The 57671-nt window shown below is 69.4% G+C and carries 50 protein-coding genes, 1 tRNA gene, 1 pseudogene and 1 riboswitch; of the genes and pseudogenes, 24 read left to right on the top strand and 28 right to left on the bottom strand.

Annotated elements, in window-relative coordinates; genetic code table 11:
• Positions 1–197: 197 nt before the first annotated feature.
• Both dnaB and ACFZDJ_RS07880 read left to right on the top strand, forming a co-directional pair.
• On the top strand, positions 198–1673 hold the full coding sequence (dnaB, locus tag ACFZDJ_RS07885; protein ID WP_054236456.1) for a replicative DNA helicase: 1476 nt from the start codon (positions 198–200) through the stop codon (positions 1671–1673).
• Positions 1674–1766: 93 nt separating this feature from the next.
• The gene (locus ACFZDJ_RS07880; protein ID WP_384913724.1) at positions 1767–3152 is read left to right on the top strand and encodes a serine hydrolase domain-containing protein; all 1386 of its coding nucleotides are present in this window, start codon (positions 1767–1769) and stop codon (positions 3150–3152) included.
• A gap of 62 nt (positions 3153–3214) precedes the next feature.
• On the opposite strand, the gene ACFZDJ_RS07875 is transcribed toward ACFZDJ_RS07880, so the two are convergent.
• Positions 3215–3667 carry a GNAT family N-acetyltransferase gene (locus tag ACFZDJ_RS07875; protein ID WP_390932638.1) on the bottom strand — a complete coding sequence of 151 codons (453 nt, stop codon included), beginning with the start codon at positions 3665–3667 and terminating at the stop codon, positions 3215–3217.
• A 70-nt stretch (positions 3668–3737) separates the two neighbouring features.
• Complete coding sequence (locus tag ACFZDJ_RS07870) at positions 3738–4196, bottom strand: MarR family transcriptional regulator (RefSeq protein WP_390932636.1); 459 nt, start codon at positions 4194–4196, stop codon at positions 3738–3740.
• A 141-nt stretch (positions 4197–4337) separates the two neighbouring features.
• Here ACFZDJ_RS07870 and ACFZDJ_RS07865 point away from each other — a divergent pair, with 141 nt between their 5' ends.
• Together ACFZDJ_RS07865 and ACFZDJ_RS07860 are read left to right on the top strand one after the other, a co-directional pair.
• A complete protein-coding gene (locus ACFZDJ_RS07865) occupies positions 4338–5546 on the top strand; it encodes an MFS transporter (RefSeq protein ID WP_391056993.1) in 1209 nt (402 codons plus the stop codon).
• Positions 5547–5641: 95 nt separating this feature from the next.
• On the top strand, positions 5642–6064 hold the full coding sequence (locus ACFZDJ_RS07860; protein ID WP_391056990.1) for a heme-binding protein: 423 nt from the start codon (positions 5642–5644) through the stop codon (positions 6062–6064).
• 109 nt (positions 6065–6173) lie between these two features.
• Here ACFZDJ_RS07860 and ACFZDJ_RS07855 read toward each other — a convergent pair whose 3' ends face one another.
• Positions 6174–7040, bottom strand: a complete 867-nt coding sequence (locus ACFZDJ_RS07855) for a GNAT family N-acetyltransferase (protein ID WP_390932630.1) — start codon at positions 7038–7040, stop codon at positions 6174–6176.
• A 178-nt stretch (positions 7041–7218) separates the two neighbouring features.
• On the opposite strand from ACFZDJ_RS07855, the gene ACFZDJ_RS07850 reads away from it, so the two are divergent.
• Entirely contained in the window at positions 7219–7851 is a 633-nt protein-coding gene (locus tag ACFZDJ_RS07850) for an HAD-IB family phosphatase (protein WP_391056988.1), read from the top strand.
• Positions 7852–8248: 397 nt separating this feature from the next.
• Complete coding sequence (locus ACFZDJ_RS07845; RefSeq protein ID WP_391056985.1) at positions 8249–10036, top strand: globin domain-containing protein; 1788 nt, start codon at positions 8249–8251, stop codon at positions 10034–10036.
• A gap of 47 nt (positions 10037–10083) precedes the next feature.
• On the opposite strand, the gene ACFZDJ_RS07840 is transcribed toward ACFZDJ_RS07845, so the two are convergent.
• The 5 genes from ACFZDJ_RS07840 to ACFZDJ_RS07820 form a co-directional block, all read right to left on the bottom strand.
• Positions 10084–10566 (bottom strand): NUDIX domain-containing protein, encoded by a 483-nt coding sequence (locus ACFZDJ_RS07840; RefSeq protein ID WP_054236463.1) that lies wholly within the window; start codon positions 10564–10566, stop codon positions 10084–10086.
• Between the two features lie 116 nt (positions 10567–10682).
• Entirely contained in the window at positions 10683–11588 is a 906-nt protein-coding gene (locus ACFZDJ_RS07835; protein ID WP_168509625.1) for a LysR family transcriptional regulator, read from the bottom strand.
• A 249-nt stretch (positions 11589–11837) separates the two neighbouring features.
• Positions 11838–12983, bottom strand: a complete 1146-nt coding sequence (locus tag ACFZDJ_RS07830; RefSeq protein ID WP_391056982.1) for a cystathionine gamma-lyase — start codon at positions 12981–12983, stop codon at positions 11838–11840.
• Positions 12980–13471 (bottom strand): low molecular weight protein-tyrosine-phosphatase, encoded by a 492-nt coding sequence (locus ACFZDJ_RS07825; protein ID WP_390932622.1) that lies wholly within the window; start codon positions 13469–13471, stop codon positions 12980–12982. Before ACFZDJ_RS07825 ends, ACFZDJ_RS07830 begins: the two co-directional genes overlap by 4 nt.
• A 9-nt stretch (positions 13472–13480) precedes the next feature.
• Positions 13481–13861 (bottom strand): phage holin family protein, encoded by a 381-nt coding sequence (locus ACFZDJ_RS07820; protein WP_054236467.1) that lies wholly within the window; start codon positions 13859–13861, stop codon positions 13481–13483.
• 99 nt (positions 13862–13960) lie between these two features.
• Here ACFZDJ_RS07820 and ACFZDJ_RS07815 point away from each other — a divergent pair, with 99 nt between their 5' ends.
• The 4 genes from ACFZDJ_RS07815 to ACFZDJ_RS07800 all read left to right on the top strand — a co-directional run bounded on the left by ACFZDJ_RS07815 (position 13961) and on the right by ACFZDJ_RS07800 (position 16335).
• Complete coding sequence (locus ACFZDJ_RS07815) at positions 13961–14278, top strand: cupin domain-containing protein (RefSeq protein ID WP_391056980.1); 318 nt, start codon at positions 13961–13963, stop codon at positions 14276–14278.
• A 165-nt stretch (positions 14279–14443) separates the two neighbouring features.
• Entirely contained in the window at positions 14444–14656 is a 213-nt protein-coding gene (locus tag ACFZDJ_RS07810) for a DUF5326 family protein (RefSeq protein WP_101399033.1), read from the top strand.
• 343 nt (positions 14657–14999) lie between these two features.
• On the top strand, positions 15000–15797 hold the full coding sequence (locus ACFZDJ_RS07805) for a helix-turn-helix domain-containing protein (RefSeq protein ID WP_390933093.1): 798 nt from the start codon (positions 15000–15002) through the stop codon (positions 15795–15797).
• A gap of 100 nt (positions 15798–15897) precedes the next feature.
• Positions 15898–16335, top strand: a complete 438-nt coding sequence (locus ACFZDJ_RS07800; RefSeq protein ID WP_067376783.1) for an SsgA family sporulation/cell division regulator — start codon at positions 15898–15900, stop codon at positions 16333–16335.
• Positions 16336–16396: 61 nt separating this feature from the next.
• On the opposite strand, the gene ACFZDJ_RS07795 is transcribed toward ACFZDJ_RS07800, so the two are convergent.
• The gene (locus ACFZDJ_RS07795; protein WP_390932619.1) at positions 16397–18043 is read right to left on the bottom strand and encodes a YibE/F family protein; all 1647 of its coding nucleotides are present in this window, start codon (positions 18041–18043) and stop codon (positions 16397–16399) included.
• Between the two features lie 71 nt (positions 18044–18114).
• Positions 18115–18292, top strand: a riboswitch (TPP riboswitch).
• Here ACFZDJ_RS07795 and thiC point away from each other — a divergent pair.
• Together thiC and ACFZDJ_RS07785 are read left to right on the top strand one after the other, a co-directional pair.
• Positions 18285–20096, top strand: coding sequence for a phosphomethylpyrimidine synthase ThiC (gene thiC / locus ACFZDJ_RS07790; protein WP_391056977.1), 1812 nt, complete (start codon positions 18285–18287; stop codon positions 20094–20096). Its footprint overlaps the riboswitch before it by 8 nt.
• Before the next feature lie 93 nt (positions 20097–20189).
• Entirely contained in the window at positions 20190–21650 is a 1461-nt protein-coding gene (locus ACFZDJ_RS07785) for a VWA domain-containing protein (RefSeq protein WP_391056974.1), read from the top strand.
• A gap of 133 nt (positions 21651–21783) precedes the next feature.
• On the opposite strand, the gene ACFZDJ_RS07780 is transcribed toward ACFZDJ_RS07785, so the two are convergent.
• The 3 genes from ACFZDJ_RS07780 to ACFZDJ_RS07770 all read right to left on the bottom strand — a co-directional run bounded on the left by ACFZDJ_RS07780 (position 21784) and on the right by ACFZDJ_RS07770 (position 25277).
• Positions 21784–22653 (bottom strand): hypothetical protein, encoded by an 870-nt coding sequence (locus ACFZDJ_RS07780; RefSeq protein ID WP_390932615.1) that lies wholly within the window; start codon positions 22651–22653, stop codon positions 21784–21786.
• Between the two features lie 181 nt (positions 22654–22834).
• Complete coding sequence (locus ACFZDJ_RS07775) at positions 22835–23905, bottom strand: metallophosphoesterase (protein WP_390932613.1); 1071 nt, start codon at positions 23903–23905, stop codon at positions 22835–22837.
• A 259-nt stretch (positions 23906–24164) separates the two neighbouring features.
• Positions 24165–25277 (bottom strand): LacI family DNA-binding transcriptional regulator, encoded by a 1113-nt coding sequence (locus ACFZDJ_RS07770; RefSeq protein ID WP_168509617.1) that lies wholly within the window; start codon positions 25275–25277, stop codon positions 24165–24167.
• A gap of 489 nt (positions 25278–25766) precedes the next feature.
• Between ACFZDJ_RS07770 and hisC the strand changes: the two genes are divergently transcribed.
• From hisC to ACFZDJ_RS07745, 5 genes are all read left to right on the top strand, one after another.
• Complete coding sequence (gene hisC / locus ACFZDJ_RS07765) at positions 25767–26843, top strand: histidinol-phosphate transaminase (RefSeq protein WP_391056971.1); 1077 nt, start codon at positions 25767–25769, stop codon at positions 26841–26843.
• Between the two features lie 308 nt (positions 26844–27151).
• A complete protein-coding gene (locus tag ACFZDJ_RS07760) occupies positions 27152–28669 on the top strand; it encodes a cytochrome ubiquinol oxidase subunit I (protein WP_095853723.1) in 1518 nt (505 codons plus the stop codon).
• A 20-nt stretch (positions 28670–28689) separates the two neighbouring features.
• Positions 28690–29697, top strand: a complete 1008-nt coding sequence (gene cydB / locus ACFZDJ_RS07755) for a cytochrome d ubiquinol oxidase subunit II (protein WP_391056968.1) — start codon at positions 28690–28692, stop codon at positions 29695–29697.
• Between the two features lie 98 nt (positions 29698–29795).
• A complete protein-coding gene (gene cydD / locus ACFZDJ_RS07750) occupies positions 29796–33299 on the top strand; it encodes a thiol reductant ABC exporter subunit CydD (protein ID WP_391056965.1) in 3504 nt (1167 codons plus the stop codon).
• Between the two features lie 56 nt (positions 33300–33355).
• Positions 33356–35038, top strand: a complete 1683-nt coding sequence (locus ACFZDJ_RS07745) for a GAF domain-containing protein (RefSeq protein ID WP_390932604.1) — start codon at positions 33356–33358, stop codon at positions 35036–35038.
• Between the two features lie 93 nt (positions 35039–35131).
• Here the strand turns inward: ACFZDJ_RS07745 and ACFZDJ_RS07740 are convergent, their stop codons facing one another.
• The 6 genes and pseudogenes from ACFZDJ_RS07740 to ACFZDJ_RS07715 form a co-directional block, all read right to left on the bottom strand.
• Entirely contained in the window at positions 35132–36019 is an 888-nt protein-coding gene (locus tag ACFZDJ_RS07740; RefSeq protein WP_179436510.1) for a Cof-type HAD-IIB family hydrolase, read from the bottom strand.
• A 114-nt stretch (positions 36020–36133) separates the two neighbouring features.
• Positions 36134–37045, bottom strand: coding sequence for an LLM class flavin-dependent oxidoreductase (locus tag ACFZDJ_RS07735; protein ID WP_385370466.1), 912 nt, complete (start codon positions 37043–37045; stop codon positions 36134–36136).
• Between the two features lie 87 nt (positions 37046–37132).
• Positions 37133–37681, bottom strand: coding sequence for an RNA 2'-phosphotransferase (locus ACFZDJ_RS07730; RefSeq protein ID WP_390933092.1), 549 nt, complete (start codon positions 37679–37681; stop codon positions 37133–37135).
• A gap of 134 nt (positions 37682–37815) precedes the next feature.
• Complete coding sequence (locus tag ACFZDJ_RS07725; RefSeq protein WP_391056963.1) at positions 37816–38760, bottom strand: MerR family transcriptional regulator; 945 nt, start codon at positions 38758–38760, stop codon at positions 37816–37818.
• A 27-nt stretch (positions 38761–38787) separates the two neighbouring features.
• Positions 38788–38913, bottom strand: a pseudogene (locus ACFZDJ_RS07720) (metal-dependent hydrolase); the annotation flags it as partial.
• A gap of 14 nt (positions 38914–38927) precedes the next feature.
• Positions 38928–40688 carry an SDR family oxidoreductase gene (locus tag ACFZDJ_RS07715; protein ID WP_391057836.1) on the bottom strand — a complete coding sequence of 587 codons (1761 nt, stop codon included), beginning with the start codon at positions 40686–40688 and terminating at the stop codon, positions 38928–38930.
• A gap of 258 nt (positions 40689–40946) precedes the next feature.
• On the opposite strand from ACFZDJ_RS07715, the gene ACFZDJ_RS07710 reads away from it, so the two are divergent.
• From ACFZDJ_RS07710 to ACFZDJ_RS07685, 6 genes are all read left to right on the top strand, one after another.
• The gene (locus ACFZDJ_RS07710; protein ID WP_391057833.1) at positions 40947–41930 is read left to right on the top strand and encodes an ATP-binding cassette domain-containing protein; all 984 of its coding nucleotides are present in this window, start codon (positions 40947–40949) and stop codon (positions 41928–41930) included.
• On the top strand, positions 41920–42825 hold the full coding sequence (locus tag ACFZDJ_RS07705) for an ABC transporter permease (protein ID WP_391056961.1): 906 nt from the start codon (positions 41920–41922) through the stop codon (positions 42823–42825). Before ACFZDJ_RS07710 ends, ACFZDJ_RS07705 begins: the two co-directional genes overlap by 11 nt.
• A complete protein-coding gene (locus ACFZDJ_RS07700; RefSeq protein ID WP_168493479.1) occupies positions 42822–43733 on the top strand; it encodes an ABC transporter ATP-binding protein in 912 nt (303 codons plus the stop codon). The genes ACFZDJ_RS07705 and ACFZDJ_RS07700 overlap by 4 nt, the downstream gene beginning before the upstream one ends.
• Positions 43734–43742: 9 nt before the next feature.
• Positions 43743–44462 carry an ABC transporter permease gene (locus tag ACFZDJ_RS07695; protein WP_054236936.1) on the top strand — a complete coding sequence of 240 codons (720 nt, stop codon included), beginning with the start codon at positions 43743–43745 and terminating at the stop codon, positions 44460–44462.
• 131 nt (positions 44463–44593) lie between these two features.
• Positions 44594–44827, top strand: a complete 234-nt coding sequence (locus ACFZDJ_RS07690; RefSeq protein WP_168509608.1) for a hypothetical protein — start codon at positions 44594–44596, stop codon at positions 44825–44827.
• A 263-nt stretch (positions 44828–45090) separates the two neighbouring features.
• A tRNA-Ser gene (locus tag ACFZDJ_RS07685) sits at positions 45091–45175 on the top strand.
• A gap of 93 nt (positions 45176–45268) precedes the next feature.
• On the opposite strand, the gene ACFZDJ_RS07680 is transcribed toward ACFZDJ_RS07685, so the two are convergent.
• The 9 genes from ACFZDJ_RS07680 to ACFZDJ_RS07640 form a co-directional block, all read right to left on the bottom strand.
• Positions 45269–46138, bottom strand: coding sequence for an HAD-IIB family hydrolase (locus ACFZDJ_RS07680; RefSeq protein ID WP_390932594.1), 870 nt, complete (start codon positions 46136–46138; stop codon positions 45269–45271).
• Complete coding sequence (gene serS / locus ACFZDJ_RS07675; RefSeq protein ID WP_101398992.1) at positions 46135–47412, bottom strand: serine--tRNA ligase; 1278 nt, start codon at positions 47410–47412, stop codon at positions 46135–46137. The genes ACFZDJ_RS07680 and serS overlap by 4 nt, the downstream gene beginning before the upstream one ends.
• Positions 47413–48182: 770 nt before the next feature.
• Entirely contained in the window at positions 48183–49118 is a 936-nt protein-coding gene (gene pheA, locus ACFZDJ_RS07670) for a prephenate dehydratase (protein WP_101398990.1), read from the bottom strand.
• A gap of 34 nt (positions 49119–49152) precedes the next feature.
• On the bottom strand, positions 49153–50451 hold the full coding sequence (gene efeB, locus ACFZDJ_RS07665) for an iron uptake transporter deferrochelatase/peroxidase subunit (RefSeq protein WP_391056959.1): 1299 nt from the start codon (positions 50449–50451) through the stop codon (positions 49153–49155).
• Between the two features lie 8 nt (positions 50452–50459).
• Positions 50460–52571, bottom strand: coding sequence for a copper resistance protein CopC (locus ACFZDJ_RS07660; protein WP_391056958.1), 2112 nt, complete (start codon positions 52569–52571; stop codon positions 50460–50462).
• Between the two features lie 13 nt (positions 52572–52584).
• Positions 52585–53070: a copper chaperone PCu(A)C gene (locus ACFZDJ_RS07655; RefSeq protein WP_390932587.1), complete on the bottom strand. Its 486-nt coding sequence runs from the start codon at positions 53068–53070 to the stop codon at positions 52585–52587.
• A complete protein-coding gene (locus ACFZDJ_RS07650) occupies positions 53067–53720 on the bottom strand; it encodes an SCO family protein (RefSeq protein ID WP_384913645.1) in 654 nt (217 codons plus the stop codon). The genes ACFZDJ_RS07655 and ACFZDJ_RS07650 overlap by 4 nt, the downstream gene beginning before the upstream one ends.
• Positions 53721–53826: 106 nt before the next feature.
• A complete protein-coding gene (locus tag ACFZDJ_RS07645; protein ID WP_390932584.1) occupies positions 53827–54573 on the bottom strand; it encodes a DUF1775 domain-containing protein in 747 nt (248 codons plus the stop codon).
• 153 nt (positions 54574–54726) lie between these two features.
• A complete protein-coding gene (locus ACFZDJ_RS07640; protein ID WP_390932582.1) occupies positions 54727–55548 on the bottom strand; it encodes a hypothetical protein in 822 nt (273 codons plus the stop codon).
• A 254-nt stretch (positions 55549–55802) separates the two neighbouring features.
• On the opposite strand from ACFZDJ_RS07640, the gene ACFZDJ_RS07635 reads away from it, so the two are divergent.
• Positions 55803–56258, top strand: a complete 456-nt coding sequence (locus ACFZDJ_RS07635; RefSeq protein ID WP_168493464.1) for an ATP-binding protein — start codon at positions 55803–55805, stop codon at positions 56256–56258.
• A 153-nt stretch (positions 56259–56411) separates the two neighbouring features.
• On the opposite strand, the gene ACFZDJ_RS07630 is transcribed toward ACFZDJ_RS07635, so the two are convergent.
• A partial coding sequence (locus tag ACFZDJ_RS07630) for an MMPL family transporter (RefSeq protein ID WP_391056955.1) occupies positions 56412–57671 on the bottom strand: 1260 nt, incomplete at its 5' end.

Here is a 57671-nt window from a genome sequence, read left to right as displayed (position 1 = left end):
ATGGCCTGTGGATAACCAGATTGGCTGACGGTGCCCGCGGGCCTAACGTGGTGCGGCGCCCGCTCTCTTTTCTGCCCTCGGAAACCTCGCAAAACCGACGTGTCAGAACCGGAGTTGGGCCTCTTATTTGTCAGTGCCGTGCCGTAGAAATGAAAGGCACGGTTAGGTCCGCTCGGCGGACGGGAGGAGGTGGCTCGGTGAGTATTTCCGAGCCCTTGGACGACCCGTGGGCCGACAGCGGTCCCAGTGATCGTCTGCCCGCTTCCCGCCGAGGCCGCGAGGGTGGCCGGGGCCGCGACGAACAGCACGACCGTGACCGGGACAACGGGCCGTGGGAAGGCGGAGGTTCGTCCTTCGAACGCGTACCTCCCCAGGACCTCGACGCCGAGCAGTCCGTTCTCGGTGGCATGCTCCTGTCCAAGGACGCCATCGCCGACGTCGTCGAGGTCATCAAGGGCCACGACTTCTACCGTCCCGCGCACGAGACCATCTACACCGCGATCCTCGATCTGTACGCGAAGGGCGAGCCGGCCGACCCGATCACGGTCGCAGCCGAGCTCACCAAGCGAGGTGAGATCACCAAGGTCGGTGGTGCCTCGTATCTGCACACCCTCGTCCAGACGGTCCCCACGGCGGCGAACGCCGAGTACTACGCGGAGATCGTCCATGAGCGCGCGGTCCTGCGCCGCCTGGTCGAGGCCGGCACGCGCATCACACAGATGGGATACGCGGCCGACGGCGACGTGGACGAGATCGTCAACACCGCCCAGGCCGAGATCTACGCGGTCACCGAGCAGCGCACCACCGAGGACTACCTGCCGCTCGGCGACATCATGGAGGGCGCGCTCGACGAGATCGAGGCGATCGGTTCACGGTCGGGCGAGATGACCGGTGTACCGACCGGCTTCACCGACCTCGACTCCCTCACGAACGGTCTGCACCCGGGCCAGATGATCATCATCGCGGCTCGTCCCGCCATGGGTAAGTCGACGCTGGCGCTGGACTTCGCACGGGCCTGTTCGATCAAGCACAACATGCCCAGCGTGATCTTCTCGCTCGAAATGGGGCGCAACGAGATCGCGATGCGTCTGCTGTCGGCCGAGGCCCGCGTGGCCCTGCACCACATGCGCTCCGGCACGATGACCGACGAGGACTGGACGCGGCTCGCGCGCCGGATGCCCGACGTCTCGGCCGCGCCGCTCTACATCGACGACTCCCCGAACCTGTCCATGATGGAGATCCGCGCCAAGTGCCGGCGCCTCAAGCAGCGCGCCGATCTGAAGCTCGTCGTCATCGACTATCTGCAACTGATGCAGTCGGGCGGCAAGCGGTCCGAGAGTCGGCAGCAGGAGGTCTCCGACATGTCGCGAAACCTGAAGCTGCTGGCCAAGGAGCTGGAGCTGCCGGTGATCGCGCTCTCGCAGCTCAACCGTGGTCCCGAACAGCGCACGGACAAGAAGCCCATGGTCTCCGACCTGCGTGAATCCGGATCGATCGAGCAGGACGCGGACATGGTGATCCTGCTGCACCGTGAGGATGCCTACGAGAAGGAGTCACCGCGCGCGGGCGAGGCGGACATCATCGTCGGCAAGCACCGTAATGGCCCGACGGCCACGATCACCGTGGCCTTCCAGGGCCACTACTCGCGCTTCGTGGACATGGCACAGACCTGATCCGCCCTCCCCTGGGCGCGGTGTGGAAGACATGCGCCCGGTCTTCGGGGAAATGCACTCGACGTGCGGTGCCCGGCCGGGTGGACTGAGGGCATGACGACACCTCAGGAAAAGCTCCTTCCCGGCACACGCCGGGCTCTGTTGCACCGCATCGCCGCCGCTCAGGCCGAGGGGCGGGCGCCGTCGCTGGTCGCGGCGGTCGTCCGGGGCGGGGAGCCGGTGTGGCACGGGTCGCGCACCTCGGTGGACGGGCACGGACCGGACGAGAACGTGCAGTACCGGATCGGTTCGATCACCAAGACCTTCACGGCCGTGCTGGTGCTGCGGCTGCGCGACGAGGGACTGCTCGACCTGGGCGACCCGCTGGAGAAGCATCTGCCGGGCACCGGTGCGGGGGAGGCCACCATCGCCCAACTCCTCACGCACACCGGCGGGCTGGCGGCCGAGACGCCTGGGCCCTGGTGGGAACGCACACCCGGTTCGCTGCGTCCCGAGCTCTCCGACGTGCTCGGTGAGCAGCCCTTCCTGCATCCGGCCGGGCGGCTGCACCACTATTCGAACCCCGGCTACACCCTGCTGGGCGCACTGATCGAGGAACTGCGGGGAGTCCCCTGGGAAGAGGCCCTGCGGCGCGAGGTGCTCGACCCGCTCGGACTGCACCGCACGAGTGGGCAGCCCCAGGCACCCCACGCGGGTGGCTGGGCCGTGCATCCATGGGCGGACGTCATGATGCCGGAGCCCGCCGAGGACCTCGGCCGAATGGCTCCGGCCGGGCAACTGTGGTCCACCACGGGGGACTTGGCCCGCTTCGCCGTCTTCCTGGCCACGGGGCACGCGGCGGTGCTCAGCGTGGAGTCCCTGCGGGAGATGCGCACGCCCGCGGCCCCCTTGGAAGCCGACCAGCTCGCCTCGGGAGACTCCTACGGGCTGGGACTGCAGGTGCTGCATCGGTCGGGCCGGATCCTGGTGGGTCACTCAGGGTCTCTGCCCGGCTTCCTCGCGGCGCTCGCGATCGGCGTGGAGGACGACGTGGCGGCGGTGGTGCTGGCCAACTGCACCTCCGGTCCGCGGGCGCTGACCGTGGCCACCGATCTTGTACGGATCGTCGCCGAGGCCGAGCCGCGGATTCCCGAGCCATGGCGTCCGGCCGCAGAAGTCGATCAGTCCGTCCTGGAGTTGGCCGGCCCCTGGTACTGGGGTACCCAGGCGTGCGCGCTGCGTCTGAGGGCCGATGGCATGGTCGAGCTGGGCCCGCTGGCCGGGGGTGGCCGCGGGTCGCGCTTCCGGCCGAACGGTGATGGGACCTGGACGGGGCTCGACGGCTACTACACGGGGGAGCCGCTACGGGCCGTACGGCGCCCGGACGGGTCCCTGAGTCACCTCGACCTCGGGTCGTTCGTCTTCACGCGTCAGCCGTACGACGAGGGCGCTCCTGTGCCGGGAGGAGTGGACCCCGAGGGATGGCGAGGGATTCAGTAGCCGCTGTCCTGCTGCGGGGGGTCTGTTTCACGTGAAACAGACCCCCCGCGTACACAGGTGGCTCAGAGCGCCAGCTTGAAGCCCACGTGTGAGGCCGTGAAGCCGAGCCGCTCGTAGAAGCGGTGGGCGTCAGTGCGGGTGGCGTCGGAGGTCAGCTCGACCAACTGGCATCCCTGGCTCCGGGATTCTTCGATCGCCCACTCGATGAACTGGGAGCCGAGGCCGCTGCCGCGCTCGTCGGAGTGGATGCGCACGCCTTCGATGAGGGAGCGGGTCGAGCCCTTGCGGGACAGCCCGGGTATGACCGTGAGCTGCAGGGTGCCGACGACGCGTCCCTCACGCACCGCGACCACCAGGTGCTGATTCGGGTCGGCGCTCAGCCGCTCGAGCGCGGCCAGGTAGGGGGTCAGGTCGTCGGGTGACTCCCGCTGGGCGCCGAGCGGATCATCGGCGAGCATCGCGACGATGGCGGGGACATCGTCCGAAGCTGCCGGTCGAATCTCAAGATCTCCCATGGCCACAGCGTATCCAGGCCCTGTGCGGGCTGTGCGGGCGCCCGGCGGGGGACGGGAGGTCGTCCCCTGCCTAGGCGGACACGCTCGCCGACTCCACTGCACGGACCAGTGGGGCCAGTTCGGGGGACTTGGCCGCTTCGTCGAGCGCCTCGCGCAGGGCGCTGTCATTGGTGGGCCGCGCCTCTTCGAGGAGCTTGAGGCCGGCCTCGCTGACATTCGTGTAGATGCCGCGGCGATCGGTCGGGCACAGATAGCGGGCGAGCAGACCACGGTCCTCGAGTCGGGTGACGAGCCGTGTGGTGGCGCTCTGACTGAGCACGACCGCGTCCGCGACCTGCTTCATCTGCAAGTGACCGCCCTCGCCGTCGTGCTGTCGGCTGAGCACGTCGAGCAGGGAGTACTCCCGCACGCTGAGGTCGTGCTTGGTCTGCAGGGCGCGCTCGATGTGGGCCTCGATCCTCCCGTGCAGCAGGGAGAGGGCGCACCACCCCTGAGCAAGGGCGGTGAGCGCGGGGTCCGTGGCTGTCATGGCGTGTTCCTCCGTCCCGGAGCGGCTGACACCAGGGTAGAGCACGAGCGCAATAGTCCGCTCTTGCGTATAGCCCGCGTATGCAACTATTGTGAACGCACGCAAAGTGCTCCTGCAATCGTTTGGGAAGGTGTCCCCACCATGCCTCTCGCGCTTCTGGCCCTCGCGATCGGGGCCTTCGGAATCGGAACCACCGAGTTCGTGATCATGGGTGTGCTGCCCGAGGTCGCCGGTGACTTCGGTGTCTCCATCCCCATGGCCGGACTGCTGGTGACCGGCTACGCCCTCGGCGTGGTGATCGGCGCCCCGATCATGACCGCGCTCGGCACGAAGGTGTCCCGCAAGCGGATGCTGATGCTGCTGATGGGGCTGTTCGTCGTCGGTAACCTGCTCTCCGCCGTCGCCCCGGCCTTCGGGCTGATGCTGGCGGGCCGAGTCGTCGCCTCTCTCGCCCACGGCGCCTTCTTCGGTATCGGATCGGTCGTCGCCGCCGAGCTTGTCGCGCCGGAGAAGAAGGCCGGGGCGATCGCCATGATGTTCAGCGGCCTCACCATCGCCAATGTGGTCGGTGTCCCCCTGGGCACGTTGATCGGGCAGTCCGCGGGCTGGCGGGTCACCTTCGCCGGAGTCGCCGCGCTCGGAGTGATCGGGCTGCTCGGTATCGCCAAGCTGGTCCCCGAGATGCCGAAGCCCGAGGGCGTACATCTCCGCCACGAGCTCGCCGCCTTCAAGAACGTCCAGGTCCTGCTCGCCATGGCGATGACCGTGCTCGGCTTCGGAGGCGTCTTCGCGGCCATCACCTACATCGCGCCGATGATGACCCACGTCGCCGGCTTCGCCGACACCTCCGTCACCTGGCTGCTGGTCCTCTTCGGCCTCGGCATGGTCGGCGGAAACCTCATCGGCGGCAGGTTCGCCGACCGCGCCCTGATGCCGATGCTGTACGTGTCCCTGGGCGGCCTCGCCATCGTGCTCGCCCTGTTCACCGTGACCGCGCACAACAAGATCCTGGCGGCCCTCACGATCGCGCTGATCGGCGCCCTCGGGTTCGCGACCGTGCCGCCGCTGCAGAAGCGCGTCCTCGACCAGGCGCACGGCGCCCCCACCCTGGCCTCGGCCGTGAACATCGGTGCCTTCAACCTCGGCAACGCCCTCTCGGCCTGGCTCGGTGGCCTCGTCATCGCAGCCGGCCTCGGTTACACCGCCCCCAACTGGGTCGGCGCGGTGCTCGCCGCGGGAGCCCTGGTCCTCGCCGTCGTCTCGGCAGCCCTGGAGCGCCGAGCCGATGCCGCCGGCACCGTCGCGGACGCGAGCGCGCCCATCGAGCAGCGGACCGCCGTCCACCACTGAGCCACTGAGCCACCGAGTAGCAGCCGGCCCCTCACGGCTGAGCCCAGCCCCCTGATCGGCCACGGCCGAACAGCACCTCAAGGAGAAAGTCCCTCATGACCACCACCGTCGCCGTTGCTCCGCTGACCATCCAGGACGCCGAGGTCCTCGTCTCTGCGGCCCATCGCGCCGCCGAGGCCGCCGGGGTCACGGTCAGCGTCACCGTCCTCGACGCGGGCGGCCATCTGCTCGCCTTCCGGCGTGACGACCGCGCCGTACTGATTTCCGGCGAGACCAGCACGCGCAAGGCCTACACGGCCCTCCAGCTGGACTCCGCCACCAGGGAACTGGTCGACGCGGTCCAGCCCGGCGGCCTTTTCCACACCCTGCCCACCGCGCTCGACCGTCCGCTCCTGTTCATCGCGGGCGGTGTTCCGGTCCGTCGCGACGGTCGTCTGATCGGGGCGATCGGGGTCGGTGGCGGAGCGCCCGACCAGGACCACGACTTCGCCACGGCGGCGGTGGAGACGCTCGTCTGACCGCACCCGCGTAGAGAAGTGCCGGTCCCCCACAGACATCGGGGACCGGCGCTTCTCTACGCGGTGAGCGACTCTCTGCGCGATGGACGCGACTGCGCCCCGGCGGCTCTCAGCCCGCTGCCACGGTGAGCGGAGCGAAGCGTCGCGTCCAGTCCCCGGGCAACTCCGAGATCCCGTACGTCATCACCGCGTTGAAGCTCGTGGGCTCCAGGCCGTGTTCCTTCGCCCAGGACAGCAGCTCTTCGTGCCGTACGTCGATGTCGGTGCGCAGCGTGCGGTCGGTGTGGGCGGCGAGCGAAGTGATGAGTGCCTTCGCCGTCTCGGTGTCACGGGCGATCAGTGGACCCACCACATGGGTGTCCATGTTGGGCCAGGCCGCCGCGTAGCCGATGATCCGGCCGTTCTCCACGGCGACGCGCAGCTGGTCGGAGAAGGCGGGCAGCCGTGTGATCACATGGGTGCGGTCGGAGCCGAAGACCTCCGCGTCGAGCCGAAGGATCGTGGTGAGGTCCTCGGCGGTGGCCGGGCGCGTGGCCACCTTCGGGTCCGGCCCGCCAGGGGCGAAGTGTCCACGGACCATCTCGGCGCGGCCCGTGACCTTGAAGCCCAGCTCCTCGTAGAGCGGTCGGCCATAAGGAGTCGCGTGCAGGGTCAGCGGGATGGTGCCCATCTCTGCCACGACGTGCCGCATCAGCCGTCGGCCGACACCCTGGCGGGCGTGCCGCTCGGCGACCAGCACCATTCCGATCGCCCCCAGTTCGAGCCTCTCCGGCGTTCCGTACTCGGTCACGACGCAGGCGGTGACAAGACCGCCGTCGGGGTCGTCGATGCCGTAGCCCGTCCCGGCGGTGAGGAGCAGACCCCACTTGTGTTCCTCACGGGGCCACCCCCGGTTCTCTGACAAATCGGCGCAGGCGGTGAGATCGCGAAGCGTCAGTCGGCGGATGGGCAGAACGGCGGGGGAAGGTGTCGACACGCAGGTCAGGCTGTCTGACATACACCCCTGGCGTCCACCTGTTTGCCCAGGGACCTATGCGCTTTTGGCCATGTCATGCCCCGTGTGCGGCATGGGGACAGCGACGCTTCCCACAGCACACGGACAGATGTTTCACGTGAAACGGCGAAGAGTGCCCGGACCGCTAACCTCGGCTTCCATGCCACGCCTTCATCTCTTCGACCTTGATGGAACGCTGCTGTACGGGAGTTCCGCGCCCCAGGAGATCTCACGGCAGATCGGTCTGGAGGCCGAGACCGTTGCGCTTGACCAAGCGATCTCGGCAGGACGGATCGGTCCGCCGGAGTACGCCACACAGGTGCATGCCTTGTGGGCGGATCTCAGGGAGGAACATGTGGCGGCGGCCTTCGAGGGCGCGCCGTGGCTGTCCGGCATCGAGGATGTCTGGGCGGAGATCAGAGACAAGGGCGACTACTGCGCCGTCGTCTCCCTCTCGCCCTCGTTCTTCGTCGAGCGACTGACGGCGTGGGGTGCGCATGCGGCATACGGTTCGCGCTTTCCCGCTCTGCCGTTCAGCGAGCCCGTTGATCTCGCGGGCATTCTCAGTGCCGCGGCGAAGGTGCAGATCGCGGACCGACTCTGTGAAGAGTTCGGGGTGATGCGGGCGGATTGCGTCGCCTATGGCGACTCGCTGTCCGACAAGGACCTGTTCGAGACGGTGCCGGTATCCGTCGCGGTCAATGCGGATCGGCATCTGGCGGGCCTTGCCACGCACTCCTACATGGGACGGGACCTGTGGGATGCCTATGAATTGGTCCGACGCGCCTTGTAATTACGGCAGTTGAGAGTGGGCCGTCGCTTCTTCGGGCGGAAGGAAGGCGGTACTTGTGTGTGGGGCGGCTGCCGGTATGGTCGACTCCGGTTCGCGTCCGTCGTGATGTACGCACGTCTCGTGGGGCACGAACGCAGGCCAATGCAGCGTAACGGGACGGAGAGATCGAAGACCCGCATTTTCCGTTATGCGGCCGGGTGTTGACTCGGAGTGGGATGCTGCGGTGAGAGCGGTGCGGTCAATGTCACATTCTCGCCTTACTTGTCCGTACAGAGCGGGAATCCGGGTTAAATGTGGCCGCATTGGCCGGTGGGGACTGAACGGGGCAGGAAAGCAAGTCGTCTACGGGGGAAAGTAGGCATCTTCCGACCGCGGAAGTGCGCAGACCGACCGAAAGATGTTCGAGGCGAGGCACACCATGGACGCTCCGACCACCACGTCGGCCGACAACGGCACTTCCGGAGGCAATGGCGGGGGCGGCTGGTTCACGCCGCGCAAGGAACCACTGCCGTCCGGTGGGGAGAGAGAGCCCGCCGACGGCCGCCGTCTGGCAGCGATGCGCCCGGTCGGCCGACCCGTAGCGGGTCGGGGAACGACAGAGCAGGAACGAATATCCTCCGCCGTGGAGGCGGAGGCGACTTCCCAGCAGGCCGCGCCCACTGAGGCCCCACGCCCCGAGCCGGAGCCCGCCCACGCATCCGCTCGGCCGCTGTCAGGCCCGGCCGGGCCCGACCACGGCGCTGCGCAGTCCGATGCCGGCCCGGAGCAGTCCGTGTTCGGACGGGAGTGGACAGATCTCGGGCGTGAGCAGTCCGGCCCCGGCCCGCAGCCGCGTGTACCCGCCCAGGAGCAGCGCCCTGCCGAGCCTCGGGTCCCGGTACAGGAGCAGCGGTTCCATGAGCCTCCCGCTCCCTTTGACAGGCCGCGGTCGCCCGAGCCTCTCGAGCCCTTTCAGAAGCCGCCGTCGCCCGAGCCTCCCGCGTTGCGTCAGACGTCCCCGCTGCCCGCGTCGGGACCGTCCGGCCCGGATCCGCGGATGCCCGCCCAGAGGCCCGCTCCCACTCCGCAGCCGTCTCCGGACGCCGTGCTCATCCGCCGGACCATGGCCGAGGTCGGCCCCGTCGCCGACAAGGTCACTTCTTACTTCTACGCACTGCTCTTCGTGCGCCACCCGGAACTGCGGCCGCTGTTCCCCGCGGCGATGGACACCCAGCGAGACCGACTGCTCAAGGCGCTGCTGACCGCCGCCGAACACATCGACAACACCCCGGTTCTCGTCGACTACCTGCAGAACCTCGGCCGTGGACACCGCAAGTACGGCACCCGGCCCGAGCACTACCCGGCCGTCGGTGAGTGCCTCATCGGTTCGCTCAGCCGGTTTGCCTCGGCGATCTGGGACTTTGAGACCGAGGCGGCCTGGGTGCGCGCGTACACGACGATCTCCCAGGTGATGATCGACGCGGCGGCCGCGGACGAGCTGCGCGCCCCGGCCTGGTGGTACGCCGAGGTCGTCGCGCACGACCTCAGGACGCCGGACATCGCTGTCATCACGGTCCGCCCCGACCAGCCGTACCCGTTCCTCGCCGGGCAGTACACGAGCCTGGAGACGCCGTGGTGGCCGCGCATATGGCGGCACTACTCCTTCGCTTCGGCGCCGCGGTCCGACGGACTGCTGTCGTTCCATGTGAAGGCCGTTCCGGCGGGCTGGGTTTCCAACGCGCTGGTGCACCGCGCCCGTCCCGGCGACATCATCCGGCTCGGGCCGCCGGCCGGATCGATGACCGTCGACCACACCACCGACAACGGACTGCTCTGCCTCGGCGGCGGCACCGGCATCGCGCCCATCAAGGCGCTGGTCGAGGACGTCGCCGAGCATGGGGAGCGGCGGCCGGTCGAGGTCTTCTACGGCGCCCGCACCGATCACGACCTGTACGACATCGACACCATGCTGCGGCTGCAGCAGAGCCACCCATGGCTTGCCGTGCGCCCGGTCGTCGACCAGCATGCGCATCTCCATCTGCCCGACGCCGTACGCGAGTACGGGCCGTGGAACGAGTACGACGCCTATCTCTCGGGGCCGCCCGGCATGATCCGCAGCGGGGTGGACGCTCTGAGGGCAGCGGGCATCCCGTCGGACCGCATACGCCACGACTCGGTCGAGGAACTCGTCGCGGCCGGGGACTGACCGCCCTCACCCGGCAGAGGGGGCCAGGACCCCGGCCCGAAAGAGCCTCAGCCCAGGTCCGGTGCGTGCATCGCCCGTACGCCTTCGATGTTCCCGTCGAGATAGTGCCGCAGGGACAGCGGTACGAGGTGGACGGAGGCGATGCCGACCCGGGTGAACGGCACCCGCACGATCTCGTACTCGCCGCAGGGCTCGTCCACCTCGGGGCCGTGCCGCTGGGACGGATCCATGGACTCCAGACGGCAGACGAAGAAGTGCTGCACTTTCACGCCGGTCGCGCCGCCGTCATCACCGATGTGCTCGACGGTGTCGACGAAGCAGGGCACCACATCGGTGATCTTGGCGCCGAGTTCCTCGTGCACCTCACGATGGAGTGCGTCGACGACAGTCGTGTCTTCCGGTTCGACCCCTCCACCCGGTGTGAGCCAGTAGGGATCGACGCCCGGTTTGGTGCGCTTGATCAAGATCAGGTCGTTGCCATCGAGCAGGATGGCGCGTGCGGTGCGCTTGACCACGGGTCGGACGGTCATGGGAGGAATGTGGCCCGGCTGGTTCCACGTGAAACATCGCGGAGCCCCGAGGGACTCAGGAAGGGCTCAGAAAGCCCCCTGGGAGGCTCAGGGAGCCCGGGAAGGCTCAGGGGGTATCAGGACCAGTCGGCCGCGGCGTGGAGCAGCCAGTCGTGCGCTCGTGCGATGTGCGGCATGGCCAGCGTGCCGGTGCGGACCACCAGGAAGTACGTACGCAGCGGAGGCACCGCCGGGTCGAGAAGCGCGACCACGTCACCCCGTTCCAGGGCTTGGACGCACAGATACCGGGGCAGCACCGCGAGGCCCGCGCCCGTGGCGGCACAGGCGAGCACGGCGCGCAGATCGGGGACGACGACGGTGCCCGAAGCGGCCGGGTGGGAGTCGAAGACGGACGCCCAGTAGCGGGCGACGAGCGGTAGCGACTCGTGCACTTCGACCACGGGGAAGTTCTCCAATGCCGACGAGCCCTTTCGACGGAGCTTTCCGGCACCTATGCGGGCGGCCCAGCGCGGGGCGGCGACCAGCACGTGCTCCTCGTCGCAGAGCGGAGTCGCGGTGAGCAGGGTGCCGCGGGGACGGGCCGTGGTGATGGCCAGATCATGATGTCCGGCGGCGAGCCCTTCCAGTGTCTCCTCGGCGTTGCCGAAGGAGGCGCGCAGCGCGAAACCCTGGCCGTCCTCGCCCGTCAGCTCCGTGAGCGCGGGCAGCGCCCGCTCGGCCGTGAACTCGGGTGGCCCGGCCAGATGCAGGGTGCGCAGTGACGAGTCCTCGTCGAGTCCGGTCTCGGCGATCTCCACCAGGGCGTCGAGATGAGGCGCGGCCTTGTGGGCGAGCTCGTCACCGATCGTCGTGGGGGTCACCCCGCGGGCCTGGCGAAGGAAGAGCGGTCGCCCCAACTGCCGCTCCAATGTGCGGATCTGTGAGGTGACGGCAGGCTGCGAGAGACCGAGCAGCGCGGCGGCGCGAGTGAAGGAACCGGCCCGGTGCACGGTCAGAAATGTGCGCAGCAGGGCCAAATCCATGGTGCCCCTCCCCTCCCAGCACCTCCGACCGAGCCCCAACTATAAATAAGTCGATAGGTCTCTGTCGCTACTGTGATTGGACACTGACACAGAGTCAACTAGCCTTGTTCGCGCGGTTCTTCGCGTACAGAACCGGGACGGTCCGAGCCACGAGGGGGGAGGCTCGGACCGTCCGTCGTACGTAGCGATGTACTAAGCCGACCGCCTGAATGTATGCCGCAGCGTACTCACCGGTCGTTCAGGGACGGGTCACTCCGCGGATTCGTCGAGCGCACGCAGTACGTCCGCCATCAGGTCCTCGGGGTCCTCGGCGCCGGCCGAGAAACGGATGAAGCCCTCCGGCACCGCGTCGCCGCCCCACCGGCCGCGCCGCTCGGCGGTGGACCGTACCCCGCCGAAACTCGTCGCGTCGTCCACCAGACGCAGCGCGTCGAGGAAACGGTCGGCACGCGCGCGTGTGGGCAGCGTGAAGGACACCACGCATCCGAAGCGCCGCATCTGCTGCGAGGCGATCTTGTGCGAGGGATCGTCGGACAGTCCCGGATAACGCAGCCCGGTCACCTCGGGCCGACCGCGCAGCGCCTCGGCGATCACCAGGGCGTTGGCGTTCTGCCGGTCGGCGCGCAGCTGGAGTGTGGCGAGGGAGCGATGGGCCAGCCAGGCCTCCATGGGCCCGGGGATCGCTCCGACGATCTTCCGCCAGCGCCGCACCGGCGCCATCAGGTCGGCGTCGAGCGCGGTGACGTATCCGAGGAGGATGTCGCCGTGCCCGGTGAGCATCTTGGTGCCGCTGGCGACCGAGAAGTCGGCGCCCAGCTCCAGCGGGCGCTGCCCGAGCGGGGTCGCCAGGGTGTTGTCGACCGCGACGAGGGTGCCCTGCGCGTGGGCCGCCGCGACGAGCCGTCGTACGTCGCAGACGTCGAGCCCCGGGTTCGACGGGGTCTCGATCCACAGCAGCTTCGCGCCGTCGAGCACCTCTAGCTGGGCGTCGCCGCCGGTCGGGGCGGTGCGTACCTCGATGCCGTACGCGGTGAGCTGCTCGCGCACCAGCGGCAACACCTGGTAGCCGTCGACGGGCAGGACCACCACGTCTCCGGCCTTCAGCTGGGAGAAGAGCACCGCCGAGACGGCGGCCATCCCGGAGGGGAAGGCGAGCGTCGTGACACCGTCCTGCCCGGGCGCCTCCAACTCGCCGATGGCGCGCTCCAGGAGCGTCCAGGTCGGGTTCTCGTCACGACCGTAGGTGTACGGTCCGGTCGGATCGCCCGGCAGATGGAAGTGCGCGGCGAAGACCGGGCCCGGAAGCGTCGGCTCGTATTTGACGGGGTCGGGCAGCCCCGCCCGTACCGCTCGCGTGCCGTCGCCGCTTCCCGTGACGAAATCCCCTGACGTCATGCTGCCCGTCCCTCCAGTTCTTGCTGTACAGCGGCGAGCAGTCCGGGGCTCGCCGCCTCCACCATCTCAAGACATTCCTCGAAGCCGTCCATGGGTCCGTAATACGGATCGGGGACGTCCAGGTCGTTGCCCGCCGCGGGGTCGTACGACCGCAGCAGCCGGACCTTCGCCGCGTCCTCGGGAGTGGGCGCGAGCCGGCGCAGGGACTTGAGGTGGCCGGAGTCGAGGGCGATCACGAGGTCGAGGCGGGCGAACCACGAGGCGTGGAACTGGCGGGCCGCATGGCCGCCCTCGTAGCCCGCCGCCTCCAGGACGGCGACGGTGCGCGAGTCCGCACCGTCGCCCTCGTGCCAGCCGCCCGTGCCCGCGCTGTCGACCTCTACCAAGCCGTCGAGTCCGGCCTCTTCTATGCGGGCACGGAAGACGGACTCGGCCATCGGCGAGCGGCAGATGTTGCCGGTACAGACGAAACAGACGCGATAGGACATCGGACGCTCTCAGTCCTCGCCGTCGGGCAGCACGACATTGAGCGCCCACGACACGACCGAGATGATCAGGCCACCCACCACGGCGGTCCAGAAGCCCTCCACATGGAAACTGAGGTCGAGCTTGCCGGCCAGCCACGAGGTGAGCAGCAGCATCAGGGCGTTGACCACGAGAGTGATCAGGCCGAGCGTCAGAATGAAGAGCGGGAAGGTCAGCACCTTCACGACAGGCTTGACCAGGAAGTTCACCAGACCGAAGACCAGGGCGACCACCAGCAGTGTGCCGACCTTCTTGCCGGTGCTGGTCCCTGTCAGGGTGATCTTGTCGAGCAGCCACACCGCGACGGCCAGGGCCCCCGCGTTGGCGATCGTCTTGACTACGAAATTCTTCATGTGTCTGATCGTGGCAGAAGAGATCGACGTGGCAGAAGAGATCGACTGGCGAGCAAGGCTGTGGACACAGCTTTCTGAGCACGGGAGCGGACGAGGGCGATGAAGGCATTCCGGCTGGACGAACTGGAGGCGGAACGCGCCGCCAACGACGGTGCCTACCTGCAGTTCCTGCGCGAACGGAACATGTCGGTCGGCCTGTACGCGCTCGACGCGGGCGATCCCGACCCGCAGAAGCCGCACCAGCAGGACGAGGTGTACTTCGTCGTGAGCGGCCGCGCCTCGATCACGGTCGGCCTGGAGACCACCCAGGTCGCGCGCGGCAGCGTCGTCTACGTACCCGAGGGGGTCGCCCACAAGTTCCACCACATCACCGAGGACCTGCGGGTTCTGGTGGTGTTCTCTCCGCCCGAGAGCTGACGGGGACCTCAGGGTTCCCTAGGGGAACGGTCAGGGGAGGACAAGGGGTGCGAGGCTCCCGTCGGCCCCTTCGCGGCCCTAGCATCGAATGCAGGACATCACAGAACCCGGAATCAGAGTCCCGGACTTGGGGCGACGGGCGTAGAGAGGCTAAGGACAAGGGCGATGCGAGAGATCTTCAGCGGGATGCCGTGGTGGGTGAAGTGGATCGCGGTGCCGGTCATCGCTCTGGTCGTGTTCGGCACGGTGATAGTCAGCGTGCTCAGTGTGTTGATCGGCCTGCTTTTCAAGATCCTGGTCTTCGTCGCCCTCGTCGGCGGATTGATCTACGTAGTACGGAAGTTCATGTCGAGTTCGTCGTCGCGCAGCGACTGGTGAGACACAACCGGGTGAGCGAGGGGTAACGGGCAGGTCGGGAAAGGGAACTCAAGGTTCCCTCGGCCGAGGGAAGTTTTCCGGCGAGGCCGTCTGCATGCGGTGATGGGCGGTTACAGTCCGGAATTCGACGCGGGGACGCCCCCCCCCGCGGGCAGCGCACAGCCCCCTCCCGTGATTCCCCGCACGGGCGGTTCCCCTCGCGCTTCGGGAGTGCCCCTTGGCCACGGTCGACACCGCACCCGCACAATCACCCGCCCCACCCCTCCAGCGGTCCAGCGCTTCCGCGGGGACACGTCTCCCGCCCACTCAACCCCGCACCTCGCCCGCAGAGGCGCGTACCCCCCTGCCGGATGCGCGCACTCCTCCCCTGGAAGCCGTATCGCCGGAGCCGCATCCCACGACCCTGATCGGCTCCGTGCAGCGAGCGATGCGTCTGCTGGAGGCCGTTGCCGCGCGCCAGCACGGAGCCCCCGCGAAGCAGCTCGCCCGGGAGGCCGGGCTCGCGCTGCCGACGGCCTACCACCTGCTGCGGACCCTGGTCCACGAGGGCTATCTCTGCCGTGACAGGGGGCTGTTCTTCCTCGGTGAGGCCGCCGAGCGGTTGGGCAGTAGCGGAGCGCAGCAGAAACGTCGCAGCGCGGTGAGCGAGACGCTCGCCCAGTGGCGCGATTCGATCGGTGCGCCCGTGTACTACGCGGTCTACCGTGACGGCGAGATCGAGGTCATGTGCGTCGCCGACACCCCAGGGAATCCGGCGGTGGAGGAGTGGGCTGACTTCAGGGAGACCGGACACGCCCATGCGATCGGCCAGTGTCTGCTGTCACAGCTCGACGAGAAGGCCCGCCGGGATCATCTCGACCGCTACCCCGTGCAGTCGATCACTCCCTATACGGTGCGTGACAACGTCAGTCTGCTGCGGCGGCTGGAGCGGACGGGGCGGATGGAGCCCGTCATCGAGCGCCAGGAGTACGCGCTGGGCACGGTCTGTGCGGCCCTGCCCATCACGGTCGGCACAACTGCCGCCGCAATGGCCTTTTCTCTCCCACTTCACCAGGCCGATCGACTGCTGCCCACGGCGCGACAATTGCAAGGTGAGATCGGCAGGCTACTGGGGACACTCGCGATCTCTATCAGTATCTGAAAACTCACTCCTTGTGATCTCTTGTGCACGTTGAGCAATATTCCAGCAGAGTCAGGGGGATGATTCCTGGCCGGTCGACGGCAAAACGACGGGGTAGGCGATGCGCGAGTCGGTACAGGCAGAGGTCATGATGAGCTTCCTCGTTTCGGAGGAGCTCTCTTTCCGCATTCCGGTGGAGCTGCGATACGAGACCTGTGATCCCTACGCCGTGCGGCTGACCTTCCACTTGCCCGGCGACGCGCCCGTGACCTGGGCGTTCGGGCGGGAGTTGCTGATCGACGGCGTGGGACGGCCGTGCGGTGACGGGGATGTGCACATCGCGCCCGCCGACCCGGAGGCGTTCGGCGAGGTGCTGATCCGGCTCCAGGTGGGTGGCGACCACGCGCTGTTCCGGTCCGGGGCGGCGCCGCTCGTGGCCTTCCTCGACCGCACGGACAAGCTGGTGCCGCTGGGGCAGGAGCGTTCCCTCGCGGACTTCGACGCCCACCTCGACGAGGCGCTGGACCGCATCCTGGCGGAGGAGCAGAGCGCGGGCTGAAGCCCTCAGCACCCCCAAGTGGATTGCGCTTCCTCACCGGTGACGCGGGCGTGGGGAGGCTTCAGCGCTTGCGGCGACGGCCCTTCCCGCCGCGTGCCGGCGCCCTGCTCTCGACAGGCTCCGTGGCGGCGGCCGGGACTGCCGGACGGTCCGCGGAGACCACCAGGGCGGCCAGCAGTGTGGTCACCGGCACCGAGGCGACCAGGCCGATCGAGCCGACCAGGGTGCGCACGATCTCTTCGGCGACCAGTTCGCTGTTGGCGACCGTGCCCACACTGCTCTGCGCGATCGAGAAGAGCAGCAGCAGGGGAAGCGCGGCACCCGCGTACGCCAGGACGAGCGTGTTGACGACCGATGCGATGTGGTCACGGCCGATCCGGATGCCCGCGCGGTACAGATCGCGCCAGCCCATCGTCGGGCTGGCGTCGTGCAGCTCCCAGACCGCCGAGGTCTGCGTCACCGTCACATCGTCGAGCACACCGAGCGAACCGATGATGACGCCCGCGAGCAGCAGACCGCTCATGTCGATGGACGGATACAGGCCGTGGATCAGACCGGTGTTGTCGTCCGTGTTGCCGGTCAGCGCCGCCCAGCCGATGAACTCCGAGCCGAGGATGCCGATCAGCACCAGGGAGAGCAGGGTGCCGAGCACCGCCACCGATGTACGGGCCGAGAGGCCGTGGCACATGTAGAGCGCGATCAGCATGATCGCGCTCGCCCCGATCACGGCCACGACCAGCGGATTCGAGCCCTGCAGGATCGCGGGCAGGATGAAGAAGGTCAGGATCACGAAGCTGATGGCCAGTGCGACCAGCGCCATGACACCACGCATCCGGCCCACCACCACGACGGCCAGCGCGAAGATCCCGGCGAGCAGCGCCATCGGGAACTTCCGGTTCACATCGGTGACCGAGTACTGCAGGTCCCTGGGCGCGGAGGGCTCGTACGCGGCCACGACCTTCTCGCCCTCGTGCAACTGCCGTGACTGGTCGGGCTGGATGATCTCCGTGAACGTACGGCCCTTGTCCTTGCCGGTGTCGATCCGGATCGTCGCCTTTTTGCAGTCGCCCGTTGCCTGTTGCTGCGCGGAGGAGCCCTCGGCGGTGGATGTGTCGCCGGTCGGGGTCTCCCCCGACGCGTTCACGGACTTGCAGCTGACCTTGTCGACCTTGGTGACCGTGGCCTGCTGGGTCTGCCGGTCGAAGCCGACGCCGGTGCGCTCGTGGGACGGGGCGCCACCGGGCCAGAGCACCGCGAGTCCCACAACGACCGCGGCGGCGAAGGGGATCAGAATGGCCGCGATGACCTTGCGCAGATGCTTGGAGACGGGCGTGGCGGGCCCATGGCTGTGACTGTGCGAGTGCCCAGACCCGTGCCCGTCCCCAGGTCCGTGCCCATTCCCCGGCCCATGTCCATTCCCATTCCCATTCCCAGGCCCGGACCCATGTCCGTGCCCGTTCCCGGGGCCGTGCCCGTGTCCCGCACCCGGTCCGTGTCCATGCCCGCCCCCCGGACCGGGGCCACCGCCCGGCCCGCGTACGCGGCCGTCTCCGGAACCAGGTCCATAGCCGTCTCCGGAACCAGGTCCATAGCCGTCTCCGGAACCAGGTCCATAGCCGTCTCCGGAACCAGGTCCATAGCCGTCTCCGGGACCGCGTCGGCGCGGCGGCTCGGACGGCGGGAACGGGGGCTGCTGCGTTGTGGTCACCGACCGATCATCGCAAGAACGGCGATGGCCCTCTGTTCACCGCGCCAGATATGACGCTAGCGTGGAGTCACCTTTGCACACGCGGGAGCTCGGAGCACCGGGCTGAGAGGGCGCTGACCTCCGTCTTAGCGATGTTTCACGTGGAACGAGTGATGTTTCACAAGGGACGTCGGCAGACGGAATCCGCTGCGTCGACCGCCGAACCTGTTACCGGGTAATGCCGGCGTAGGGAGTAGGTCTCATGACCAACAAGGACGTACGCACGCCTGCCTCCAGCCAGATCGGCGAGGCGCCTGCCGCGCCCGAGGGCGAACAGCCGCGGGAGGCCGGGAAGTCCATCGGCTGGCACAAGGGATACGTCGGGGGTTCGCGCCCCGATCTGCGGGTGCCGGTCCGTCAAGTGCACCTCACCAACGGGCAGTCCGTCACGCTGTACGACACCTCTGGCCCGTACACCGATCCGATCGTCGACACCGACGTACGCAGGGGCCTCGCGCCGCTGCGCGAGAACTGGATCATCGCCCGCGGTGACACCGAGGAGTATGCGGGCCGTCCCGTCCGTCCCGAGGACGACGGAATCAAGCACACCTCGCCGCGCGGGGGCCTGCGCAACCTCGACGCGGTCTTCCCGGGTCGGCCGCGCCAGCCGCGTCGAGGTCGTCCCGGAGAGGCGGTCACGCAGCTCGCGTACGCCCGGCGGGGCGAGATCACGCCCGAGATGGAGTTCGTGGCGGTCCGCGAGAACGTCGACCCCGAGGTCGTACGCGAGGAGATCGCCGCCGGTCGCGCGGTGCTGCCCGCGAACGTCAACCACCCGGAGATCGAGCCGATGATCATCGGCAAGCGGTTCCTGGTGAAGGTCAACGCCAACATCGGCAACTCCGCCGTCACCTCCTCCATCGAGGAGGAGGTCGAGAAGATGACCTGGGCGACCCGCTGGGGCGCGGACACGGTCATGGACCTGTCCACCGGCCGCAATATCCACACCACGCGGGAATGGGTCCTGCGCAACTCCCCCGTCCCCATCGGCACGGTGCCGCTCTACCAGGCTCTGGAGAAGGTGGACGGCCGCGCCGAGGAGCTGACCTGGGAGATCTACATGGACACGGTCATTGAGCAGGCCGAGCAGGGCGTGGACTACATGACGGTCCACGCGGGCGTGCGGCTGCCGTACGTGCCGCTCACCGCGAACCGCAAGACCGGCATCGTCTCGCGCGGCGGCTCGATCATGGCGGCCTGGTGCCTCGCGCACCACAAGGAATCGTTCCTCTACGAGAACTTCGAGGAACTCTGCGAGATCCTCGCGGCGTACGACGTCACGTACTCGCTCGGCGACGGGCTGCGGCCCGGGTCGATCGCGGACGCCAACGACGCGGCTCAGTTCGCGGAGTTGAGGACGCTCGGGGAACTCAACACGATCGCGAAGCGTTTTCATGTACAGACGATGATCGAGGGCCCGGGACATGTCCCGATGCACAAGATCAAGGAGAACATCGACCTTCAGCAGGAGATCTGTGATGAAGCTCCGTTCTATACGCTCGGCCCGCTGACGACGGACGTCGCGCCGGCGTACGACCACATCACCTCCGGCATCGGTGCCGCGATGATCGCCTGGTGGGGCACGGCCATGCTCTGCTATGTCACGCCCAAGGAGCACTTGGGCCTGCCCAATCGTGACGACGTCAAGACCGGCGTCATCACCTACAAGATCGCCGCCCACGCAGCCGACCTCGCCAAGGGGCACCCAGGTGCGCAGGAATGGGACGACGCGCTGTCCGACGCCCGCTTCGAGTTCCGGTGGGAGGACCAGTTCAACCTGGCCCTCGACCCGGACACGGCGCGGGAGTTCCACGACGAGACCCTGCCGGCCGAACCCGCCAAGACGGCGCACTTCTGCTCCATGTGCGGCCCGAAGTTCTGCAGCATGAAGATCTCGCAGGACATCCGCCGTGAGCACGGAGGCACGAAGGCCGAGATCGAGGAGGGCATGGCGCAGAAGTCCAAGGAGTTCGCCGCCGCGGGCAACCGGGTCTATCTGCCGCTCGCGGACTGAGCCGCACATACGCAGTCGTGCCGGGAGCCGTTCGCGGCGCAATCAGGCGCAACGAACGGCTCCCGGGCCGGGTTCTCTCGGCAGACTGGGCGCATGACATCGACATCCATGAGCAAGGGCGCCAACCTTCCCGTCGCCGCCGGGGCGGTGCGGGCCGTGCTCGGCTGGAGAGGAGGGGCCGGTGCGCCGGACGCGGATGCCTCGGCGCTGCTGCTCGGCCCGGGCGGACGCGTGCGGGACGACGGGGACTTCGTCTTCTACAACCAGCCACAGCACGCCTCCGGCGCCGTACGGCACCTCGGGAAGCAGCGGGACGGCGCTGCCACGACGGACACCGTCGAGGTGGACCTGCGTGCCCTGGAACCGGAGATCGAGCGGGTCGTCCTGGGTGCCTCGGCCGACGGCGGCACCTTCGGCGATCTGTCCGGACTGACCCTGCGGCTGCTCGATGCCGAGACCGGGCAGGAGTTCGCGCGCTTCGAGATGGATGCCACGACGGAGACGGCATTCATCGGGGGTGAGCTGTATCTGCGGGGCGGTCAGTGGAAGTTCCGGGCGGTCGGACAGGGGTATGCGTCCGGGCTGGCCGGTCTCGCCACCGACTTCGGTATCAGCGTGGAGTCCGACGGGGCCGGTGCGTCCGGGCCGGAGCCGGCGGTTTCGCCCGGGGGCGCTGCGGCGGTGTCGCCCGCGCTCCCGCCGACGGGCTCGCGGACGGCTGCCTCCACCGCTGCGGGCGCTCCGACGGCGCCCCCGGCACCCCCGGTGTCCCCGGGCTCCTCCCCGCGTCTCAGCAAGGGCGAGGAACGATTGCCCGTGGACATGCGCAAGCGGCTTTCGTTGCGCAAGGAGCAGGTGGCGGTCAGCCTGCGGAAGCACGGTGCGGAGGGGGTCACGGCGCGCGTCGTGTTGATCCTCGACGCCTCCGGTTCCATGTCGTTCCTGTACTCGAAGGGCGTCGTGGCCGACGTGGTGGAGCGGATGGCCGCGGTGGCGGCGCAACTGGACGACGACGGGGTGATGCAGGCGTGGACGTTCGCCTCCCATGCCGCCCGGCTGCCGGACCTGACTCTGGGAGAGCTGCCGGAGTGGCTTGAGCTCCATGTCCGGGTCGGTGAGCTGAGTCTGTTCCGGCGGAGCAAGAAGCCACGGAAGGGCCTGTTGCCGGGACAGGTGGACATGCGGTCGGTCGGTATCCAGAACGAGGAGCAGAAGGCGATCGCCGAGGTGCGTACGTATGTACGAGAGCACCCGGCTGTCGATCCCACGCTGGTGTTGTTCTTCTCCGACGGAGGTGTCTATCGGAACAAGGAGATCGAGCAGGAGCTGAGAGGCGCGGTGGAGGAGCCGATCTTCTGGCAGTTCGTGGGCCTGGGGCGGTCGAACTACGGCGTGCTGGAGCGGTTCGACACGCTGCCCGGTCGGCGCGTCGACAACGTGGGGTTCTTCGCGGTGGACGACATCAGGGGCCTGCCGGACCCGGAGTTGTACGACCGGCTGCTTTCCCAGTTCCCGGCCTGGATGACGGCGGCCCGGGGGCTCGGCATCATCTGACGGGGCGCGCCGGGGCCGTACGAGAGGGACGAGCGGGGCGGGCGCAGGTGAAGGGGTGGGCAGCGGCAAAAGGGCCCGCGCCGTATCGGCGCAGGCCCTCGTTCCCGTCACCCCGGTGTCGGCCCGCCAGGTGTCACTCCGGCTGGTGCTCGGGTCCCCCGAAGTCCGGGCTGGTGAAGTCCGGGCTGGTGAAGCTCGGGCGCGGACCCGCCGGGGGGCCGCCGTCGGGGCTGCTGAACCCCGGCCGGTTGTAGCCGAGGTGCGGCATACGGCCGGTGGTCGGCGTCGGTGACGGTCGGGTCAGTGCCGCCGTGCCCGGATCGGCGAGGGCCTCCCGGAGGAACGGCATGATGCCGCGCTCCAGCAGGGCCTCGCGCCAGGTTTCCCTGGCCCGGGCCACCTCCGTGTCGAGCTCGCCGGGCGCTCCGGCCTGGAGCGAGGACGAGCCGTTGCGCAGAGCGGTCAGCAGCAGCCCGACCGCGGCGACCAGGATCGCGGCCGCCGTGACCGCGCCGAAGACCCACCCGGTGGTCAGGAGGGTCTGGGCGAACGCCAGCTCGGGGGTGAGGAGCTTCAGGATGAACCCGACGAGCAGGAAGATCGCCGCGGCTGTTCCGGCAAGGACGGGGGCGAGCACCGCGACGACGGCAATGGCGCCGGCTCCGGCGGTCTCGGTGACCTCACCCATGGTGGTGGCGAGCCCCATCGCGGTCGCGCCGGGCTCCGCGGAGCCGACTCCTTCGTTCACGATTGGGGTGGACGGCGCCGGGCGGCGCAGTTCCTCGCGGACCTTCACGTAGTGCGCGTACTCGGTCGCCGCGGCCGCCGTGATGAGTGCGGTGGCGTTGAGGGCCATGGTGCGCAGTTGTTCGGCGTTGAGCCGCTGGCCGACAGCGGCGAGTTCCGGGCGGTGTGGGGCGGAGCGCAGCGCCTCATCGAGGATCCGCTCGTATTCCTGGCGGTCCTCGCTCAGCAGGTGCTGCGGAACGCTGTTCATGTGCATCCCCCGATGCTCCGTAGGGCTGGTGGCTCGCACGCTGACGAGCCGTCGGGCAGAAACGGAGGGGAGCCTGCTACGGATAAGCCGATGGTAGAGCGGTGACGGCACGCCGTGACAGGGGGTTTCCAGAAATTGCCCCCTGGCCAGCGCTGTCCTTCGTGGGGGACGCCTGCCCGAAGAACCCTCAGCTATCCAGGGGCAGTTGCTGGACCAGCAGTTTTCCGGCCATGGTCACTCCGCCGTCCATCGCGATGGCCAGTCCGTCGGCGTAAAGATGTGGTCCCTCGACCACGGGGCCCGCGGCGTCCTCGCCCTCCTCCGAGCCGACCTCGCCCAGGAGGTACGGGATGGGGCTGTGGCCATGGACGACGCGGGTGCCGCCGTACGTGTCCAGCAGGGACAGCGCCGCCTCGGCGCCGCCGTCGTCGCGGAAGGCGAAGCGTCTGGTGAACTTTCGGAAGAGGTCCCAGCACTCGTCCGCGTCGTTGCGCGTGAGGGTTTCGCGGATGGTGTCGTTGACCGCCTCGATCGAGTCGCCGTAGTCGAGGTAGGCGGTGGTGTCGGAGTGCACGAGGAGGTGCCCGTCGACCTGCTCCATGGCGTCCAGGCGAGCCATCCACTGCAGGTGGTGGTCCTGGAGGCGGTCCATGTCGGTCTTCTGGCCGCCGTTGAGCAGCCAGGCGGCCTGGAAGGTGGCGGTGCCCGCGCCGGAGTTGACGGGGGTGTCGCCGAACCGCTTGGCGCCGAGCAGCAGCAGCTCGTGGTTGCCCATGAGCGCCTTGCAGTAGCCGCCGACCGCGGCCGCCTCGGCGGACAGTCGCATCACGAGGTCGATCACGCCGATGCCGTCGGGGCCCCGGTCGGTGAAGTCGCCGAGGAACCACAGGCGCGCGGTCCCGGCGGACCAGTTGCCCGCGGCGTCGAGGAGGCCCTGCTCCTGGAGCGCGGCGACCAGCTGGTCGAGGTAGCCGTGCACGTCGCCGACGACGTACAGCGGACCCGGCCCGTCGGCGGGCTGGAGGGCCGCCACGGCGGCGGGGTCCATGACGCCCTGCACCGTGTCGCCCCGGTTGATGACGGGCAGGTCGCGCCGGGTGGGCGTGTAGCCCTCGGGCTCCTCGCCGACTCCGGCCGCCTCGCCGGGAGCTGTGCTCGGCGGGTACGGACCGGTCTCGTGGATGTACGCGGGCACCCGGAAGTCGCGCAACGTCTCCGTACGCACCGCCTCGGGTCCCTGACCGGCCCCCTGAGTCATCGACCCCTCCACCACCATCGCGCCGCATCTGCACCGGATCGGACTGCCTGGTCGCAGCGGCCCGCGGTGTCGTGGGCCCATCATAGGAATGCGGATCGCGCCATGTGATGACCCAGGGGTGGTGAATCGGAGCAGGAGCCCTGTTCGCCACGGTTTTCGCCCGAATTGGGCGGGGCTTTCCCTGGTGGATGCCCCGCCGCAGCCATGACGGACGTCAACCTCAGCGTACGCCGGGCCACTCCTCCCCGGCCGACCCGGACTACCCCTTCTCGGGTGACCGGGGCGGGCTGACCGTCGTACGGGGTGGACGCCGCTCGGAGGAGGTCCGCACGATCAACTCCGTCGGTATGACCTGTTCGACGGGTTTGTCGCTTTCCGCTCCCTCGATGGCGTCGATGAGGAGCTGGACGACGGCGGTTCCGATGCGGCGGGGTTTGAGCGAGAGGGTGGTGATGGGCGGCTCGGTGCTGGCGTAGACGGTGGACTCGCTGCAGCAGACCAGCAGCAGGTCGTCCGGGACGCGCAGTCCGTAGCGCCGGGCCGCGGCCAGCAGATCGGTGCCGTTGGGGTCGAAGAGGCCGTAGACCGCGTCGGGGCGGTCGGGCCGGGCCAGCAGCCGGTCCGCGGCGACGGCGCCCGCACACGGGTCGTGGGCCGGGTAGGCCTCGTACACCGGATCCTGTCCGACCCGCTCGCACCAGTGCAGATACGCGGTGGTGGAGAGGTGGGTATAGGTGTCGGTGGAGGTGCCGGTGAGGAGGCCGATGCGGCGGGCGCCGGCGTCGGCGAGGTGGTCGAGGATGCCCAGGACGGCGGCTTCGTGGTCGTTGTCGACCCAGGCGGTGACGGGCAGGGTGCCGGCGGGGCGGCCGTCGGAGACGACGGGTAAGCCCTGCCGGACGAGTTCGCTGACCACGGGGTCCTGGTCGGAGGGGTCGATGACGACGGTTCCGTCGAGGGCGACGTTGGACCAGACGTCGTGGCGTGAGGTGGCGGGGAGGATGACCAGGGCGTAGCCGCGGGCGAGTGCGGCGGAGGTGGCGGCTCTGGCCATCTCGGCGAAGTAGGCGAATTCGGTGAAGGTGAAAGGTTCATCCCCGTAGGTGGTCACGGTCAGGCCGATGAGGCCGGACTTGCCGGTACGGAGGGTGCGGGCGGCGGCCGACGGGCGATAGCCCAGCCGGTCGGCGACTTCACGGACGTGGCGTCGGGTGGCGTCCGGGAGCCGGCCCTTGCCGTTGAGGGCGTCGGAGACGGTTGTGATGGAGACGCCTGCGGCCGCGGCGACGTCTCTGATTCCCGCCCGGCCCGGTCGACCGCCTCGGCGGGTAGTCTCCGCCCGGCTCACCTGGTGCTTCCCTGCTGCTGTCATGGCGAGCCGATAGTAGGGCTCATGCGGTGGGGTAGTGCGGACGCATATGCACGCGTTGACAGGCACGTTTCTGCATGATCAAAAATGCTCTACTGCCTTTGAAACCAAGTCAGTTGAACGATCCAATGGCAGTACGTGACGCGTCGGCGCGCATGGGCCTGCCAAGTGGGTCATGTTTCGAAGAGGTCTCAACTCACCTGCACGGGTGATGCGCGCTACGGCGTGAGCCACCAGCGCACAGCTCTGAAGGCAACGCGCCCCCCCATTCGTACGCCTTCGTACGAGGATGACCACACAGTCCGCGCGGCGACGGTCGCCGGGGAGTATGACGATGATCACCAGGGCGTACGCGACGGGTCGTCGGCCTGTGCCAGGGGCGTCGCGTGGTTGTCCCCGGCCCATTCGCAGCGGCGCCGAATCCTCATAAGGTGAGAAGCATTGGTAGCCGATGGTGGTCATGAGCCAGCGGTGGTCACGAGGAGGACTGCGGTGAGCGAGACGAGCCCCAAGCTGCGTGCCGAGCTGGAGGGTATCCCCACCTACAAGCCGGGCAAGCCTGCCGCGGCCGGCGCGGTGGCGTACAAGCTGTCCTCCAACGAGAACCCCTATCCGCCGCTGCCCGGAGTGATGGAGAGCGTGATCGCCGCGAGCGGTACGTTCAACCGCTACCCGGACATGGCGTGCACCGGTCTGATGAGCGAGCTGTCGGACCGCTTCGGGGTCCCCCTCTCGCACCTGGCGACCGGCACGGGCTCGGTCGGGGTGGCCCAGCAGCTGCTGCAGGCGACCAGCGGACCCGGCGACGAGGTCATCTACGCCTGGCGGTCCTTCGAGGCGTACCCGATCATCACGCAGATCAGCGGGGCGACCTCGGTACGGGTGCCGCTGACGTCGCACGAGGTGCACGACCTGGACGCCATGGCCGACGCGATCACCGACAGGACGCGGCTGATTTTCGTCTGCAACCCGAACAACCCGACCGGCACCGTGGTGCGCCGGGCCGAGCTGGAGCGGTTTCTCGACCGGGTCCCCGGTGATGTCCTGGTGGTCCTGGACGAGGCGTACCGCGAGTTCATCCGGGACGTCGAGGTGCCGGACGGCGTTTCGATCTACCGTGACCGGCCCAACGTCTGTGTGCTGCGCACCTTCTCCAAGGCGTACGGGCTCGCGGGTCTGAGGGTCGGTTTCGCGATCGCGCACGAGCCGGTGGCCGCGGCGCTGCGCAAGACGGCGGTGCCCTTCGGGGTGAGCCAGCTCGCGCAGGACGCGGCGGTCGCCTCGTTGCGTGCCGAGGACGAGCTGCTCGGCCGGGTCGGCGCTCTGGTGTGCGAGCGCAACCGTGTGGTCGAGGCGTTGCGCGGTCAGGGTTGGACGGTGCCCGAGACGCAGGCCAACTTCGTGTGGCTCAGGCTGGGGGAGCGCACGCTCGACTTCGCCGCCCACTGCGAGCAGGCCGGGGTCGTCGTGCGGCCCTTCGCCGGGGAAGGGGTGCGCGTGACGATCGGCGAGACCGAGGCGAACGACATCTTCCTCAAGGCGGCCGACGGGTTCCACAAGGAGCTCTGACGTCACACTCCGGGGGCTTCGCTGCCTCACACTCCCGGGTCTCCGGCGCCTCACGGCCTCGGCACTCCGGTGTCTCAGGGCGCCGGAGCACCGGGGCCGTCGTCGGTCCGGGGAACACCTTGGTGTGTTCGAGACCTTCCGAGGGGTTGACGTAAAAGGGGACCCCCCTTCGAAGGTCGAAAGCCGGTGCGTCATAATTGCTTGTGAATGTGAACGCGTTCACAAGCGTGTCCCGATTGTCCCGTGATGTATGTAGCAAAAGGGGCAAACTGCCGCTGTAACCACGGCGGCGTAAGGAGACTGACGACGTGGAACTGGCTTTGGCACCGGAGACTCTGGCTCGGTGGCAGTTCGGCATCACCACCGTCTACCACTTCCTCTTCGTCCCGCTGACGATCTCGCTCGCCGCTCTCACGGCGATTCTGGAGACCGCCTGGGTGCGGACGGGCAAGGAGCACTACCTCAGGGCGACCAAGTTCTGGGGAAAGCTGTTCCTGATCAACATCGCCATGGGTGTCGTGACCGGCATCGTGCAGGAGTTCCAGTTCGGCATGAACTGGTCCGACTACTCGCGCTTCGTCGGTGACGTGTTCGGTGCCCCGCTGGCCTTCGAGGCCCTGATCGCCTTCTTCTTCGAGTCCACCTTCATCGGGCTGTGGATCTTCGGCTGGGACAAGCTGCCGAAGAAGGTGCACCTCGCCTGTATCTGGGTGGTCTCCATCGGCACGATCCTGTCGGCGTACTTCATCATGGCGGCCAACTCCTTCATGCAGCATCCGGTCGGCTACCGGCTGGTGAAGAAGGCGGACGGCACGATGCGTGCCGAGCTGACCGACTTCCCCAAGGTGCTCTTCCAGGAGACGGCGCTCGTCAACTTCTGGCATGTGATCAGCGCGTCCATCCTGGTCGGCGGCGCCTTCATGACCGGCATCGCCGTCTTCCACCTGCGCAAGAAGCGGCACGTCCGCACCATGCGGATGTCGCTGCGGCTCGGCCTGGTCACCGCTCTGGTCGGCACGCTCCTGACCGTCGTCAGCGCCGACACCCTGGGCAAGGTGATGTACGAGCAGCAGCCGATGAAGATGTCAGCCGCCGAAGCTCTGTGGGACTCGCAGCAACCCGCGCCCTTCTCGCTCTTCGCGTACGGCGATGTCGCCAAGGGCCACAACACCGTCGCCATCGAGATCCCGGGGATACTCTCCTTCCTCGCCAAGAACGACTTCAACGCCAAGATTCCTGGCATCAACGACATCAACAAGTCCGAACAGGAGAAGTTCGGGCCCGGTGACTACCGGCCCAACATCCCCACCGCTTACTGGGCGTACCGCTGGATGATCGGCTTCGGCGGGGTCTCGATGGCCCTGTGCACCGCCGGCCTCTGGCTGACCAGGCGGAAGTTCTGGCTGGCGCCGGAACACCGCACCGGGGACGAGGACGTCCCGAAGCTCATGCTCACCAAGAACATGGAGCTGACGCCGAAGCTCGGCATCTGGTGGTGGCGGCTGTCCCAGTGGACGTTGATCTTCCCGCTCATCGGCATCTCCTGGGGCTGGATCTTCACCGAGACGGGGCGTCAGCCCTGGGTGGTGTACGGCCTGTTGAGGACCAGGGACGCGGTCTCGCCCGGGGTCTCCCAGGGGGAGGTGCTGACCTCGCTGATCGTGTTCACCCTCATCTACGCGATCCTCGCCGTCATCGAGGTGAAGCTGATGCTCAAGTACGTGAAGCAGGGTCCGCCGGAGCTCACCGAGGCCGACCTCAACCCGCCCACCAAGATCGGCGGCGACCCCCATGACGCCGACAAGCCGATGGCCTTCTCCTACTAGGCCCAGGGAGCTGCTGAGTCATGGAACTCCACGACGTCTGGTTCGTCATCATCGCGGTCCTGTGGACCGGCTACTTCTTCCTGGAGGGCTTCGACTTCGGGGTCGGCGTCCTCACCAAGCTGCTGGCCCGCGACCGCACCGAGAAGCGGGTCCTCATCAACACCATCGGACCCGTCTGGGACGGCAACGAGGTGTGGCTGCTCTCGGCGGGCGGCGCGACCTTCGCCGCCTTCCCGGAGTGGTACGCCACGCTCTTCTCCGGCTTCTATCTGCCGCTGCTGCTCATCCTGGTCTGCCTGATCGTGCGCGGAGTCGCCTTCGAGTACCGGGTGAAGAGGCCCGAGGAGCACTGGCAGCGCAACTGGGAGGCGGCGATCTTCTGGACCTCGCTCGTCCCCGCGTTCATGTGGGGCGTGGCCTTCGGCAACATCGTGCACGGAGTGAAGATCGACAAGAACCTCGAGTACGTGGGCAACTTCGGTGACCTGCTCAACCCGTACGCGCTCCTGGGCGGTCTGGTCACGCTGACGCTGTTCACCTTCCACGGGACCGTGTTCGTGGGGCTCAAGACCGTCGGGGACATCCGGGAGCGGGCGCGCAAGCTCTCGCTCGGGGTCGGGTTGGTGGCCGCCGTGGTGGCACTCGTCTTCCTGATCTGGACCCAGGCCGACAACGGCGACGCGAAGTCCCTGGTCGCGTTGATCGTGGCGGTGGTCGCCCTCGTCGCCGCGATCGTGGTGGCCCAGACGGGGCGCGAGGGCTGGGCGTTCGCGCTGTCGGGGCTCACGATCGTGGCGGCCGTCGCGATGCTCTTCCTGACGCTCTTCCCGAATGTCATGCCGTCCTCGCTCAATGCGGACTGGAGCCTGACGGTCACCAACGCTTCGTCGTCTCCGTACACCCTGAGGATCATGACCTGGTGCGCGGGAATCGCCACACCAATGGTCCTGCTCTACCAGTCTTGGACGTACTGGGTGTTCCGTAAGAGGATCGGTACGCATCACATCGCCGCGGATGTTGCGCACTGAGTCCGGCCTTATGGGCTGAATCCGACCTCATGGACCAAGTCCGATCCAAGGGCATGTTTCACGTGAAACATGCCGGATGAGCCAAGGGTGTGTTTCACGTGAAACCAATCGATCCGCGTCTGCTCCGGTACGCCCGCGCCACTCGCTTCTTCCTCATGGCGGTCGTGGGGCTGGGTGCGGCCGGGGCGGCGCTGGTCATTGCCCAAGCGATGCTCATCGCCGAAGTGGTCGTCGGTGCTTTCCAGCACGGTCACTCGGCTTCCGAACTCCGGGCGCCCCTGGTCCTGCTGGTCGCGGTTGCCATCGGGCGGGCGGTTGTCTCCTGGCTCACCGAACTCGCCGCACACCGGGCGAGCGCGGCGGTCAAGTCGGAGTTGCGGGGACGGTTGCTGGAGCGGGCCGCCGCGCTCGGCCCCGGGTGGCTGAGCGGGCAGCGGACCGGGTCGCTGGTCGCCCTCGCCACGCGGGGGGTGGACGCGCTCGACGACTACTTCTCGCGCTACCTCCCCCAGTTGGGACTCGCGGTCGTGGTGCCCGTGGCCGTGCTCGCGCGGATCGTCACCGAGGACTGGGTGTCGGCGGCGATCATTGTCGTCACCCTGCCACTCATCCCCGTCTTCATGGCGCTCATCGGCTGGGCGACCCGGTCTCAGATGGACCGTCAGTGGCGACTGCTGTCCCGGCTCTCGGGGCACTTCCTGGATGTGGTCGCCGGTCTGCCCACGCTCAAGATCTTCGGGCGGGCCAAGGCGCAGGCCGAGTCGATCCGGCGGATCACCGGCGAGTACCGCCAGGCGACCATGCGGACGCTGCGGATCGCCTTCCTGTCGTCCTTCGCGCTGGAGCTGCTCGCCACGATCTCGGTCGCTCTGGTCGCGGTGACCATCGGGATGCGGCTCGTCCACGGCGACATGGATCTGTACGTCGGGCTCGTCATCCTCGTCCTCGCTCCCGAGGCATATCTGCCGCTGCGACAGGTGGGGGCGCAGTACCACGCCGCCGCCGAGGGGCTCGCGGCGGCGGAGGAGATCTTCTCGGTGCTGGAGACCCCGGTGCCGGCCACCGGCTCTCTCGTCGCGCCGGAGGGCGAGATCGGCCTCGAGGGCGTGACGGTCCGGTATCCGGGGCGCTCCGGGGACGCGGTTTCCGATGTCTCCTTCGTGGTCGGGCCCGGTGAGACGGTGGCCCTCGTCGGACCGAGCGGTGTGGGCAAGTCGACGCTGCTGAACGTGCTGCTGGGGTTCGTGGAGCCCGGCGCGGGGCGGGTACGGATCGGGGGCGTCGATCTCGCCGAGGCCGATGTGGAGGAATGGCGATCCCGGGTGGCGTGGGTGCCTCAGCGGCCGCATCTCTACGCCGGCTCGATCGCCGACAACGTACGGCTCGCCCGGCCCGACGCCGACGACGCGGCGGTGCGCCGGGCGCTGGCCGAAGCGGGGGCGCTGGAGTTTGTGGACGCCCTGCCCGACGGCGTCGGGACGGTTCTCGGCGAGGACGGCAGCGGACTCTCCGCCGGGCAGCGTCAACGTCTCGCGCTGGCCCGGGCGTTTCTCGCGGACCGGCCCGTGCTGCTCCTCGACGAGCCGACGGCCTCGCTGGACGGGGCGACGGAGGCGGAGGTCGTGGCGGCGGTGCGCAGGCTCGCCGTCGGCCGGACGGTGCTGCTGGTGGTGCACCGGCCCGCGCTGCTGGAGGTGGCCGACCGGGTGGTGCGGCTCGAGTCCGCGGCGTCGGTCGTCGCGACCGGTTCCGTCCACGGCGAGGGCACGAAGGAGCTCCGGCCGGTTGACCCGGAGGGCGTGCCCGCGGCCGCTGCGGAAGAGGCCCACGCGGCCCCTCCGCGGCGCGGAGGCGTGCTCGCCCGGGTCCGCGCGATGGCCGGCCCCCGGAGCGGTCGTTTCGCTCTCGCCCTTCTCCTCGGGAGCCTCGCCCTCGGATGTGCCGTCGGGCTGATGGCCACCTCCGGGTGGCTGATCTCGCGGGCGTCGCAGCAGCCGCCGGTGATGTATCTGATGCTGGCCGTGACCGCCACGCGGGCGTTCGGGATCGGCCGGGCCGTCTTCCGGTACGCGGAGCGACTTGTGTCGCACGACGCGGTGTTGCGGATGCTGGCCGACACCCGGGTCGCCGTCTACCGGCGCCTTGAGCGCCTGGCCCCCGCCGGACTGCGGACGGCTCGCCGGGGCGATCTGCTGTCGCGGCTCGTGGCCGACGTGGACGCCCTGCAGGACTACTGGCTGAGGTGGCTGCTGCCCGCCGGGGCGGCGCTCCTCGTGTCCGCCGTCTCCGTCGGTTTCACCGCCTGGCTGCTTCCCGAGGCCGGGGCCGCCCTCGCCGCCGGGTTGCTGGCGGCCGGGGTCGGTGTCCCGCTCCTGACCGGTGCCGTGGCGCGCCGCGCGGAGCACCGGCTGTCCCCCGCCCGCGGCGCCCTGGCGACCCGGGTGACCGACCTCCTCACCGGCACGGCCGAGCTGACGGTCGCGGGCGCGCTCCCCACCCGTACGGCCGAGGCGCGACGGGCCGACACCGTGCTGACCCGCATCGCCTCCCGGGCCGCCACCGCGACCGCGCTCGGCGACGGGCTCACCGCGCTGGCGACCGGAGTGACCGTCGCGGCGACCGCCCTCGTGGGCGCCCAGGCCGTCGCCGGCGGGCGACTGGACGGCGTGGCGATGGCCGTGGTCGTCCTCACCCCGCTGGCCGCGTTCGAGGCCGTCCTGGGGCTTCCGCTCGCCGTCCAGTACCGACAGCGGGTGCGTAGGAGCGCGGAGCGTGTGTACGAGGTGCTGGACGCCCCCGATCCCGTACGCGAACCGGAGCTCCCGCAGCCGGCGCCCGCGTCGCCGTTCCCGCTGCGCGTACAGGGGCTCCGGGCGCGCCATGCCGGACAGGACCGGGACGCGCTCGCCGGCCTGGAGCTGACCCTCGAACAGGGCCGCAGGGTCGCCGTCGTCGGCCCCTCCGGCTCCGGCAAGACCACGCTCGCACAGGTGCTGCTGCGGTTCCTGGACGCGGAGGCGGGGACGTACACGCTGGGCGGCACGGACGCGTACGGGATGGACGGGGACGACGTACGCCGACTGGTCGGGCTCTGCGCCCAGGACGCGCACCTCTTCGACAGCACGGTGCGCGAGAACCTCCTGCTGGCCCGGAAGAACGCCACCGAGGCCGAGCTGCGCGACGCGCTCGCGCGGGCCCGGCTCCTGGAGTGGGCGGACGGACTGCCCGACGGGCTCGACACACTGATCGGCGAGCACGGGGCGCGGCTGTCCGGTGGTCAGCGCCAGCGGCTGGCGCTCGCTCGCGCGCTGCTGGCCGACTTCCCCGTGCTCGTTCTCGACGAGCCCGCGGAACACCTCGACCTGCCGACGGCGGACGCGCTCACCGCGGACCTGCTGGCTGCGACCGAGGGCCGTACGACGCTGCTGATCACGCATCGGCTGGCCGGTCTCGCGGCGGTGGACGAGGTGATCGTGCTGGCGGCGGGACGGGTGGCGCAGCGGGGTGCCTACGCGGAGCTGTCGGTGGTGGCGGGGCCGTTGCGGGAGATGCTGGAGCGGGAGGCGGCGGGGGATCTGCTGGTCGGCGCGGCGGCGCGCTAGCGCCCCGGGCAACATCCCAACTTTTCGGACTAAACGGGACTAACTACTCTCAAGGCATGTCAGTGGTGCCCGCCTCCCCCTGTCCGGACGGCGGCCCGGACGTGCCGCGGCTGCTGGAGGCGGTGCGGTCGATCGGGTCGGGGCTGGAGCTGCACTCGACGCTGGACCGGATCTGCGAGAAGGCGGCCGAGCTGGCGGACGCGCGCTACGCCGCCATCGGGGTCGTGGCGGAAGACGGCGAGGGACTCGCGGACTTCGTCTTCCACGGCGTCGACGAGGAGACCGCCCGGCGGATCGGGCAGCTGCCCGACGGACACAAGGGGCTGCTCGGGGCGCTCATCCACGACCCGGCGCCGGTACGGCTCGCGCAGTTGGACGAGGACGCACGCGCGTGCGGATTCCCCGAGCACCATCCGGCGATGCGCAGCTTCCTGGGGGTTCCGATCCGGGTGCAGGGGGAGATCTTCGGGAATCTGTACCTGGCCGAGAAACGCGGCGGCGGCCCGTTCACCGACGACGACCTCAACATGGTCCGCGTGCTGGCCGCGGAGGCGGGTATCGCGATCGGCAACGCCCGGCTGTACGAGGCCGCCCAGCAGCGCGAACGGTGGATCGACGGCTCGGTGGCCGTGACCCGGGCACTCCTGTCGGCCGACGACGCCGAGGACGCCCTCCAGGTCGTCGCGGAACAGGCCCGCAGGCTCTCCGGATCGGTGGCCGGGGTCGTACTTCTGCCCGCCGCGGAGGGCGGTCTGGAGATCAGCGCGGTCGCCAAGGACCGCCCGTCCAAGGTGCTGGGAGCCGTCGTCCCGCCGGAGAGCGAACTGGTCGCCGAACTCCTCGACGGAGAGGCCGTGTTCCTCGACGACGCGGCCACCGACCCGCGCATGGTCACCGACTTCGCCCGCGAGTACGGGCCGACGATGATGCTTCCCCTGCAGTGCGGCGGCCGTCTCCTGGGAGCCCTCGTCACTCCCCGGGAACGGGGCGGGCGTTCCTTCACCGAGACCGAGCGCACCCTCGCCACGCACTTCGCCTCGCAGGCCGCACTCGCGCTGATGATGGCCGAGGCACAGCGCGACCGGGAGCGGCTCGCGGTCTACGAGGACCGTGACCGGATCGCCCGTGACCTGCACGACCTCGTCATCCAGCGGCTGTTCGCCACCGGGATGATGTTGGAGAGCGCACAGCGGAACTCGGCCGTGCCCGAGGTGCGGGAGGGTGTCGAAAAGGCGGTCGACGAACTCGACGTCACCATCCAGGAGATCCGCACCGCCGTCTTCGCGCTCCAACAGGGACCTGCCGAAGTGCCGTCCGGGCTGCGCACACGGGTGCTGCGGGAGATCAACATGGCCGCCGTGCCGCTCGGCTTCAGGCCCACGCACCGATTTGTCGGGCCCGTCGACACGGCGGTAGGTGAACTCACGGGCAAGAACCTCATCGCGGCCCTGCGCGAGGCCCTCTCCAACGCCTTCCGGCATGCCGGGGCTTCCCGTATCGACGTCGTCGTCGACGCGACCGTCGTCCTGCCGGACGGCCGGCAGGGTGTCCGGCTGACCGTCGCGGACAACGGCGTCGGCATCCCCGAGGGCGGCCGGCGCAGCGGCCTGCGGAACCTCGGGCGGCGCGCCGAGTCGCTGGGCGGCGACAGCTGGTACGGACCGGGGCCCGGAGCCGACGGCGGCGGTACGACGGTGGTGTGGCAGGCGCCGCACGCTCCGCAGGCGGAACCGGTTTAGCACCCCGGGCGCGGGACCGGTTCGGAACGCCGGGCGCGGGCCCCGTTTGGAGCTCTGGGCCGTTGTGGGACCGCCGGTCCTGCCCAGCCGCTCCTACAGCCGCTCGGCGAGGATCTTCTCGATGACGACCGCCACCCCGTCCTCGTTGTTGGCGACCGTGCGACCGGAGGCCGCGGCGATCACGGCGGGGTGCGCGTTGCCCATCGCGTACGACGTGCCCGCCCAGGTCAGCATCTCGACGTCGTTCGGCATGTCTCCGAAGGCCACGACCTCCTCGGGGGAGATACCGCGCTCGGCGCAGCACAGTTCGAGCGTGCTGGCCTTGGAGACGCCGGGGCCGCTGATCTCCAGCAGGGCGCTGGGGCTGGAGCGGGTGATGGTGGCGCGGTCGCCGACGGCACGACGGGCCACGGTGAGGAAGGCGTCGGGGTCGAGCTCGTGGTGGAAGGCGAGGATCTTGAGCACCGGTTCGCCGGCGCCGGGGGCGTCCGGGGCCAGGAGCCGTTCGGCGGGCGCGAGGGTGTCGGGGATCTCCATGTGCAGCTTGGGGTACGCGGGCTCCTGGTAGAAGCCGTACGTCTGCTCGACGGCGAACACGGTGCCCGGCGCCGCCTCCCGCAGCAGTCGTACGGCGTCGAGCGCGTTCTCCCGCGCCAGCTCCCGGACCTTGACGAACCGGTGGGCGCCGGGGCCGCCGTGCAGGTCGACCACGGCGGCGCCGTTGCCGCAGATCGCCAGGCCGTGGCCGTGGACGTGGTCGCTGACGACGTCCATCCAGCGGGCCGGGCGGCCGGTCACGAAGAAGACCTCGATGCCGGCCTCCTCGGCGGCGGCGAGGGCGGCGACCGTGCGCTCGGATACGGACTTGTCGTCGCGCAGGAGGGTGCCGTCGAGGTCCGTGGCGATCAGGCGCGGCGGAAGGGCGGCTGCCGGGGTCTCTGGCTGTCGGGTCGCTGAGGTCACCGGGCCATTCTCGCGCATATGCCCGCACGGCCGTGCGGGAGCCCGCACATGTGAGTGGTTACCGCTCTCACCAGTACCGTTACACCCCGCTGTCGCCACCCGCGCTGTCGCCACCCGCCGTGGCGTCGGCCGTCAGGCCAGCTGTGCCGGGGCCTCCATGGCGATGCGCTCGAAGACCTTCTCGTCCGCGACGAAGTCCGAGTCGGGGATGGGCCAGTGGATCACGATGTCGGTGAAGCCAAGCTCCGCGTGCCGGCCCGCGAAGTCGACGAACGCGTCGAGGGACTCCAGCGGACGGCCACGGTCCGGGGTGAAGCCGGTGAGCAGGACCTTGTCGAGTTCGGACACGTCACGGCCGACCGTGGCGCAGGCGGCGGCGAGCTTCTCCACCTGTCCGCGAATGGCCTGAACCGACTGTTCAGGGGTGCCCGTTTCGTACAGCTTGGGGTCGCCGGTCGTCACCCAGGCCTGCCCGTGGCGGGCGGCGAGCCTCATGCCGCGCGGGCCGGTCGCGGCCACCGCGAAGGGCAGTCGGGGCCGCTGGACACAGCCCGGGATGTTGCGCGCCTCGTGTGCCGAGTAGAAGTCACCGTCGTGGGAGACCGTGTCCTCGGTGAGGAGGCGGTCGAGCAGCGGTACGAACTCGCCGAAGCGGTCGGCGCGCTCGCGCGGGGTCCAGGGCTCCTGGCCGCTCTTCAGAAGCGTCGTGGCGTCGAATCCGTTGCCGCCCGCGCCGATGCCCAGGGTGATCCGGCCGTTCGAGATGTCGTCGAGGGAGATCAGTTCCTTGGCGAGCGTCACCGGGTGCCGGAAGTTCGGCGAGGTCACGAGCGTGCCCAGGCGGAGTCGGTCGGTGGCGGCGGCCGCGGCGGTGAGCGTGGGGACGGCACCGAACCAGGGGCCGTCCCGGAAGGTCCGCCACGACAGGTGGTCGTACGTGAACGCGGTGTGGAAGCCGAGCTGCTCCGCACGCTGCCAGGCGGCACGCCCGCCCTCGTGCCAGCGGAGGTACGGCAGGATCACAGTGCTCAGACGCAGACTCATGCATCGAGCGTAAGCGGAGCCGCGGGGTGGTCGTGGCCACCGGTGATCGCTCCACCGGCGCCCCTTGACCGGCCGGTCGGTGGACGATCAGTGCGGGCCCGGGAAACGCAGGTACTTCGGCGGCACGGCCTCGGTGAGCCACACCCCGTTCGCGCTGACGCGGAAGACATGGCCGTCGCGGTGCATGGCGGCGGCGTCCACGCCGAGCACGACGGGCCGGCCGCGGCGGGCGCCGACGCGGGTCGCGGTCTCGCGGTCGGGCGAGAGATGCACGTCGTGCCGGTTCATGGGCCGCAGCCCCACGGCCCGGATCGCGTCCAGATTGCGGGCCACGGTCCCGTGGTAGAGGTACTCCGGCGGAGTCGCCGGGGGCAGTCCGAGGTCGACCTCGACGGAGTGGCCCTGGCTGGCGCGGATGCGGGTGCCCTCCACGGCGAAGCGCCGCTTGTCGTTCGTGGCCACCACATGGTCCAGTTCCTCGCGGGTGATCCGGAAGCCGTGCGCCGCCGCTGCCGCGATCAGCGTGTCGATCTCGACCCAGCCTCCCTCGCCGAGCGTGAGCCCGATCCGCTCGGGCTGATGCCGCAGATGCTTCGAGAGGTACTTCGACACCTTCACGGTGCGTCTTTCATCCATCGGTTCGTTCATCCTGCCAGCGTGCCTGGCGAGAGGCGGATCACGCATTTGATTTTGGTTCGGAGGTTTGATCCACAAGCAAGTCCGGTTATCCACAGGTGAATTGACGAATCTGTGGACAACGCACAGAAGATTCAGGGGATTTCATCAACAATCCTGTGATTGTTGTAATTTGATGCTAGATGATCCAAGGTCCTGGCCTGGACCTCCCGTTCGACGGCAGCCGTGACGAAGGCCGCCACCTGCTCGGCGCCAACCAGGTTCTCCATGGCCCGCATTGTGGCGACGGGGAGCTGAACGGAACGCGTCTCGTCCGTAGGTTCCTCGGACCGCCCCGCCCCAAGACGCTCGCGCAGGTGCCGGGTCGCGAACAGCCGCATGGCGCGCGCCAGTTCCGCGTCCACCGTCTGCTGCGCGAGCGGTCGCAGACGGCGTACGAGGGAGGCCGCCTCGGTCGCTTCCGCGTCGCTCGGCGGATGCTCACCGAGATAGCGCGCGAAGACGTGCTCAGTCGTGAACTCCAGGAAACGCGCGGCGATGTGCTCGACCTCGCCCCTCAACTCCCGCAGATGGCCCGAGATCGCGGACAGCGGAACGCCGGCCGCGTACAACTCCACCGCCACGGCGAGCTCTTGGGGACTCGGGACCAGATACACCTCGCCTTCGCCGGGGACGCGCTCCAGCACTCCGAGCTCCACCGCCTCCGCCACCGCCGCGTCGTCCGGACTGCCACCGAACCGCTCGTCCAGCTCGGCCCGCGACATGCGCACGGCCTCCTCGTCGGTCCACGGTCCGTCGACCTCCGCGACCAGTCCGAGGATCCCGCCCAGCCCCCGGCCCGCGTCCCAGGCCTCCAGGAGCTCCTTGATGGAGGCCAGGGTGTAGCCGCGGTCCAGGAGGTCGGCGATCTGCCGCAGCCGGGCCAGATGCGCGTCCGCGTACACGTTGGCACGACCGCGCCGCTCGGGGCGGGGGAGCAGCCCGCGGTCCTGGTAGGCGCGGATCGTCCGGACCGTGGCGCCGCTGTGGTGCGCCAGATCCTCGATGCGGTACGCGACCCGGACCGGCTCGTCGTTCACGCTGCCTGCCTCCCGACCCCCTGGGTACTACGCGACGGCCCCGCGCGGCGAGCCCTCCTGCGAGGGATGGTACGACCGCCGCGGACAACGGGACATGGCCGTGCCGAGCTCCTCCCGGGTGGGCAACAGGCCTTTGCGTACAGCCCTGTTGTGGGCGATCGCGCACCTCACAGCGGTGGCTCCATCCGCGCGATCGCGCGCAGCGCCCTCGGTGCCAGCCGGGACATCAGGCGGGCGCCGCGCGCCTCGGGGGTGACGGGCACGACCGCCTGGTTGCGGACGACCGCGCGCAGGATCGCGTCGGCCACCTTCTCCGGCGGGTAGTTGCGCAGTCCGTACAACCGCGCCGACTTCTTCTGGCGGCGTTTCTCCTCGCTCGCGTCCACCCCGGCGAAGTGCGCGGTCGAGGTGATGTTCGTGTTGACGAAACCCGGGCAGATCGCCGAGACCCCGATGCCCTGCCCGGCCAGTTCCGCGCGCAGGCACTCGCTGAGCATCAGCACGGCCGCCTTCGAGGTGCTGTAGGCGGGCAGCGCCTTCGAGGGCAGGTACGCCGCCGCCGACGCGGTGTTGACGATGTGGCCGCCCTGCCCACGCTCGGCCATCTGCCTGCCGAAGAGCCGGCAGCCGTGGATCACGCCCCACAGGTTGACGTCGAGGACCTTCTTCCAGTCCTCCGGAGTCGTGTCGAAGAAGGACCCGGACAGTCCGATCCCGGCGTTGTTCACCAGCACGTCCACCACGCCGTACTCGCCCGCGACCCTTTCGGCGAGCTTCTCCATGGCCTGCTCGTCGGAGACGTCGACCGTCTCGGACCACGCTTCGGGGGAGCCGATCAGCCGGGACATCTCCGCCGTGCGAGCCGCGCCCTCCGCGTCCCGGTCGACGGCCACCACACGCGCGCCGGCCTCGGCGAACGCCAAGGCGGTGGCCCGTCCGATGCCGCTGCCCGCGCCGGTGACCAGCACGAGCTGCCCGCCGAACCGGTCGGCGTACCTGCCCGTGGCGACGGTGTCCCGCACTGGCACGCCGTCCTCGTTGGCGTGCACGAAGTCCGTGATCCAGGAAGCCAGTTGGTCGGGCCGCGTACGCGGGATCCAGTGCTTGTCCGGGAGGGTGCGACGCACCAGCTGCGGGGCCCACTCCTCCAGGTCGTCGTAGAGCCGCTCGGAAAGGAACCCGTCCCCCAGGGGCGTGACGAGCTGCACGGGCGCGTGCGCGTAGGCGTCCGGGCGTGGCCTGCTCAGCCGGGCCCGCACATTGTCGCGGTACAGCCACGCGCCGTTCGCCGCGTCCGTCGGCAACGAGGAGGTCGGATAGTCGCCCGCGGGCACCTTCTCTACCCGCCGCAGGATCTTCGGCCACTGCTTGCCGAGGGGGCCGCGCCAGGCGAGCTCCGGCAGCACGGGCGTGTGCAGCAGGTACACGTACCAGGACTTGGCGCCCTGGCCGAGGAGCTGGCCGACCCTGCGCGGGGTGGGCCGCCGCACGCGCCGCTTGATCCAGTGGCCGAAGTGGTCGAGGGACGGCCCGGACATGGAGGTGAAGGAGGCGATCCGGCCCTGGGTGCGGGCGACCGTGACGAACTCCCAGGACTGCACCGAACCCCAGTCGTGCCCCACCAGGTGCACCGGGCGGTCGGGGCTCACCGCGTCGACGACGGCCAGGAAGTCGTCCGTCAGCTTCTCCAGGGTGAACCCGCCCCGCAGCGGCCGCGGGGCCGTCGACCCGCCGTGGCCACGGACGTCGTACAGCACCACGTGGAAACGCTCGGCCAGGCGGGTGGCGACCTCGGACCACACCTCCTTCGAGTCCGGATAGCCGTGCACGAGGATCACCGTGGGCCCCGCCGGATCGCCCAGCTCGGCGACGCACAGCTCGATCCCACCCGTCCGCACCCGGCGCTCGCGCGCGCCTTCGAGAGTCACGAGAGTCACTTCTCCTTCGCCCAGCGCCGCACGGTACGTGTCCGTAACGTGACACTGGCGAATGTGACAGTTGTTAGAGGCTGCGTCAATAGTCCTGCGTGGCACCTGTGGACAACCGGTCCGATGTGGATAAACCCCCGCCGGTTGTTCGACTTCAGGGGGACCCCTACGGGCCCGTACGACTGGAGTCGGACGCGGATACAGCTCCGTGGGTTGACGACCGCTGTGGCGTGCGCCACTACCTTCGACAACGTGACTGTGATCGCGACCGAAAGCCTGAGCAAGCGGTACCCCCGGGTGACCGCTCTTGACCGGCTCTCCGTGGACGTCGGACCCGGTGTGACCGGACTCGTCGGAGCCAACGGAGCCGGCAAGTCCACACTGATCAAGATCCTGCTGGGTCTCTCCCCCGCCACCGAGGGCCGCGCCCAAGTGCTCGGACTCGATGTCGCCACCCAAGGCGGCGCCATCCGTGAGCGGGTCGGGTACATGCCCGAGCACGACTGCCTGCCCCCCGACGTCTCGGCCACCGAGTTCGTCGTCCACATGGCGCGCATGTCCGGGCTCCCGCCGGCCGCGGCCCGCGAGCGCACCGCGGACACCCTGCGCCACGTCGGACTGTACGAGGAGCGCTACCGCCCCATCGGTGGCTACTCGACGGGCATGAAGCAGCGCGTCAAGCTCGCGCAGGCCCTCGTCCACGACCCCCAGGTGGTCTTCCTCGACGAGCCGACCAATGGCCTCGACCCGGTCGGCCGCGACGAGATGCTCGGCCTGATCCGCCGTATCCACACCGACTTCGGGATCTCGGTCCTGGTCACCTCGCACCTGCTGGGCGAGCTGGAGCGCACCTGCGACCACGTCGTGGTCGTCGACGGCGGCAAACTGCTGCGGTCCAGCTCCACCACGGACTTCACCCAGACCACGACGACCCTCGCCATCGAGGTCACCGACACCGACGAGCACCCGGACGGCACCAAGGCGGTCCGCGAGGCGCTCCACGCGCGCGGGGTCGAGACCCACGACGGTAGCGGGCTGCCGGGCGCCGGCCACATCCTGCTGCTGACCGCCGAGGGCGAGGAGACCTACGACCTCGTCCGCGACGTCGTCGCCGACCTCGGCCTCGGCCTGATCCGGATGGAACAGCGCCGGCACCACATCGCGGAGGTCTTCCGCGAGGAACAGACGGAAGGGACGGACGTGCAGGGCGTACGGAAGGAGGCAGTGGGCCATGGCAGTTGAGCAGTCCCTCACCCCGCGTGGTGAGCAGACCCGGATCCACGACATCGGCTACCGCCACTACGACGGCCCGCGCCTGGGCCGCGCCTACGCCCGCCGATCGCTGTACTCGCAGTCCCTGCGCGGCTCCTACGGCCTGGGCCGCTCGGTCAAGTCCAAGGTGCTGCCGATGCTGCTCTTCGTGGTGATGTGCGTCCCCGCACTCATCATGGTGGCCGTCGCGGTCGCCACCAAGGCGAAGGCCCTGCCGGTCGACTACACGCGTTACGCCGTCATCATGCAGGCCGTCATCGGTCTGTACGTCGCCTCCCAGGGACCGCAGTCCGTCTCGCGCGACCTGCGCTTCAAGACCGTGCCGCTGTACTTCTCACGCCCCATGGAGACCGTCGACTACGTACGCGCCAAGTACGCGGCGCTGGCCTCGGCGCTGTTCATCCTGACGACCGCGCCGCTGATCGTGCTCTACGTAGGGGCGCTTCTGGCGAAGCTCGACTTCGCCGACCAGACGAAGGGCTTCGGACAGGGGCTGGTCTCCGTGGCACTGCTGTCGCTGCTCTTCGCCGGGATCGGCCTGGTCATCTCGTCGATCACCCCGCGCCGCGGCTTCGGCATCGCGGCCGTCATCGCGGCGCTGACCATCTCCTACGGAGCCGTGTCGACCGTCCAGGCCATCGCCTTCGAGCAGTCCAGCTCCTCGGCCGTGCCCTGGCTCGGCCTCTTCTCTCCCATCACGCTCATCGACGGGGTGCAGACGGCCTTCCTCGGCGCCACCTCCGCCTTCCCCGGAGGGGAGGGCCCCTCGTCCGGGCAGGGAGTCGTCTACCTCGTCGTCGTCCTGGGGCTCATCGCGGGCTCCTACGGCCTCCTGATGCGCCGCTACCGAAAGGTCGGGCTGTGACCACGCTCAACATCGACCACGTCTCGCGCTGGTTCGGCAACGTGGTGGCGGTCAACGACATCACGATGACGATCGGCCCCGGCGTCACCGGCCTGCTCGGCCCGAACGGCGCCGGGAAGTCCACCCTCATCAACATGATGGGCGGCTTCCTCGCCCCCTCCACCGGCACCGTCACCCTCGACGGTCGGCCGGTCTGGCGCAACGAACAGATCTACAAGCACATCGGCATCGTCCCGGAGCGCGAGGCGATGTACGACTTCCTCACGGGCCAGGAATTCGTCGTCGCCAACGCCGAGTTGCACGGCCTCGGAGCGAAGGCCGCCCAGCGGGCGCTCGCCACGGTCGAGATGGAGTACGCGCAGGACCGCAAGATCTCGACCTACTCCAAGGGCATGCGGCAGCGCGTGAAGATGGCCTCCGCGCTCGTCCACGACCCGTCCCTGCTGCTGCTCGACGAGCCCTTCAACGGCATGGACCCGCGCCAGCGCATGCAGCTCATGGACCTGCTGCGCCGCATGGGCGACGAGGGCCGCACGGTGCTGTTCTCGTCCCACATCCTCGAAGAGGTCGAACAGCTCGCCGCCCACATCGAGGTGATCGTCGCCGGACGGCACGCGGCCAGCGGCGACTTCCGCCGCATCCGCCGCCTGATGACCGACCGCCCGCACCGCTACCTGGTGCGCTCCAGCGACGACCGGGCGCTGGCCGCCGCGCTGATCGCCGACCCGTCGACGTCAGGCATCGAAGTGGACCTGGCCGAGGGCGCTCTGCGCATCCAGGCGGTCGACTTCGGCAGGTTCACGGCGCTGCTGCCGCGCGTCGCGCGCGAGCACGGCATCCGGCTGCTCACGGTCTCGCCGTCCGACGAGTCCCTCGAGTCCGTCTTCTCGTATCTCGTCGCGGCGTAGGAGGCCAAGATGTACGACCCCACAGTCGCCCGGCTCACCTATCGAGCCCTGCTCGGCCGCCGCCGGGCCCTCATCCTCTGTGCGCTGCCCGTCCTGCTCATCGTGATCTCCGCGGCCGTACGCAGCTTCGCCGGAGCCGACGACCAGGTGGCATCGGACCTGCTCGGCGGGTTCGCGCTCGCCACGATGGTGCCGATCATCGGCGTCATCGCCGGCACCGGCGCGATCGGCCCCGAGATCGACGACGGCTCGGTGGTGTATCTGCTGGCCAAGCCCCTGAAGCGGCCGACGATCATCTTCACCAAACTGATCGTCGCGATCGCCGTCACCATGGCGTTCTCCGCCCTGCCGACGTTCATCGCCGGCATGATCCTCAACGGCAACGGCCAGCAGGTCGCCGTCGCCTACACCGTGGCGGCGCTGGTCGCCTCGATCGCGTACGCCGCGCTGTTCCTGCTGCTGGGGACGGTCACCCGGCACGCGGTGGTCTTCGGGCTCGTCTACGCGCTGGTCTGGGAGGCCCTGTTCGGGTCGCTGGTGTCCGGCGCGCGCACGCTCAGCGTCCAGCAGTGGGCGCTCGCCGTGGGCCACAAGGTCACCGGCGGCGACCTCGTCACCTCGGACGTGGGCCTGCCCACCGCGACGGTGCTCCTGGTCGTGGTGACCGTGCTCGCCACCTGGTACGCCGGGCAGCGACTGCGGTCGCTGACGCTGGCCGGCGAGGAGTGAGCCGGGGGTTCCACGCGCGCGTGCCGGTTGTCGCCACGTACGCGCGCGTGGCGCCCCCTTTTTCTTGACAGTGGCTTCACCTCTGTCCCGGCACACTGGGCGGAGGGGACGCGCGGCTAGGAGGAACGGGGATGGCGGAACCGCAAGGCGAGGAACAGAGGGAGACCGAGGACGTCTGGGACGGCCTCGTACTGGACGAGAGCTTCATACGGTCGGCCGAGACGACCGAACCGTCCGCCCGCGCCCGTATGCTCGCCGCCCGCTGGCGCGAGGGGGGACCCGACCCGCAGCCCTGGCGCTCCGACGAGCCGCCCGCGGGGTGGTTCTTCAGCAAGGCACGGCGCCGCAGGTGGCGCCGCCGGTAACCCCCTTTGAGGGGCGGCTTTATTCAGTGGCGCCCAAGTCGGCGTACGGGCACAGTAGTTATGTCCACGCCGCCGCATCGAGCCGGCGCCACGTTCTGGGAGAGGAGCGCGACGATGCCCATGAGTAGCAGTCCGTCGAGCTCCCTACAGGGCAGCCCGCGGCAGGCTCCGGAGTAGTTACCCCTCCGTTGGAGCCCGCCCGCGCGGGGGGCTGCCCGGGGCGGCCGCTTCGAGCGCGCGTACGCCGCGCGGGCCGCCCACCCGGAGGATTGGCCGAGAGGTAAGGCACCGGCTTGCTAAGCCGTGGTCGGGGTCAACCCCGCGCGCGTTCGATCCGCGCATCCTCCGCGAGACGTTGTCACCGGGACCTGGCAGGGCTGGGGTGCTCACAGGGCATCCGACGCCGCGGGCATCCGGCGCCGCGGGCTGTGCCCGCACCCGCTAGCCCAGCAACCGCTCCAGCACCACCGCGATGCCGTCCTCCTCGTTCGAGGACGTCACCTCGTCCGCGACGGCCTTGAGCTCGTCGTGGGCATTCGCCATGGCCACACTGTGGGCCGCCCAGGCGAACATCGGAATGTCGTTGGGCATGTCGCCGAAGGCGATCGTGTTCGCGGCCTTCACACCGAGGCGACGGGCGGCGAGGGACAGCCCCGTGGCCTTGGAGAGGCCGAGGGGGAGGAGTTCCACTATCCCCGCGCCCGCCATGGTGACGCCGACCAGGCCGCCCGCGACCCTGGTCGCCACCGCGGCCAGTTCGTCGTCGGAGAGCGTGGGGTGCTGCACGTAGACCTTGTTCAGAGGGGCCGACCAGAGGTCCGTCGCGTCCCTGATCGGGACGACCGGGAGCGAGCCGTCCTGCCTGCGGTAGCCGGGGCCGACCAGTACCTCGCCGTCGAGCCCGTCGCGGCTCGCGGCCAGCAGCAGTGGGCCGACCTCCGCCTCGATCTTGGCGAGCGCGAGCCCGGCCAGTTGCCGGTCCAGCGTCACCGAGGTGAGCAGCCGGTGCTCCCCCGCGTCGTACACCTGCGCGCCCTGGCCGCACACCGCGAGACCCTCGTAGCCGAGGTCGTCGAGGATGTGCCGGGTCCAGGGCACCGCGCGCCCGGTGACGACGATGTGCGCGGCGCCCGCCGCGGTCACCGCGGCGAGTGCCTCACGCGTGCGCTCCGAGACCGTCTCGTCGGAACGCAGCAGCGTACCGTCGAGATCGGTCGCGACGAGCTTGTAGGGGAACGATCCGTTTGGACCCGTGGATCCGACCGGACCAGTGGACCCGGTCGGACCGGTCGATCCGGCGGCGGCGGTCACTTGGAGATCGGCTCCAGAACCTCACGTCCGCCCAGGTACGGTCGCAGCACCTCGGGCACCCGCACGGAGCCGTCGGCCAGCTGGTGGTTCTCCAGGATCGCCACGATCGTGCGCGGGACGGCGCACAGCGTGCCGTTCAGCGTGGCGAGCGGCTGGACCTTCTTGCCGTCGCGCATGCGCACGGACAGGCGGCGCGCCTGGAAGCCGTCACAGTTCGAGGCCGAGGTCAGCTCGCGGTACTTGCCCTGGGTCGGGATCCACGCCTCGCAGTCGAACTTGCGGGACGCGGAGGCACCGAGGTCGCCCGAGGCCACGTCGATGACCTGGAAGGGCAGCTCGAGGCCGGTCAGCCACTGCTTCTCCCAGTCCAGGAGCCGCTTGTGCTCGTTCTCCGCGTCCTCGGGGTCGACGTACGAGAACATCTCGACCTTGTCGAACTGGTGCACACGGAAGATGCCGCGGGTGTCCTTGCCGTAGGTGCCGGCCTCGCGGCGGAAGCACGGCGAGAATCCGGCATAGCGCAGCGGCAGCTGGTCGGCGTCGAGGATCTCGTCCATGTGGTACGCCGCGAGGGGGACCTCGGAGGTGCCGACCAGGTAGTAGTCGTCCTTCTCCAGGTGGTACACGTTCTCCGCGGCCTGACCGAGGAAGCCGGTGCCCTCCATGGCGCGCGGGCGGACCAGGGCCGGGGTCAGCATCGGGGTGAAGCCGGCCTCGGTGGCCTGCGCGATCGCCGCGTTGACGAGGGCGAGCTCCAGGAGCGCGCCGACACCCGTCAGGTAGTAGAAGCGCGAGCCGGAGACCTTGGCGCCCCGCTCGACGTCGATGGCGCCGAGCGCCTCGCCGAGCTCCAGGTGGTCCTTGGGCTCGAAGCCCTCGGCGCCGAAGTCGCGGATCGTGCCGTGCGTCTCCAGGACGACGAAGTCCTCCTCGCCGCCGACCGGGACGTCCGGGTGGACCAGGTTGCCGAGCTGGAGGAGCAGACGCTTGGTCTCCTCGTCCGCCTCATGCTGTTCGGCGTCGGCGGTCTTGACGGCGGCGGCGAGCTCCCCGGCCTTCTTCAGCAGCTCGGCCTTCTCGTCGCCGGACGCCTTGGGGATCAGCTTGCCGAGCGCCTTCTGCTCGGATCGGAGCTCGTCGAAGCGGACGCCGGACGACCTGCGCCGCTCGTCGGCAGAGAGGAGGGAGTCGACGAGGGCGACGTCCTCTCCACGGGCGCGCTGGGAGGCGCGAACACGGTCGGGGTCCTCACGGAGCAGGCGAAGGTCAATCACCCCTCAAGGCTACCGGTGCGCGCTTCCGGCCATCGACTCGATATTCCGCTCCGTCACTTCTGTGACGTCATGAGTGAAATGCCGGACCGAAATTCCTTGATCATCAATGAGAGCCCATGAGAGCCCATGAGCGCCGGTCCGCGTCAATAAAAGGGACGGTACTCCCTGAAACGGTGCATACAGTAGTCATGAGGTTGACTGGATTCCCTTGTGGAGACCGGGACTTGAGGAGGGGTTGTCCACAGGGGTCTATGCCCCCGCAGAGTTATCCACAGGCTGTGCGGAAGATCTGTGGACTTCGGAGGTGATCGTTCCGAAAGCCGCATGCGGGACGAAGAATTCCCGGGTCAAACCATCCGTACACCCACGTTCGAGTGGAAATGCTTCGCTCCAAAGGATTGATCAAGGGAAAAGAGTGGACGAGGGGTGACGTGCGGGGCTGTGGACGAACTTGGGTCCTGTAGGCCGATTTGTCGACGATGTAATGCTTCGTTGTCGACTTGTCCCCAGGTCGAGAAGCACACCTGTGGATAACATCTGTGGATGACGAAAATCGGCAGGTAGGACTGGTGGAATGCGGAGCAGGACAGGGGAAAAGGCCGCGCCGACGAGCCGCCGACGCGAGAACCCGAACAGGCCTGGGTCCGGCCTGGAACCGGCCTCGATCCGGCCTGGAACCGGCCTCGATCCGGCCTCGATCCGGCCTCGATCCGGCCTCGATCCGGCCTCGATCCGGCCTCGATCCGGCCTCGATCCAGCCTGGATCCGGCCTAGAACCGTCCGTCCTGGCAGCGTGCCAGCCAGTCCGACGCCGCCGAGAACGCACCGTCCGACGTCCCGGGCCGCAGCGGCCGTACGTCCTCCAGGGCGACTCCGGCCCGCGGATAGGACCCGAGGAAGCGCACCTGGGGGCTGATCCGCTTGAGGCCCATCAGTGCCTCGCCCACACGGCGGTCGGTGATGTGGCCCTCGGCGTCCACGGAGAAGCAGTAGTTGCCGATGCCCTGGCCGGTCGGCCGTGATTCGATCCGCATCAGGTTGACGCCGCGCACGGCGAACTCCTGGAGCAGTTCGAGCAGCGCACCCGGGTGGTCGTCGCCGAGCCAGATGACCACGGACGTCTTGTCGGCGCCGGTCGGGGCCGCGGGCCGGGCCGGACGGCCGACCAGCACGAAGCGGGTCTCGGCGTTCGCCGCGTCGTGGATCTCGGTGACCAGCGGCTCGAGCCCGTAGGTCGCCGCCGCGAACTCGCCCGCGAAGGCCGCGTCGTACCGGCCCTCCTGGACCAGCCGGGCGCCGTCCGCGTTCGAGGCCGCCGACTCCCACACGGTGTTCGGCAGGTGGGCGCCGAGCCAGTTGCGTACCTGCGGCTGGGCGACCGGGTGGCCGGTGACCGTCTTGATGTCCTTCAGTGCCGTGCCGGGCCTGACCAGCAGGGCGAAGGCGATCGGCAGGACGACCTCGCGGTAGATCATCAGCGGCTCGCCCTTGGCGAGCTCGTCGAGGGTGGCGGTGACACCGCCCTCGACCGAGTTCTCGATCGGGACGAGCGCGCCCGCGGCCTCGCTCGCGCGCACCGCGTCGAGCGCGGCCGGCACGGACACCATGGGTACCAGCTCCCGTGTCGCGGCTTCCGGGAGCGTGCGGAGGGCGGCCTCGGTGAACGTTCCCTCGGGGCCGAGATAGGTGTAGCGCGTCGCCGACATACCCGTCACCCTAATGGGCACCGTCCCGCACGGATCACCCTTCCAGCAGCCGTTGACCCACGTACTCCCCCTCTGCCGCCCCGCCCGGCACCGCGAACAGCCCGCTCGCCTCGTGGCGGATGTACGTGGACATGGCGTCGCCGCGGTCGAGCTTGCGCTGCACCGGGACGAAGCCGCGCAGCGGATCCGCCTGCCAGCAGACGAAGAGCAGGCCCGCGTCGGGCACCCCGTCCGTGTCGAAGCCGTCGTGGAAGGAGAACGGACGGCGCAGCATCGCGGCGCCGCCGTTCTGGTCGGGCCGGGTGATCCGGGCGTGCGCGTTGAGGGGGACGACCAGGTTGCCGTCGGCGTCGGTCTTGTCGAGGTTCATGGCGGTCGTCTCGGTGCCACCGGTCAGCGGCGCCCCGGTGGACTTCTTCCGCCCGATGACGTCCTCCTGGGCCTTGACGGACAGCTTCTCCCAGTCGTCGAGGAGCATCCGGATCCGGCGTACGACGGCGTACGAGCCGTTCGCCATCCATGCCGGGTCGCCGGCGGCCGGCACGAAGATCCGCCGGTCGAAGTCGGACTCGGACGGCTTCGGATTGCGGGTGCCGTCTATCTGGCCCATCAGGTTGCGGGCCGTCATCGGACGGGCCGTTGCGCCGGGCGAGCGGTTGAAGCCGTTCATCTGCCAGCGCACCCGGGCCGCGCTGCCCGCGTCCTTCTGGAGCGTGCGCAGGGCATGGAAGGCGACCAGGGCGTCGTCGGCGCCGATCTGCACCCACAGGTCGCCGTTGCTGCGCGCCTTGTCGAGGTGGTCGGACGAGAAGTCGGGCAGTGGGTCGAGGGCGACCGGGCGCTGCTTCTCCAGACCCGTCCGCGCGAAGAAGCTGTTTCCGAAGCCGAAGGTGACCGTCAGGGACGACGGTCCGGCGTCACGGGCGACGTCCGTGTCGTCCTGCGCGGCGGCCTCGCCCGCCATCAGCCGCTGGGCCGTCGTCGACCAGCGGCGCAGCAGTGCGGCGGCCTCCTTGCGGCCCGCGCCCGCGGCCAGGTCGAACGCGACGAGGTGGCCACGGGCCTGGAGCGCGGTGGTGATGCCGGGCTGATGTTTCCCGTGAAACATCACCGTGTCCGCGCCGAGCGAGGTCAGGGGCGCTGCCTTGTCGGCGGCGGGTGCCGCCGCGTACCCGGCGGCACCTCCGGCCGCGCCCAGGGCGAGACCGGTGGCACCGGCGGTGCCGAGCAGCCGGCGCCGGGAAAAGACCCCGCCAGAAGAGGGCTTCTGGGAAAGGGCCTCTCCTGGAGGGGTGTTTTCCGTGGTGGCTTCCGGAGTGGGCAGGTCAGCCATGGTGAGGTTCAGCCGATCTTCGCGTTCTTGGTGACGGTCGTCTGGTCGATGTCGGAGGTGCGCACGGTCACCGCGATCTCCCAGTCGCCCGCCATGGGGATCTGCACGCCGATCGCCGACCAGTGGCCGGTGGCGATGCGGTCGGGGGTCACGGGCAGCGGGCCGATCTTCTTGGCCTCCAGGGTGAAGGCGACCTTCACCTCGGGGACGTCGAAGGCCTTGCCGTTCGGCCGTTCCACGAAGACGTGCATCTCGTTGCCGCCGACGCGGGCCGGGTCGAGGGTGACCTCCGCGGTGCCCTTGCCGTCCTGGCCACCCGTGTCGAACGGGAGCTTCAGGGAGAGCGACCCGGACCGCTGCGAGGAGGACGCGGTGGCCTGCTGGGCCGTTTCCTCCGTGCGCCCCGGCTCGGTGGACGTCAGCACGGTCGTCACGGCCAGCAGGACGACGGCGACGCCCGTCTCGGCGAGCACCGAGCGGCGCAGGCCGGCCCGGGCCGGGTCGGCGTCGCGGAGGCGCTTCTGGCGCGCGGTGGTCACGGCGGCCTGCTGCCGGGCGAGTTGAGTGGCGCGCCGGGAGTCTCCCGAGTTCGAGCCCCTGGAGTTCGAGCCCGCGGAGTTCGAGTCCCTGGAATCCGAGCCCGCGGAGTTCGAGTCCTCAGAGCTTGAGTCTCCAGAGCTTGAGTCCCTGGAACTCGCGGGCACCTTTGTCGGCTGCTTCGTCCGCTGTCCGGCGAGAGCCGTCGCCCCGGCTGTCGTCCCGACCGTGGCCCCGGCTGTCGCCATGGCCTTCGCCCGCGGCGCCTCGGACAGCTGCGCCGTCCACCGCCGCGAGATCCACCCGATGCCGATGAGGACGGCCACCAGGCTGATCTTGATGAGCAGCAACTGCCCGTACCACGTTCCGGTCAGCGCGGACCAGGAGCCGACCTGGCGCCAGGACTGGTAGATCCCGGTCGCGGCCAGCACGGTCACGCTGCCGAACGCGACGCGTGAGAACCGCCGTACGGCCACCGCGTCGATCTGCGTCTCGGCGGGCGCCCGGAACAGCGCCACGAGCAGCGTCGACAGCCCGCCCAGCCAGACGGCGACCGCCAGCAGGTGCAGCACATCGACGGGCATCGCGAGGCTCGCCTGGATACCGGTGGAGGCGTGCTCGGCCATCGCCCAGCTCGCCGCCAGGCCCGCCGCGACGACGGCGCCGCCGATCGCGAGCCCGAAGGTGAGGTCCCTCTTCTCGGCATCGGCATCGACGCGGTCCTTGTCGGACGCGCCGCCCTCGTCGGACCCATCGGTCTCATCCCGTCGCGCGTACGCCCCGAAGAGCACCGCGATGAACAGCGCGCCCGCGGCGAGCAGCAGCAGCCGCGAGACCAGTGCCGCGCCCGCCTTGGTCTGCAGCACCTGCCCGAGCAGGGTCAGGTCGAAGATGTCGCCGACCTTGCCGGAGCCGACGTAGGAGCCGCGCAGGAGCAGCAGCGCGAGGGTGGCGCCGGTCAGCGCGAGCCACCCGGAGACCACGAGCCGTTGCACCGGACGGACCCCGGCGCCGCGCTGCCAGCAAGCCAGTACGAAGGCCGCGCCGCCCACCAGCAGGATGAATCCGGCGTACGAGACATACCGCCCGAACCCATAGAGTGCACCGACGACTCCGCCGCCCACGGCCGGGTCGGAGAGCGCGACGGAGGTCTGCGAGGGCGCGCCGATGGAGAAGGTGAACGCGCCGGAGACGGGGTGGCTGTCCGCCGACACCACCTGGTAGGTGACGGTGTACGTGCCGTCGGGCAGCCCCGAGTGGAGCTTCACGCCATAGGTGGTGCCGCCCAGGTCGGCCGCCTTGCCGGTGTCGACGCGCTTGCCCTTGGGGTCGAGCACGCGCACCGAGTCGTCGGACATCGCGACCTTCTCGGAGAACGTCAGCGAGATCTGGGCGGGTGCCTGGCCGACCACCGCTCCCTGCTGGGGATCGCTGCCGGTCAGCGCGGCGTGCGCGGAGGCGGGCGTGGCGCCGGCCAGGACCGCGCCGATCACGGCGAGGAGCAGCAACAGCAGTGCCCGTACCCGAAAAGCGACCCCTCCAGTGGTGGTGGCAGCCGTACGGGGAGCGATGGTCTGTGTCACGGTGATCCCTCCCTCAGTGCCCGGTCTTCGGGTTGTACGTCGCGGATTTGACCGGCATGGAGATCTTCACCGCGCCCGCCTTGGTGAAGTGCAGCGTCACCGACACCTTCTCGCCCTCCAGAGGCTTGTGGGTGAGCTTTTCGAACATGAGGTGGTTGCCGCCGCTCGCGAAGTCGAGTGACCCGTCGGCGGGCACGGCGAACGACTTCTGCTCCTCCATCGCGCCGCCCTTGGTGGAGTGCAGCGTGACGTCGGAGGCGAGGCCGCTGGTGACGGAGGTCAGGGTGTCGGCGCCGCCGGAGTTGGTGACGGTGAAGAAGCCTGCCGCCATGGTGTCCATGACGGGGGCGGGCATGTAGGCGCCGGTGATCTTCAGCTCGGGCTTGCCCGCGTTGTCCGAGGAGGAGTCGTTGGAGCCGCAGCCCGCCAGCGCCAGCGCCGTGGCCGTCAGCGCCGCACATCCCGCGAGACGCCTCGAAGGGGCTCCGGGCCGGCTCACGGATTCTCTCCCTTGATGAGCTTGGGGAGGTCCTTGGTGTAGTCGTCGACGGTGGCGTCCTCGCCGTAGATCACATAGCCTCCGTCGGTCTTCGGAGAGAACGCGATGACCTGGGTGCCGTGCACGGAGACGAGCTTGCCGTTCTTGTCCTTCGCCGTCGGCTCGATGGAGATGCCCAGGGTGCGGGCGCCCGCCTGGATGGTGGGGAAGTCGCCGGTGAGGCCGACGAAGGCGGGGTCGATCCCCTTGAGCCACTTGCCGAGTGCGGCGGGGGTGTCGCGGGCCGGGTCGGTGGTGACGAACACGACCTTGAGCCTGTCCTGTTCCGCCTTGGGCAGCTGCTTCTTGGCGACGGCGAGGTTGCTCATCGTCGTCGGGCAGACGTCGGGGCAGTGGGTGTAGCCGAAGTAGATCAGCGTCGGGACGCCCTTGGTCTCGGCCCGGAAGTCGTACTTCTTGCCGTTCGTGTCGGTGAGGACCAGGTCGGGCTTCTCGAACGCCTTGTCGAGGACCGTGGCTGCCTTGCCCGTGCCGGCCTCGGCGGACACGTCGGCGATCGGCTTGTTGCTGTCGTCGCCGCTGCCGCAGGCGGAAAGGGTCAGTGCGGCGGCGGCGAACAGGGCGGCCGCGGCATACGTCTTCTTGCGCATAGAAAAATGTCCCAGATGTGAGGGCTCCGGTGTGCACCGGGGTCGTACGACCTCTCTGACGAGGGTGTACGACCTACCGGTGCACAACGAAGGGGTGCGGTGGGCCTCAGGCCTCGGTGCGCCGACGGCCGGCGAGAACGCCGTACGCCACGCCCGCCGCGCCGACGACGATGCCGACGACACCGAGAACGCGCGCGGTGGTGTCACTGCTGTCGGAGGAGGAGGCAGAGGCGGACGAGGTGGACGAGGCGGGGGCCGCCGTGGAGGTGTCGGAGGCGTCCTTGGCAGTGCCGGAGGACCCGTGGTGGCCGTCCGTGGACGCGTCGGAGAGTGTGAGCACCGGAGCCGGGTTCTCGGGCTCCTCCTGGCCCTCCTTCTGCGGCTCGATCCAGCGCACGACCTCCTTGTTGTCGTACGTCTGGATCGCCTTGAAGACGAGCTCGTCGGTGTCCTCGGGGAGCGCGCCGACGGAGAGCGGGAACTTCTGGAAGAAGCCCGGCTCGATGCCCTTGCCGGTGGCGGTCCAGGTGACCTTGGTGACGGCCTCGGAGATCTTCTCGCCGTGCATCGTGAGCGGCTTGGCCAGCTTGCTCTTGGTGACCGTCACGGACCAGCCGTCGAGGGGCTGCGGCATGACGGAGGCGAGCGGGTGGTCGGTCGGGAAGTTCACCTCGACCTTGTTGGTCGAGGCGTTGTCGCGCTCGTTGGGGACCTTGAAGTCGACGACGGCGTAACCGCCCTTGGCGGCCTCGCCCTCCGGCTGCACGCTGACGTGCGCGAAGGCGGGGGCGGAGACGGCGAGGACGGCCGAGGCGGCGACGGCACCGGCGGCGGCGATACGGGAAGCCTTCATGGAAGAGAGCACTCCACTTTCAGTCCGATGAGAAAAGAAGGAGGGTGCGCGTGCGAAGGGCGCGATGGGCCCCTGGGGGTGTCTTCGCGTGCACGCGCGCGTGCCGCACGACGGCATCCCCTTCGGATCGGTCCGGTGGAGTGGCGCGTCGTGTCAGGCGGCGAGGACGAGAGCGGTGGAGTGGGGCGGTCCGCGGCGGACGACGCTGTGCTGGAGCTCGGCGGTACGGGGCTTGGGTGGCGTCAGAAGCGCGGTGCGCCGGGCGCGCGGTGCCGCCTCGGGCGTACCCGGAAGTCCGGCCCGCAGGGCGCGTACGAGCGCGAGCGCCCCGCGTAGGGCGCGTACGAGCGCTCCTTCCGAGACCCCGTGCGCGGACAGCCGTATCAGCCGCAGCAGCGCCAGATCACCGCGGCGCAGCACCCAACCGGCGGCGACGGCCGCGAGGACGTGGCCGAGCAGCATCGGCAGGGACGGCCACACGGACATCGAGGACCCCGTGGCGGCCGACATCGCGTCCGAGGAGTGGGGCATGGGCATGGACATGGACGGAGTCGTGCCCGTGTCGAGCCGTGCGTCAGCGAGGATCTTCATGGCCTGAGCCGGGCTGATCGCCGCCGCGGTCGTGCCGCACACGAGGCGTGCGGCACGTTCCACGAGTGAGGTGTCGGCCATCGACATGGAGCCTGAGCCCGCCGTAGCGGTTCCGGCGAGCCCGAAGAGCGTGTGCAGGGCGGTCTGGCCGCCCGCGAGCAGCGCGGCGATGCCGGGCAGCGAACGCTCCCGTCCCGCCAGCGCGGCGGCGACGGCGAAGACCGCGAGGAATCCGGCGCCGAGTGTCCACAGCGGGACGGTGGCGCAGGAAGCGAGCCCATGACCGGCCGCGGCCAGCACGACACAGACCGCGGCGAACACCGCGGCCCGCAGAATCCGGAGCTCGTGTCCGGAGCGCGCCCTGCGCTGGTGGGGGGCAGTCATGGCGGGCTCATCATCGCACTGGACCTACCCGCTTCCTACTGCAGGTCCGCAAGATGACGGTCCGCGAGCCATGGTCCGGAAGATCACGATCTGGGACGAACCACCCGCACATACGCCGAACCACCCGCACATACACCGAGCGTTGTCGCGTGCGCATCCGCCGTATGGGCGGCATCACGTCACGCAGGCGATTGCGCACAGGTTGTTGCGGCAATACGTAACGGTATGTCGAGCCGCGGCCGGGAGGCTGGAGCATGAGCATCTGGTGGTCACTCCATTTGCGGCGTGAGGCTGCGAGCGTTCCGCTCGCCAGACGCCTGCTGCTCGGCACGATGGAGACGGCGGGCGTCGATCCGGACGTCTCGTACGACCTCTCCGTGGCCCTCAGCGAGGCCTGCGCCAACGCCGTGGAGCACGGCGGCGACGCCGCTCCCGGTACCGCGTCCGAGGCCTATCGGGTCACCGCCTACCTCGACGGTGAGAAGTGCCGCATCGAGGTCTCCGACTCCGGCCCGGGCTTCGCCCCGGGCCGTGCGCGTCCCGCGCTCCGCCCGGTCCGCACCGATGCCGAGCACGGCCGGGGGCTGTGCCTGATCCGGGAACTCGCCGATCACGTCCAGATCGGCAACGAACCGGGACGGGGCGGCGCGGTGGTCAGTTTCGACAAGATCCTCAAGTGGAAGAAGGACGCGCCGCTGATGGCGGTTTAGGCCTGTCCGCCGGACACGCTCTGGCGCCCGGCGGGGGCGTGCGGCGAGGGTGGAGAGAGCCTTGGGACGGGGCGTACGAGCCTGAAGGCGGCCGACGAACGGTCCGGAGGCCGCCCGTGCTTGGCGCGGGCGGCCTTGAGGTGTGTGGGGTGGTCAGATGCGGGCCGGTTCCCGTGTGGTCGGGTCGTTGTGTGCCGGGGCGATGGCGGATTGGTGGGTGAGGGTTTGGCCCTCGACGTCGACCTTGGGCAGGATCCGGTCCAGTCGGTGCGGTATCCACCAGGCGGCTTTGCCGAGCAGGGCCAGGGCTGCCGGTACGAAGGCCATGCGGACGATGAAGGCGTCGAACATGACGGCGGTCGCGAGGCCGAAGCCGATCATCTTGATCATTGATTCGTCGGCGCCGATGAATCCGGAGAACACGGCCATCATGATCAGTGCGGCGGCGACGACGACGCGGGCGCTGTGGCGGAAGCCGCTCTGGATGGCCTGGCTGGGGCTGTCGCCGTGGACGTATGCCTCGCGCATCCGGGCGACGAGGAACACCTCGTAGTCCATCGCGAGGCCGAAGACGATGCCCACCAGGAAGATCGGCATCATGCTCATGATCGGGCCGGTGGTCTCGACGCCGAGGAGTGAGGCGAGCCAGCCCCACTGGAAGACCGCGACGACGGAGCCGAGGGCGGCGAGCACGGAGAGGAGGAAGCCGGCGGCTGCTTTGATCGGGACGAGGAGGGAGCGGAAGACCACCATCAGGAGCAGGATGGCCAGGCCGACGACCACGATGAGGTAGGGGATCAGTGCGTTCTGGGTTTTGTGGGCGACGTCGATGTTGAGGGCGGTGGTGCCGGTGACCTCGAACTCGGCGTGGGTCGAGGCCTCGGTGGCGGGGCGTTCGTTCCGGATGGTTTTGACGAGGTCCTGGGTCTTGGTGTCGGTGGGTGCGGTGGAGGGGACGGCGGAGAAGACCGCGGTGTCACCCGCGGTGTTGAAGCGTGCGGGGGAGAGGGACACGATCCCGGCGGTGGCCTTGATCTTCTTTTCGATGGTTGTGACCGCGGTTTTGGGGTTCGCGGCGGTCTTGGCGTCCACGACGATGGTCAGGGGGCCGTTGAAGCCGGGGCCGAAGCCCTTGGCGAGGTCGTCGTAGGCGCGGCGTTCGGTGGTGGAGGTGGGCTTGGCCTCGGCGCCGGGCATGCCCAGCTGGAGGTCCATCACCGGTACGGCGAGTGTTCCCAGGCCCATGACCGACAGCAGGAGCACCGGGAGGGGGCGGCGCAGGACGAAGCGTGCCCAGCGGCTGCCGCCGTTGTTCGCGCCGCCTTCCGTGATCCGTCCGTGCTTGCGGGAGCGGCGGGAGAGTACGGCGTTGGGCCAGAAGCCGAGGAGGGCCGGGACCAGTGTCAGCGCGAT

It is taken from the genome of Streptomyces sp. NPDC007896 (genome assembly GCF_042959425.1).
GTDB lineage: Bacteria > Actinomycetota > Actinomycetes > Streptomycetales > Streptomycetaceae > Streptomyces.
This window is presented reverse-complemented; position numbering and strand designations above follow the sequence as displayed.

Bases quoted from the DNA above. Each gene is read 5' to 3' on its own strand.
- ACFZDJ_RS07830 (WP_391056982.1), bottom strand. From the start codon at position 12,983: ATGACGTCAGGGGATTTCGTCACGGGAAGCGGCGACGGCACGCGAGCG.
- ACFZDJ_RS07875 (WP_390932638.1), bottom strand. From the start codon at position 3,667: ATGGGAGATCTTGAGATTCGACCGGCAGCTTCGGACGATGTCCCCGCC.
- ACFZDJ_RS07860 (WP_391056990.1), top strand. From the start codon at position 5,642: ATGACCACCACCGTCGCCGTTGCTCCGCTGACCATCCAGGACGCCGAG.
- ACFZDJ_RS07735 (WP_385370466.1), bottom strand. From the start codon at position 37,045: ATGAGTCTGCGTCTGAGCACTGTGATCCTGCCGTACCTCCGCTGGCAC.
- ACFZDJ_RS07800 (WP_067376783.1), top strand. From the start codon at position 15,898: ATGCGCGAGTCGGTACAGGCAGAGGTCATGATGAGCTTCCTCGTTTCG.
- ACFZDJ_RS07845 (WP_391056985.1), top strand. From the start codon at position 8,249: ATGTTCGAGGCGAGGCACACCATGGACGCTCCGACCACCACGTCGGCC.
- ACFZDJ_RS07650 (WP_384913645.1), bottom strand. From the start codon at position 53,720: ATGCGCAAGAAGACGTATGCCGCGGCCGCCCTGTTCGCCGCCGCCGCA.
- ACFZDJ_RS07780 (WP_390932615.1), bottom strand. From the start codon at position 22,653: ATGCACATGAACAGCGTTCCGCAGCACCTGCTGAGCGAGGACCGCCAG.
- ACFZDJ_RS07870 (WP_390932636.1), bottom strand. From the start codon at position 4,196: ATGACAGCCACGGACCCCGCGCTCACCGCCCTTGCTCAGGGGTGGTGC.
- ACFZDJ_RS07690 (WP_168509608.1), top strand. From the start codon at position 44,594: ATGGCGGAACCGCAAGGCGAGGAACAGAGGGAGACCGAGGACGTCTGG.
- ACFZDJ_RS07645 (WP_390932584.1), bottom strand. From the start codon at position 54,573: ATGAAGGCTTCCCGTATCGCCGCCGCCGGTGCCGTCGCCGCCTCGGCC.
- ACFZDJ_RS07850 (WP_391056988.1), top strand. From the start codon at position 7,219: ATGCCACGCCTTCATCTCTTCGACCTTGATGGAACGCTGCTGTACGGG.
- ACFZDJ_RS07775 (WP_390932613.1), bottom strand. From the start codon at position 23,905: ATGACTCAGGGGGCCGGTCAGGGACCCGAGGCGGTGCGTACGGAGACG.
- pheA (WP_101398990.1), bottom strand. From the start codon at position 49,118: ATGTCGGCGACGCGCTACACCTATCTCGGCCCCGAGGGAACGTTCACC.
- ACFZDJ_RS07840 (WP_054236463.1), bottom strand. From the start codon at position 10,566: ATGACCGTCCGACCCGTGGTCAAGCGCACCGCACGCGCCATCCTGCTC.
- efeB (WP_391056959.1), bottom strand. From the start codon at position 50,451: ATGGCTGACCTGCCCACTCCGGAAGCCACCACGGAAAACACCCCTCCA.
- thiC (WP_391056977.1), top strand. From the start codon at position 18,285: ATGACCAACAAGGACGTACGCACGCCTGCCTCCAGCCAGATCGGCGAG.
- ACFZDJ_RS07810 (WP_101399033.1), top strand. From the start codon at position 14,444: ATGCGAGAGATCTTCAGCGGGATGCCGTGGTGGGTGAAGTGGATCGCG.
- ACFZDJ_RS07745 (WP_390932604.1), top strand. From the start codon at position 33,356: ATGTCAGTGGTGCCCGCCTCCCCCTGTCCGGACGGCGGCCCGGACGTG.
- ACFZDJ_RS07835 (WP_168509625.1), bottom strand. From the start codon at position 11,588: ATGGATTTGGCCCTGCTGCGCACATTTCTGACCGTGCACCGGGCCGGT.
- ACFZDJ_RS07635 (WP_168493464.1), top strand. From the start codon at position 55,803: ATGAGCATCTGGTGGTCACTCCATTTGCGGCGTGAGGCTGCGAGCGTT.
- ACFZDJ_RS07820 (WP_054236467.1), bottom strand. From the start codon at position 13,861: ATGAAGAATTTCGTAGTCAAGACGATCGCCAACGCGGGGGCCCTGGCC.
- cydB (WP_391056968.1), top strand. From the start codon at position 28,690: ATGGAACTCCACGACGTCTGGTTCGTCATCATCGCGGTCCTGTGGACC.
- ACFZDJ_RS07705 (WP_391056961.1), top strand. From the start codon at position 41,920: ATGGCAGTTGAGCAGTCCCTCACCCCGCGTGGTGAGCAGACCCGGATC.
- ACFZDJ_RS07770 (WP_168509617.1), bottom strand. From the start codon at position 25,277: ATGACAGCAGCAGGGAAGCACCAGGTGAGCCGGGCGGAGACTACCCGC.
- ACFZDJ_RS07865 (WP_391056993.1), top strand. From the start codon at position 4,338: ATGCCTCTCGCGCTTCTGGCCCTCGCGATCGGGGCCTTCGGAATCGGA.
- ACFZDJ_RS07825 (WP_390932622.1), bottom strand. From the start codon at position 13,471: ATGTCCTATCGCGTCTGTTTCGTCTGTACCGGCAACATCTGCCGCTCG.
- ACFZDJ_RS07815 (WP_391056980.1), top strand. From the start codon at position 13,961: ATGAAGGCATTCCGGCTGGACGAACTGGAGGCGGAACGCGCCGCCAAC.
- ACFZDJ_RS07880 (WP_384913724.1), top strand. From the start codon at position 1,767: ATGACGACACCTCAGGAAAAGCTCCTTCCCGGCACACGCCGGGCTCTG.
- ACFZDJ_RS07785 (WP_391056974.1), top strand. From the start codon at position 20,190: ATGACATCGACATCCATGAGCAAGGGCGCCAACCTTCCCGTCGCCGCC.
- ACFZDJ_RS07695 (WP_054236936.1), top strand. From the start codon at position 43,743: ATGTACGACCCCACAGTCGCCCGGCTCACCTATCGAGCCCTGCTCGGC.
- ACFZDJ_RS07640 (WP_390932582.1), bottom strand. From the start codon at position 55,548: ATGACTGCCCCCCACCAGCGCAGGGCGCGCTCCGGACACGAGCTCCGG.
- ACFZDJ_RS07740 (WP_179436510.1), bottom strand. From the start codon at position 36,019: ATGCGCGAGAATGGCCCGGTGACCTCAGCGACCCGACAGCCAGAGACC.
- ACFZDJ_RS07730 (WP_390933092.1), bottom strand. From the start codon at position 37,681: ATGGATGAAAGACGCACCGTGAAGGTGTCGAAGTACCTCTCGAAGCAT.